This window comes from Jiangella ureilytica (assembly GCF_004348545.1).
Lineage (GTDB): Bacteria > Actinomycetota > Actinomycetes > Jiangellales > Jiangellaceae > Jiangella > Jiangella ureilytica.
Window position 1 is genome coordinate 115344 of the sequence record NZ_SMKL01000002.1, and the last position, 55360, is coordinate 170703.

Genomic DNA, 55360 nt, shown 5'->3' on the forward strand with positions numbered 1-55360 from the left:
GCGTGGCCGCGATGGTCCCGATCAACGATTCGAGGCCGTCGGCGAACCAGGCCAGCAGATCGGGCGCCGCCTGGGCCGCCGCCACCGAGGTCTTCGGGTCGTGGTCCTTCTCGCCGCGCAGGTGCGCCGCGGCCCAGCGGTGCACCATGCCCTGGTGCGTGACGAGCGCCCGCACGTCCCACGCGGGGCAGGTGGGGACGGGTGCGCCGAGCCCGGCCCGAGCGGCGGCGTCGAGCAGCACCGCGCCGCTGTGCCGCAGCAGCGTCACATGGCCGTCGAGTCCCAGCCGGGTCGCCACGAGCGCATCGTAGAGCTTGCGTCCGGCACACTCACCACTCGGCGAAGGAGCCGTCCCGGTGCCGCCACACCGGGGCGCGCCAGCGGTGCCCGGCCTCGTCGGCGCGGCGGACGGCGGCCTCGTCGACCGCGATGCCCAGCCCGGGCGCCGTCGGCCGCTCCACATACCCCTCGACGAACCGGAGGACCGTGGGGTCGACGAGGTAGTCGAGCAGGTCGTTGCCCACGTTGTAGTGGATGCCGAGGCTCTGCTCCTGGATGAGGAAATTCGGCGTCGCGAACGCCACCTGCAGGCTCGCGGCCAGCGCGATCGGGCCGAGCGGGCAGTGCGGCGCCAGGGTCGCGCCCGCGACCTCGGCCTGGGCGGCGATGCGGCGGACCTCGGAGATGCCGCCCGCGTGCGAGATGTCGGGCTGCACGACGCTGACCCCGGCGGCCAGCGGCTCGACGAACTCGCGCCGGCCGAACAGCCGCTCGCCGGTCGCGATGGGCACCGAGCTGCATGCGACGACCGACGCGAACTGCGCGCCCAGCTCCGGCAGCACCGGCTCCTCGACGAACAGCGGATGCAGCGGCGCCATCAGCGGCAGCAGCCGGCGCGCGTTGGCCGGCGAGACCCGGCCGTGGAAGTCGACGGCGACGTCGCGATCCGGGCCGAGCGCCTCACGGACCGCGGCCAGTCGCTCCAGCACGTCGTCGGTCTCGGCCCTGGTGGCGATGGGGCCCAGCGCGGCGCTGCCGTTCATCTTGACGGCGGTGAACCCCTCGGCCACCTTCGCCGCGACACCGTCGGCGACCTCGGCCGGCTCATCGCCGCCGACCCAGGTGTACATGCGGACGCGGTCGCGCACCGGGCCGCCGAGCAGGGCGTGGACCGGGGCCCCGTACACCTGGCCGGCGATGTCCCACAGCGCCTGGTCGAGGCCCGCGACGGCGCTGGAGAGCACCGGCCCGCCGCGGTAGAACGTCGACTTCGTCATGACCTGCCAGTGGTCCTCGATGCGCAGCGGGTCCTGGCCGACCAGGTAGTCCGACAGCTCATGGACGGCGGTGCGGACGGTGTCGGCCCGCCCCTCGACGACCGGCTCGCCCCAGCCGACGACCCCCTCGTCGGTGGCGACGCGGCAGAACAGCCAGCGCGGCGCGACGAGGAACGTCTCGATCTCGGTGATCTTCACTCGGACTCCTTTCCGGACGCGATCGCCCGGACGTCGCGGTCGGCCTGGGACAGCAGGTCACGGATGGCGCGCTCGGCGCCGTCGGCGTCGCGGGCGGCGACGGCGTCGCGGACGGCACGGTGGGCGGGGACGCTGTCGGCCCACGGTCCCCGGCCGTGCACCAGCAGGTCGCGGGCGCGCAGGCCGGTCGCGATGACCTGCTCCATCTGCCGCAGCAGCTGGTTGCCCGCGGCGGCGAGCAACGCCCGGTGGAACACCAGATCCGCCTCGACGACGGCGTCGACGGAGGCGTCCGGATCGGCCATGATCGCGAGCGCATCGGTCAGCGTCGCGAGGTCGGCGTCGGTCCGCCGGGCCGCCGCCAGCCGTGCCCCGGCCGGCTCGACGATGTCGCGCACCTCGGCGAGATCGGCCAGGAACGCGTCGTCGGCGTGGTGCTGCGCCTGCCAGCGCAGGACGTCGCCGTCGAGCAGCGACCACTCCTCGCGCGGGCGGACGACGGTGCCGCGCTTCGGCCGGGCGTCGACCAGGCCCTTGGCGGCCAGGACACGCAGCGCCTCACGGACGACGGTGCGGCTCACGCCGAGGTCGCGCTCCAGCAGGGCGGGGTCCAGCGTGGCTCCGGGCGTGACGTCGCCGCGGACGATCAGCTCGCCGAGATGCGCCACGACGGCGCCGTGGATGCCGCGAAAGGGCGACCCGCTCACGCCGGCCGCCCCCGATCCGAGGCCCGGCCCGCAACAAGCCCGTCTGCAAGTCCGTCGGCAGATCCGGCCGGCAGTGTGACCGGCGTGGCGCGAGGAGGTGCGGGCCGGTTCGTGTGCGCGCCTTCGTCGGTGCCCGCCCGTAGGGTGGGCCTCCCACCCGGCCGGGCGGGGACCGACCACCGGTCGGCGGCACCCAAGCGGCCGCCGTCGTCGATCATGCCGAGTCCGCCGTCACGCTCCAGCCGCCGTCGACGACGAGGCTCGCCCCGGTGACGTACGACGCATCGGCGGAGCCGAGGAACGCCACCACCGAGGCCACTTCCTCAGGCCGGCCGAACCGCTCGAGCGTCGTCGCGCGGATGCTGCGTGCACGGTCGGGCTCGCTGACCTGGTCCCACGCCGGCGACAGGATGGGGCCGGGGACGACGGTGTTCACCCGCACGTCGGGCCCGTACTCGGCGGCGAGCTGGCGACCCAGAGACAACAGGGCCCCCTTGGTCGCGGCGTACGCGGGCCGCCCGGGCAGGCCCCGGTGGGCATGCACCGACGACGTCAGCACGATCGACCCGCCACTGCGCGCCAGCAACTCCACCAGCGCCCGCACCGCCAGGAACGAGGCGGTGAGGTTCACGGCGATCTGCCGGTCCCAGTCGGGCACGCTCAGCCGGTCGGCCGGCTCGATGACCGCGATGGCGGCGTTCGAGTGCAACAGGTCCAGCCGCCCGTGAGCGTCCGCCAGCCGCGCGGCCAACGCCGTCCACCCGTCGGCATCGGCGACGTCCAGCGGCACACCCGAGGCGGACCCGCCGAACCCGGACCGGTCCGCCGCGGACACGACCAGATCGACGGCGGCCGACAAGGACACCTCCGACACGTCGCAGAGCACGACGTGCGCGCCCTCGGCCGCCAGCCGCTGCGCCGTCGCCGCCCCGATGCCCGATGCGGCGCCGGTCACCAGCGCCACGCGGCCGCGGTACCGAGGCGCCAGAACCGCCTCGGTCTCTCCAGAGCTCACCCGCCGCAACCTACCATTCATCATTTTGTATGACTATATGGCAGAAGTACACCGACCTCAGTCACGGCTTCGAGCTGTACTGCTACGGCCACCTGATTCAGGCAGGCGTGGCGCGCCTGCGCGGCGGCGCCGAGGACGACCTGACGGCGGCCGCGCTGGCCGCCGCCGACCACGCCGTCGAGACGTTCGGCCGCGACGACGACACGCGGATCGACGGGCACCCCGAGGTCGAGGCGGCGCTGGTCGAGCCGGCCCGGGTCACGGGCCGCGAGCGCTACCTCGACCTGGCCGGACGGCTCCTGGCCCGGCGCGGCCATGACACGCTGGAGCACCACGCCATCGGCCCGGAGTACTACCTCGACGACCGGCCGCTGCGCGGGCACGCTGACCCCCCCCATCGCGGAGTGGATCGTGGAGCAACCGCGGCATCCATCGGACATTTCGCCCCGCGATCGTCGCACTACTCCAAGATCGACTCAGGAGTGAGGTGGACGGCGGCGGCGGCGCGGCCGGCGAGGGCGCGCACGGCGGCGACCAACTCCGGCGGTGACTCGACGGTGAAGGGGCAGCCGAGCATCACCAAGCGGGCGGCCAGCCAGGGCATCGAGTCGTCGCGGCGGGCGTCGAGCCGGCAGCTCGCCTCGTCGACGGCGATCACCTGCCCGGGCCCGTCGCCGAGCCGGCCGGCGACCGCACTCATCGGCGCGTCGAACGAGACCTTCACGTGGAGTTCGGGTGTGCCCCAGTCGGTCCGCCGCCCGGCGACGTAGGCCCCGGCATCTGCGGCCGGCAGCGCCCGTTCCTCGCGGATGCGGACGCCGGTCGGCTGCACGCGCGCGATCCGGTCCACCCGGTAGGTCCGCCAGTCGCCGGCGTCGCCGTCGCGTCGCGGCCCGCCGGGGGTGACGCGGCCGAGCGTGTCGGTACCCGCCCGTAGGGTAGGAGGACCCTCCCAACCGGGCGGGGACTGCCCAGCTCCAGACCGACCGGCCCCAAACTCTCCAGCCCCAGACCGACCGGCCCCAGACTCTCCAGCCCCAGGCTGTCCGGAGGACGGCCCGGACGAGGACCGTCCGGTCGGCGACTGGTCGACGGTCCAGGCGACGAGGTACCAGCGACGGCCTGAGGGGACCAGCGCGAGCGGCTCGACCAGCCGGCCCGACTCCGACGCGTCGGCGGAGGTGTAGCGGAACCGGACCCGCTCGCGGGTCGCGGCGGCCGCGGCCAGCGCCGTCAGCACCTCGGGGTCGACCACGGGTCCGTCCACCCCGATCGGCAGCGTCGCCGCCCCGAGCGTCCGCACCCGGTGCCGCAGCCTGGCCGGCAGCACCTGCTCGAGCTTGCCGAGCGCCCGCACCGACGCCTCCTCGATGCCGGCGACGGCGGATCCGGCGGCGGCGCGCAGCCCGACGGCGATGGCGACGGCCTCCTCGTCGTCGAGCAGCAAGGGCGGCAGCGCCGCGCCCGCGACCAGCCGATAGCCGCCGGCCGCGCCCAGCGACGCCTCGACCGGGTAGCCGAGGTCGCGCAGCCGGTCGACATCGCGGCGGACGGTGCGCGGGCTGACGCCCAGGCGTTGCGCCAGCTCGCTGCCCGGCCACTCGCGAGGCGTCTGCAGCAGGGACAGCAACGCGAGCAGCCGCCCGGGCGTATCGCTCATGACGACCAGGATGACGCAGAACTAGGACATGAGCAGACCTAGATGCGTCCTAGCGTCACGACCATGACACCGTTCAGCATCCACATCCCGCAGCCCGACCTCGACGACCTGCGCGAGCGGCTGGCCCGCACCCGGTGGACGCCGCAGCTGCCCGGCGACGGCTGGGAGCGTGGCGTCCCGGCGGACTGGGTGCGCGACGTGGCCGAGTACTGGCGCACCGGCTACGACTGGCGCGCCCGCGAGGCCCGGCTCAACGCGTTCCCGCAGTTCGTCGAGGAGATCGACGGCCTCGGCCTGCACTACCTGCACGTGCGCTCGCCCGAGCCGGACGCGCTGCCGTTGCTCCTGGCGCACGGCTGGCCGAACTCGTTCGTCGAGTTCGTGCGCACGATCCCGCTGCTCACCGATCCGCGGGCGCACGGCGCCGACCCGGCGCAGGCGTTCCACGTGGTCGTCCCCTCGGCACCCGGCTTCGGCTTCTCGGCGGCCCCGCGCACGACGGGGTTCGGCATCGGCTCGGTCGCGGTGATGTACGGGCAGCTGATGGAGCGGCTCGGCTATGACCGCTACGGGACGCAGGGCGGCGACCTCGGCGCGTACGTCGCGCCGGAGCTCGCCCGGCGACAGCCTGACCGCGTCGTCGGCGTGCACATCGACGGCGGGTTCGGCTTCCCGACCGAGGACGACGTGCCCGGCATGACGCAGGCCGAGCGGGCCGAGTGGGACATGATGCAGCAGTGGATGGCCGGCGGCGTCGACCACCACGCGCTGCTGCGGGTCGCGCCGCAGACCTTCGGCTACGGCTGGCACGACTCACCGGTGGCGTTGCTGGCCTGGCACGCGCACAAGTTCCACGAGTTCTCCATGTCCGACCAGCCGCTCTTCGACGTGATCGACCGCGACCTGTTCCTCGACAACGTCAGCGTCTACTGGTTCACCAAGACGGCCGCGACCTCGTCCTGGCCCATGTACGAAGGGCTGGCCGGCGCGGACGGCGGCGGCGCCCGGTTCGAGTGGCCCGAGGGCCAGAAGGCCGTGCCGTCGGGCGTCTACGGCGGCGGCTCCCCGCTGATGCGGCGGCTCGCGGAGGAGGACAACACGATCGTGCACTGGCCCGAGGGCAACCCGGGGCGGCACCACTTCGTCGCGATGGAGGAGCCGGCCGGACATGTCGCCGACATCCGGGCGTTCTTCGCCCAGGTCAGGTGACGCGCGGCGGGTCGGTCGACCGGGATTCACAGGAAGCCTGATTACCCTCGGAGCATGCGTGCCTACTCGCCCCGGCCTGGCGGTGTCGTCCTCGGCCTGCTCGTGTTCGTGGCCGGCGCGCTCGGCACGTGGGCGAGCTGGCGCTGGTTCGTCGACACCGCCGTCGGGCAGCGCATCGACCAGGTGGCCTTCCGCGGTTCCGGCATCGGGAGGTCGACGCTCTGGTCCGGCGCGGAGCAGGTGCTCGACATCGTGTCCGTCCCCTTCGTCGTCGTCGTGCTCGGCGCCGCCGCGCTGATCGCGCTGCTGCGGCAGCGCTGGCTGCTGGCCCTGCAGGTGATCGTCCTGGTCGGCGGCGCCAACCTGACGACCCAGGTGCTCAAGCGCACGGTGCTCGACCGGCCGCGGCTGGCCGAGGACACCGGCCCTCTGGGCAACTCGCTGCCGAGCGGGCACACGACGGTGGCGGCCAGCGTCGCGGCCGCACTGGTGCTGGTGGTGCCGCGACGGGCGCGGCCGGCGGTCGCTGTCGTGGGCGCCGGGTACACCGCCCTCACCGGCGTCTCGACCATGGTCGGCGGCTGGCACCGTCCGTCCGACGTCGTCGCCGCGATCACCGTCGTGCTGGCGTGGGCCGGGCTGACGACCGTCCTCACCGCCGTCAGCAGCCCCGAGAAGATGCCGGTGCTGCCGGTCGGCACTACCCCGACGGCAGTCGTCACGGGCCTGTTCGTGGTCGCGGGCGGCGTCGCCGGCGCCATGGCCGCCTCGGCGCTGCTGCGCACCCGCGACGTCCTGAACACCGCCGGCGCGGTCACCGAGCGGTCCGATCTGGCGACCGCGTACGTGGGCGCCGCGCTGGGGGTGGTGGCGGTGACGGCGCTCGCCTTCGCGGCGATCCTGGTGGCGCACCAGGTCGCCAGCCGGGCGCCGTCGGCCACCGGGAGGATTTCCGGCCGGACCACCACGGCCGGGGTCTCGGGTGCGGCGTCCTAGCAGTTCGCTGCTGTCACAGCAGACTGCCGCACGACGGCGAACACGTGTTCAACGTTGCCCGCCGAACTGATGGTCAAGAGTTGACATAGTCTTCCAAAGAGGGCTACACATCTGCTCCCCAGAACGGCAGACTGACAGAATGACCTCTCGTACACCGGCCGCGAGGCCTGTTTTTCCTTCGAGTCCGTTCCGCCCCGTCGCTCCTCCCCCCGTCCAGAAGTTTTCCGTCGATGACCTGCTCACTCACGATCGTCACGGCCTGGGCCGCGTGGTCAGCGTCCCCGGCGAGCACGAGGTGCACGTCGATTTCGGCACCGCGGTACGCCGCATCGCCCTGCCGAACCCCAAGGTGACCCGGCTCTGACCGGTCGCCTTTCTGAAATAGCCGCAAAACCTCACCGAACGTCCCGGCATCCGGTCGCCCGGCATCAGGTTGTGTCAATATCCGCCATGCCGGCCGGCCGGAGCGGGACGCTAGTCGGCGGCCCGCCCGAGACCGCTGTGCCGCTGCGGGTTCTGGAACGACAGCAGCCGGGTCACCCGGCCGTCCGCGGTCTCGACGATCGCCGCCACTTCCACCTGGTCGCCCACCCAGCCGACGAACCCGGACCGGCCGTTGAGCTCCACCGCCTCGAAGCGGAAGCCGGCCAGCTCACCCCGGTCGCGGATGCCGAGGATGAACCGCGCCACGCGGTCGGCGCCCACGACCGGCCGTAGCGCCGCCCGCACCTTGCCGCCGCCGTCGTTCGTCATGACCACGTCCGGCGCCAGCACCTCGAGCAGGGCGGTCAGGTCGCCTTCGAAGCAGGCCCGCAGGAACCTCTCGGTGACCTCGGCCCGCTGACCGGGGTCGGCGTCGAACCGCGGCCGCCGCGCCCGCACGTGGTCGCGGGCCCGGTGCGCGACCTGCCGCACTGACGCCTCGCTGCGGTCCAGCGACGTCGCGATCTCGTCATACGGGAAGCCGAACACCTCGCGCAGCACGAACACGGCCCGCTCGACGGGCGTGAGCGTCTCGAGCACGACCAGCATCGCCATCGAGACGTCCGCGGCCATCTCGACCGGGCGGGCGGCGTCGGGCCCGGTGAGCAGCGGCTCGGGCAGCCACGGCCCGACGTAGGTCTCGCGGCGAGCGCGCAGGGTCCGCAGCCGGTTCAGCGCCAGCCGCGTGGCGATGCGCACGAGGTACGCCTTGGGCTCGAGGACGTCGCCGCGATCGTCGGCGGATCACCACAGCCAGGTGTCCTGCACGACGTCCTCGGCGTCGGCGACGCTGCCCAGCAGTTCGTAGGCGACGGTGAACAGCAGGCCGCGGTGCCGTTGAAAGGGATCGTCGACCGTCACGGCGCCGGCACCTCGCAGCGGTCCTCGAACCCCTGGCCGGTCGGCCTCAGCGCGGCGTCGTCGCGGTCGCGCAGGTTCTCCAGCGCGAGGGTCGCCGTCAGCTCCGCCGGCTCGGCCTCGCTCGGATCGGCCCGCAGCCGCGCCACCATCGCGTCGGTCACCTCCGATGGCGTGGCGGTCACGGCCTCGGCGCAGGCCGTCACCCGGCGCTCCCGCGCAGTGGCGAGATCGCTGTCGCGCAGCCCGTCCGCGCGGACGTCGCCAGGGCGAGCGCCGTGAGGTCGCGGTCGAGCACGCGCCACCTCTCCGCGCCGGCCTCGAGCCGGCTGAGGATTCGCATGACGTGCGGCTGGTGGGCCGCGGCCGCGATCGGGTCCAGCACGACGCCGTAGCGGCGGCGCAGGAACAGCCGGATCAGCCGGTTGCCGAGGGTGGGCTTCGGTTCCAGGGAGATGCGTGCCATATCCCTGAGACACGCACAGGTGCCCGGTTGTGACATCGGGCTGTGGCAGAGTCGGGCGCTGATGTCCTTCACCTATCCCGAGGTCGGCGCCACCCGCGACGGCGGGCCGCTGCCGGCCGGCTACCACCACGTCCGGGTCCGCGAGCGGATCGGCCACGGCCGGGCCGCGTTCGACGCCGTCGTCGAGGGCGTCGTCACGTTCGAGCTGCACCGCAGCATCGGCCTGCGGGTCGCCACGTCGCAACCGCGCGCCGCCGTGGGCGTCCGCGTGACCAGCACCCTCGCGGGGCTGCTGCGGATCCCCTGCGAGGTCGTCTGGGTGCTCGACGAGGACCGCCGCGGCGGATACGCCTACGGCACGCTGCCCGGCCACCCGGAGCGCGGCGAGGAGTCCTTCGTCGCCGACCTGGACGAGCACGACGACCTCTGGTTCACGGTGACGGCGTTCAGCCGGGCGGCGACGTGGTACGCCCGGCTCGGCGGGCCGCTGACCCGCCGGGCCCAGGCGATCGCCACCCGCCGCTACGTCTCGGCCGCCCGCACGATCGCCGCCGACGCCTCGCGCTGACCTGCCGAGCAGCCGGCTGCACCACGCCGAGGTCACGTACGTGACGTACGCCGAGGGCGGCGCCGCGCCCGCACATCGAGATGATCAGCGGGTGAACGTGACCTGGACCTCGACGATCTGTCCGGTATGGTGTAGGAATCGAATGAGAGATCGTGTCGTCGTCGGCGCGTTCTCGCCCTTCCGGCGGTCGACCACCGGCCCGAAGGGACCACAGACGGCATCGGGTGGAGGCCCGGTGTCCCAGACCAAGTCACATCACGGTCCATGTCGACGAGTGCCGTGGAGTCCGAACCGGCGGGGGTCAAGAAAGAGCCGCCGACCCACCGGATCCGCGGCAACGTTCGGGTACCGGTTGCGGCCCCGGCTCGCTGCGGAGGCCGGGGTCGCAACCTCCCGCACCACCCGCACCCGTCCGAGCCCTGACAGGGCATCCTCGTCGCATGCCCGAACGCGTCCTCACCGTCTCGCCGGAGCGCCTCGGCGGCTGGCTGGCCGGCTTCGCCACCCGGCACGGCACCACCACGCACCGGGCCGGGCCCGACGCCGTCGTCGTGGAGGCAGCCGATGGCGCGGTGGCGAGCTGCGCGGTCCCGTTCCCGCCGCTGGAACCGCTCGACACCGGGGCGCCCTACGGCGGTCTCCTCGCCCACACCGCCCGCGAGCGCCGGGTCGCCGTCCTGCTGGTGCGCCGCGGCGGCTACGCGGCCGGCGTCTTCGCCGGGACCCGGCTGGTGGCGTCGAAGGTGGGCTCGCGGCACGTCCAGGGCCGCACGGCCGCCGGCGGCCAGTCGCAGCAGCGGTTCGCGCGGCGGCGCGAGAAGCAGACCCGCGAGGCCTTCGAGGCCGCCGCCGACGTCGCCGCGCGCATCCTGCTGCCGCACGTGGCCGACCTCGACGCCGTCGTCACCGGGGGCGACCGCGCCGCCGTCGACCACGTGCTCGCCGATCGCCGGCTGACGGCGCTGGCCGGGCTCCGCGACCGCGCCGGCGGCCTGCCGCACCTGGCCGTGCCGGACCCGAAGCTCGCCGTCCTCCGAGCCACGCCGGCGACATTCCGGGCGGTTCGGATCACCCTGTCCGAACCGGACGCCGAGGCGTGATCAGGCCGACACCACCGACTGCGGTCCGTTTGTGGTCGCGCCCTGTGGGCAGGCGTAGGTTAGCCAATGACAGGACCCGCGCCTGACGATGTCGTCGAGAGGAAGCTCAAAAGCATGGCCGCCTATTCTCTGCCGGATCTCCCTTACGACTACGGTGCGCTCGAGCCGCACATCGCCGGTCAGATCATGGAGCTCCATCACTCCAAGCACCACCAGACGTACGTCAGCGGCACGAACACCGCGCTCGAGCAGCTCGAGGAGGCACGCGCCACCAACAAGCTCGACACGGTCAACCAGCTGCAGAAGAACCTGGCCTTCAACCTCGCGGGCCACGTCAACCACACCGTCTTCTGGAACAACATGTCGCCCGAGGGCGGCGACAAGCCCGACGGTGAGCTGGGCGCCGCGGTCGACGAGTTCTTCGGCTCCTTCGACGCCTTCCGCGCGCACTACACCGCGGCCGCGCTCGGCATCCAGGGCTCGGGCTGGTCCATCCTGGCGTGGGAGAGCATCGGCCGGCGCCTGGTCATCGAGCAGCTCTACGACCACCAGGGCAACCTCGCGGCCGGCACCGTCCCGCTCCTCATGCTGGACATGTGGGAGCACGCCTTCTACCTGCAGTACAAGAACGTCAAGCCCGACTACGTGGCGGCGTTCTGGAACATCGTCAACTGGCCGGACGTCGCGACCCGCTTCGAGACGGCCCGCACGAAGACCTCGGGGCTCATCACGCCCTGACCCTGCTCGCGAGGGCGCCGGCAGCCGGCCGGCGCCCTCCACCGTCGGAGGTCCGCGTGTTCAAACCGCCTTCGCAGCCCAGCCGGCGCGCCACGGCCGTCAAGGTCGGCATCGCCGCGCTGTGCCTGGGGTATGCGTCGGTGCTCGCCGGCCTCCTGCTGGGCTTCTAGGCCCTGGCCGCCGCTCGTGTCAGCGGCATCACACCCGGTTCCGTCACGCCGGCCGGGTCTCGCTCCGTCGTCTCGGTGACACACCCGTCCCACACCGAGAGGAACGACGATGACGCAACGGATGAACGTGGCCGCAGTGGCGCCCGAGGGCTACCGCGCGGTGGCCGGCCTGGCCGCGTACGTGAAGGCCAACGTCGACCCGACACTCATGCATGTGATCGAGCTGCGCGCCTCGATCATCAACGGCTGCTCCTACTGTGTCGACCTGCACAGCCGCGACGCGCTGGCCGCAGGCGAGGACTCGCGCCGGCTGTTCGCCGTCGGCGCCTGGGAGGACGCGCCGTTCTTCACCGAGCGCGAGCGAGCGGCCCTGGCGCTGACCGACTCGGCCACCCGGCTGGGGCCCGGCGGCGTGCCCGACGACGTGTGGGACATGGCCGCGAAGCTGTTCACCGAGAAGGAACTGGCCGATCTGCTGCTCACGATCGGCACAATCAACGTGTGGAACCGGATCACCGTACCGACCCGGGCCGAGCCGCCCACGACGGCTTGACCGACGGCGGGGCACCCGCCGACGCCGCCGTCGAGGTCCAGCGGCACCGGCCGATGCTGCTCGGCATGGCCTACCGGATGCTGGGCTCCACCGGCGACGCCGAGGACGTCGTGCAGGACGCCTACCTGCGCTGGCGCGACGTCGACCGGTCCGAGGTCCGCGAGCCGCGCCGCTACCTGTCACGGACCGTGACCCGGCTCGCCCTCGACCGGCTGCGCGAGCGCAAGGCACACGCGAGCTACGTGGGGCCGTGGCTGCCGGAGCCGGTGGCCACGGCCCCGCCGCCGTTCGACCCGCTCGAGACGGTGGAGCAGCGCGACTCGGTGTCGACGGCGACCCTCCATCTGATGGAGCGGCTGGACCCGGTCGAGCGGGCCGTGTTCGTGCTGCGCAGCGCGTTCGACCTGCCCTATGCGGAGATCGCCGGGATCGTCGACCGCACGCCGGAGCACAGCCGCCAGCTCTACCGCCGCGCGACCGCCCGGCTGGCCGAGGATCGCCGCCGGTTCGCGCCCAGCCGCCGCGAGCACGCCGTCCTGCTGGAGCGGTTCCTCGTCGCGGCCCGCGAGGGCGACCTGGCGACCCTGCGGTCCCTGCTGCACGACGACGCGGTCGCCTGGACCGACGGCGGCGGCCGGGCCAAGGCGGCTCGCAACCCGGTGTCCGGCGCGGACCGGGTGGCCCGCTTCTTCGCCGGCATCCACACCCGCGGCCGTCCGCCGCACGAGCTCCTGGAGCTCAACGGCGCCCCCGGCGCGATCCTCACGCTGAGCGGCGGCCCCCAGGTCCTCACCTTCAGCGTCGACGGCGACCGCATCTCGGCGGTGTTCATGGTCACCAACCCCGACAAGCTCCACGGCCTGCGCCTGTTACCGTCGGGCCTGTGATCGCCTCGCTCGCCCGCCGGGGGCTGTACGCGCTGGCCACCAGCACCGAGCTGGAGTCGCTGGTCCGCGCGATCCCGCCGGCCCACGACCTCGCGCTCTCGCAGGCACGCCGGTACGTGGCCGGCACGACACTGGACGAGGCGCTGAGCACCGTCCGGCGCCTCACCGGCGACGGCCTCGCCGTCAGCCTGGACCTGTTCGGCGAGGGCGCGGCCGACGAGGAGGCGCTGGCGGCGACGGTTGACGGCTACCGCGAGGCGGCGACCGCGCTGGCCGGCGTCGGCGGCGACGTGTACCTCGAGATCGTGCCGTCGCACCTCGGGCTCGACTTCGGCCTCGACGTCTGCCGCCGGCACGTGGAGCAGCTGGTCGAGATCCTGCCGGCCGGGTCGCGGCTCGAGATCAGCGCCGAGGAGGCAGCCCGCACGCCGCACATCGTGGACCTCACGGTCGCCCTGGCCGAGGCGGGCGCGCCGGTGCTGGCCACCGTCCAGGCGAACCTGCGCCGCAGTCCCGGCGACGTCGACCGGTTGCTGGCCGCCGGGGTGCCGGTCCGGCTGGTCAAGGGCGCCTACCTCGAGCCGTCCGAGGTCGCCCACCGCTGGGGCGACGAGACCGGCGTCGCCTTCGTCAAGCTGGCCCACCGGGTGCATGCCGGTGGGACGCCGCCGGTGCTGGCCACCCACGACCGCGTGCTGCGCGAGTCCTTGCTCGAGGCGCTGCCCGGGGCCGGGGTCGAGATGCTGCTGGGGGTGCGCGAGGACGACGCCCGCGAGCTGGCCGGCCGCGGCGTCCCGGTGCGCGTCTACGCGCCGTACGGCGACAGCTGGTTCCGCTACTGGATGCGCCGGGTGGCCGAGGCGCAAGGGGCGTGACCCGCGGCCACCCGGCAGCTCCTCGGCCTCAGGCGGGAAGCAGCGTGGCGGTCTCGTACAGCCGGTCGGCCACGGGCTCGCCCTCGTCGACGAACGCCACGAGGTAGGCGCGCAGCTCGCGGGTGAACTCGGCGACGTCGTCCTGCCCGAACCCGGCGATCGACGCCAGGGCGACGACGTCGGCGGTCTCCGCGTCGACGATCGCCTCGGTCATCAGGTCCGGGTCGAGTCCGCAGGCCAGCGCCAGGGTGCGAATGGTCTCGCCGCGCTGGAGGGCGGCCTCGAGGGCCGCGGGGGTGACGCCGAGGATGTGTGCCGCTGTGGGGATCGCGTACATGCCGCCTCCGGGTGAGGGTCGTTCGCTCGTGGGACCGATCCTGTCCGGCGTTGCTGAGAACATCCGGAGACGGTCCTGAGAAACCTGTATGAGTCCGCGGGCTGCGGGTACATGCTGGTCCTTGACGAGCAGCCCACCGAAGGAGCGGCGACGATGCTCGACGAGGCCCGCCAGACCATCGACGACGCCCTGCTGACCCGCATCGACGCGTGGTGGCGGGCGGCCAACTACCTCTCCGTCGGCCAGATCTACCTGCTCGACAACCCGCTGCTGCGCGAGCCGCTGCGGGCCGAGCACGTGAAGCCGCGGCTGCTGGGGCACTGGGGCACCTCGCCCGGCCAGAACTTCCTGTACGCGCACCTCAACCGCGCGATCATCCAGCGCGACCTCGACATGATCTACATCTCGGGGCCGGGTCACGGCGGCCCGTCGCTGGTGTCGGCCGCCTGGCTCGACGGCACCTACAGCGAGGTCTACTCGAACGTCGGCGACGACGAGGCCGGCCTGCGCGAGCTGTTCCGGCAGTTCTCGTTCCCCGGCGGCATCCCGAGCCACGTCGCGCCCGAGACGCCCGGCTCGATCCACGAGGGCGGCGAGCTGGGCTACGCGCTCTCGCACGCCTACGGCGCCGCCTTCGACAACCCAGGGCTGACCGTGGCGACGTGTATCGGCGACGGCGAGGCCGAGACCGGCCCGCTGGCCACGGCCTGGCACAGCAACAAGTTCCTCGACCCCGCCACCGACGGCGCCGTGCTGCCGATCCTGCACCTCAACGGATACAAGATCGCCAATCCCACGGTGCTGGCCCGCATCCCGCGACGCGAGCTCGAGCACCTGATGGCCGGCTACGGCCACACGCCGTACTGGTTCGAGGCCGGCTTCGACGACGAGGACCACCTGTCGGTGCACCGCCGGTTCGCCACGCTGCTGGACGAGGTGCTCGACCACATCGCCACCATCCAGCGCGACGCGCGCGAGGGCACCCTCGACGGCCGGGCGGCCTGGCCCGCCATCGTGTTCAAGACCCCCAAGGGCTGGACCGGCCCGCGCGAGGTCGACGGCCACCAGGTCGAGAACACCTACCGCTCGCACCAGGTGCCCATGAGCGCCGTCCGCGGCAACGAGGAGTACACCCGCCTGCTGGAAGAGTGGATGCGCTCCTACCGGCCCGAGGAGCTGTTCGACGACGACGGCCGGCTCCACCCCGATCTGCGCGAGCTGTCGCCGTCGGGACCCCGGCGCATGAGCGCGAACCCGCACGCGAACGGCGGCCTGCTCACCCGCGACCTGCACCTCCCCGACTTCCGCGAGTTCGCCGTCGACGTGCCGGTGCCGGGCGGCGTCATCGACGAGCCGACGACGGTGCTCGGCCGGTGGCTGGCCGGCGTCGTCACCAGCAACCCGGACAACTTCCTGATCATGGGACCGGACGAGACGGCGTCCAATCGGCTGTCGGCGGCGGTGGCGGCCGGCGGCAAGCGGTGGCTCGGCGAGACGCTGCCCACCGACGACTCGCTCTCGCCCACCGGCCGGGTGTTCGAGATGCTGTCGGAGCACCAGTGCCAGGGCTGGCTCGAGGGCTACCTGCTGACCGGCCGGCATGGCCTCTTCAACTGCTACGAGGCGTTCATCCACATCATCGACGCGATGTTCAACCAGCACGCGAAGTGGCTGAAGGTGACCCGCGAGATCCCGTGGCGGGTGCCCATCCCGTCGCTGAACTACCTGCTGTCGTCGCACGTGTGGCGCCAGGACCACAACGGCTTCTCGCACCAGGACCCCGGCTTCATCGACCACGTCGTGAACAAGAAGGCCGACGTCATCCGGGTGTACCTGCCGCCGGACACCAACACGCTGCTGTCCACGTACGACCACTGCCTGCGCAGCCGCGACTACGTCAACGTCGTCGTGGCCGGGAAGCAGCCGGGGCCGCAGTGGCTGACCATGGACGAGGCGATCGCCCACTGCACCCGCGGCATCGGCATCTGGGAGTTCGCCAGCAGCGACGGCGGCGAGGGCGAGCCCGATGTCGTCCTGGCCTGCGCCGGCGACGTCCCCACGGTCGAGACGCTGGCCGCCGCCGACCTCTTGCGCCAGCACCTGCCGGAGCTGCGGGTGCGCGTCGTCAACGTCGTCGACCTCATGAGGCTGCAGGACGAGCGCGAGCACCCGCACGGCCTGAGCGCCCGCGAGTTCGACGCGCTGTTCACCACGGACAAGCCGGTCGTGTTCGCGTACCACGGCTACCCGTGGCTGATCCACCGGCTGACGTACCGGCACACCAACCACGACAACATCCACGTCCGCGGCTACAAGGAGGAGGGCACCACCACGACGCCGTTCGACATGGTGATGCTCAACGACCTCGACCGCTACCACCTGGTCATCGACGTCATCGACCGCGTGCCCGGGCTGGCCGCCGAGCAGGCGGTGCTGCGTCAGCGGATGGCCGACGCGCGACTGCGTGCCCGCCTGTACACCCGCGAGCACGGCACCGACATCCCCGAGGTGGCCGAGTGGGCCTGGCCCGACGCCCGGGCCCGCGGACTGCCGGCGCGGGCGGGCGAGGACACCGCGGCCGACTTCGAGGCGACGCCGGGCCCGGTGCAGGGCGAGCAGACCGAGGGCTGAGCCCGGCATGGCGCTGACCCTGCGCGAGCTGAACCGCGCCACGCTCGCCCGGCAGCTGCTGCTGGAGCGCGCGTCCACCGACGTCGCCGACGCGGTCCGCCGGCTGGTCGCGCTGCAGGCGCAACACCCGGCGTCGCCGTACCTGGCGCTGTGGAACCGGATCGACGGCTTCGACCCCGCCGACCTCGACGCCGCGTTCGCCCGTCGCACGCTGGTCAAGGCGACGCTGATGCGGGTCACCCTGCACGTGGTGCACGCCGCCGACCACGCGGTGGTGAAGCAGGCCATGCAGCCGACACTGCGTGGCGCCCGGCTCAACGACCGCCGATTCACGATGACCGGGCTGAGCCACGCCGATGCTGAGGCCGCCATCCCCGGCCTGCTGGAGTTCCTCGCCACGCCGCGCGGCGGGCCCGAGTGCGAGGCGTGGCTGAGCGAGCGCCACGGCGCGCCGATGAAGGGGTTGTGGTGGGCGCTCCGGCAGTTCGGGCCGGTGGTGCACGCCCCCACCGGCCCGCCGTGGTCGTTCGGCACTCGCCCGGCCTACGCCGCCCCCGTCGACCCGCCCGGCATCGCCGACGCCGAGACCGCCGCGGCCGCGCTGGCCACGCTGTTCCGCCGCTACGTCGCCGCGTTCGGGCCGGTGTCGATGCCCGACTTCGCCCAGTTCGCGCTGCTCTACCGGCCCGCGGCGAAGGCCGCCGTCGAGGCCGTCGCCGACGAGCTGGAGGAGCTGGCCGGACCCGGCGGCACCGTCCTGTACGACCTGCCCGGCGCGCCCCGGCCCGGCGAGGACGCCCCGGCGCCGCCGCGGCTGCTGGGCATGTGGGACAGCGTGCTGCTGGCGCACGCCGACCGCGGCCGCATCGTCCCGCCCGGCTACCGCACGCTGGTCATCCGCAGCAACGGCGACACGCTGCCGGCGCTGCTCGTCGACGGGTACGTGGCCGGCGTGTGGCGCCCTGCCGACGGCGGCGGCATCGAGGCGACCGCGTTCCACCCGCTGCCGGCGGCGGACTGGGAGGGACTGACGGCCGAGGCGGCGGCGCTGACGGGGCTGCTGGCCCGCCGCGACCCGACGGTGTACCGCCGCTACGACCGCTGGTGGACCGGGCTGCCGGCGGCCGAGACACGAGTGCTGGCCGGTTAGGGTGTGACCACGTCGATCACGACGTTGCCGACCTTGGTGCCGGTGTCGACGTAGCGGTGCGCCTCGGCGATCTCGGCCAGCGGGTAGTGCCGGTCGACGACCGGGCGGAACCGGCCGTCGGCCAGCAGGGCTCGCAGCTCCTCGATCATCTCGCGGCGCTGCAGCGGCACCGGGAAGACCACCCGGCGGCGGCGCAGCAGCGGAGTCACCAGCGCCAGCCCGACGTTCTGCAGGAACGGGCCGGGGTCGCCGCTGACGTACACGCCGCGCGGGCCCAGCAGCCGCCGGCACGCGCCGAACGTGGACTTGCCCACGGCGTCGATGACCGCGTCGTAGCGGCCGCCGGAACGGGTGAAGTCCTCGGCGGTGTAGTCGATGACGTGACCTGCGCCCAGCGACCGCACCAGCTCCAGGTGCGCAGTCGCGCACACCGCCGTCACCGCCACGTCCATGGCGGCCAGCAGTTGCACGGCCGCCGAGCCGATGGCGCCGGTCGCGCCGTACACCAGGACCGTCTGTCCCGGCCGGATCCCGGCGCGGCGGATGCACGACTGCGCGTAGTGCGCGCCCTCGGTCGCGGGCACCGCCTGTGCGAACGTCAGGCCGTCCGGGATGGGGGCCAAGAACCCGTCGGCGCGGACCGCGAGGTACTCGGCGTGGGCGCCGAACGGGCCCTCGCTGTAGCCGAAGACGCGGTCGCCGGCGGCGTAGCCCGTGACCTCGGCGCCGGCCTCCTCGACGACTCCGGCGTACTCCGTCCCGAGGATCCGTCCACGTGCCCGGAGCACCCGCAGGAACGCGGGCGTGCCGACCCGGTAGGCGGTGTCGGTGCGGTTCACCGTGGTCGCGTGCACCCGTACCAGCAGGTCGCGCGGACCGGCGACCGGCCGCTCCACGTCGGCGAGACGCACCACGTCGGGGCCGCCGTACCCCGTCTGTACCGCTGCCCTCACGGTCCGCACAGTAGCGAACGCGGGCCCGGTTGCGGCAGGTGTGACGGCCGCGACTCGCGGAACCACCATCCCCGTCACGCAGTTCCTCGTATAACAGGCAGGGTCGACACACCGCTGGAGGTCTTTCCGATGTCGTTCTTCACCCGCCGCCGGGTTCTCATCGGCGTCGGCGGCCTGGCCGCGCTCGTGGTCCTGGTGGTCGGCGGGACGTATCTCTACGTCAACGTCATCAGCGGCGACGCGCCCGATCCGCTGGCCCTCGAGACCGACCCGCCGGCCGCCTCCGGTGGCGACCTGGACCTCGACGGCACCTGGACCGTCGCCGACGGGTCCGAGGCCGGCTACCGGGTCGACGAGGTGCTCAACGGCCAGGACAACACCGTCGTCGGCCGCACCAGCGACGTCACGGGGGAGCTCACCGTCGCCGGCGGCGCCGCGACCGAGGGCGAGATCACGGTCGACATGACGACCATCACCACCGACAGCGGCAGCCGCGACAGCCAGTTCCGCGGTCCCATCATGCAGACCGACGAGTTCCCGACGTCGACCTTCACGCTCACCTCGCCGGTCTCGCTGGACGGCCTCGACGACGGCGGCCCGGTAACGTTGACCGCCACCGGCGACCTGACGGTGCGCGATGTCACCCACTCGATCGAGGTCCAGCTCGACGTGCAGCGCTCCGGCGACGGCGTCCAGGTGGCGGGCTCCGGCGAGATCCGGTTCGCCGACTTCGACGTCGACCCGCCCGACCTCGGCTTCGTCCGGGTCGAGGACAGCGGCACGGTGGAGTTCCTGCTGACGCTCGCCAGGAGCTGACCCGGCACACGAACGACGGCGCCCATCGCGCGGTGATGCACACGACGGGCGCCGTCGCCGGTTCGTGAAGCGAACGGGTCAGCGCGACGCGGCCGGCGGCTCCTGGCCCGGCGTGCCGCCCTCGGCGGGCGGCTGGTCCGGCGGCTCCGGCAGCTGCTGCGTCGGCGGCTCCGCCGGTGCCTGAGACGGCGGCTCTGCCGGTGCCTGCGGCGGCTGCGGCGTGGGCGCCGGCGGCTGGACCGCGGTGGGCGCCTCGGTGGTGACGGTGGGAGCGTCGGGACCGCTGCCCGCCCCGAAGGGAGCGCCACCGGGCGGCGGCGGGACGCTGCCGGCATGGCCCGCGGCGGGAGCCTCGTCGGCCGGCGGCGTCTGGTTGCGGTTGCGCGACAGGAAGAACAGCAGCGCCGCGAGGCCCAGCACCACGACGACGATGAGGATCCAGATCCAGACCGGGATGCCGTCGCCGCCCCCGCCGCCGGAGTCGGCGGACCGGGCGCTGATGTCGTTGGCCTCGCCGGGGACCGGGATCCAGGTGACGGTGGTGCCGTCGAGCTCGCCGTTGTGCTCGGTGACCTCGCCCGGGAAGGTCATGCTGACGCTCATCTCGAGCGACTCCATCAGCTGGTCCACGTCGCCGAGCTCACCGACGTCGCCGCCCAGCTCGCCGGCCATGGCCTCGGGGTCCAGGCCGGTCATGTCGAGGCTGCCGTCGACGACGATCTCCTCGCCCTCGTGGGTGATGCCGAAGCCGGACTCCTCAGCCGAGAACTCCGAGAGGGCGATGTCGTCGAAGGTGTAGCGCTGGCCGACGAACTCGCCGTCGTCGTACTCCTCGGCCTGCGCACCCTCGGGCAGGTCCGCGCCGAGCTCGTCGAAGACCGTGCTCGGGTCCTCGCCCATCGCCTCGGCCATGGCGGACGCCTCGCGGTTGAGCGCGAGGATGATCTCGCCGTCGACGGTGTCGCTGTCGCTGATGTTCAGCTGCATATCCATCTTCATGCACCCCGTCAGCGCCACCGCCATCGCGGCCACCGCCAGAGCGTGCACTGGTCTCATTCGCTTCATGGGCGGCAGCCTGGCACATCGATCATGGTTTCGACACCTCCGAACGGCATGGAGATTGCCGCTACCGTGGGCGGGTGCGGATCGTGTCGCTTCTCCCGTCGACGACGGAGATCCTGTTCGCCCTCGGCGCGGGCGACGACGTCGTCGGCGTGACGTTCGAGTGCGACTTCCCGCCTGAGGTGCGCACCCGGCGCATCGTGTCGACCAGCACGCTTCCGGAGGGCCTCGGGCCGGCGGAGATCGACCGGCTGGTGGCCCGGCGCATGGCCGCCGGCGAGGACCTGTACCACCTCGACGAGGGCGCGCTGGCCGGGCTCGACGCCGACCTGGTCGTCACCCAGGACCTCTGCGCGGTGTGCGCCGTCGACGTCACCGAGGTACGCGACGCCCTGGCCCACCTGCGTTGCACCGCGGACGTGCTCACCATCGACCCGCGGGATTTCGGTGAGGTGCTCGGGTCCATCCGCCTGCTGGGCGACGCCGTGGGAGCGCGAACCCGGGCGGACGCGCTGGTCGACGAGCTGACCGGCCGCATCGACGTCGTGCGGTCGAAGGTCGCGCACCGCGCCCCGGTGCCCGCCCTCGTGCTGGAGTGGACCGACCCGCCGTTCGCCCCGGGGCACTGGGTCCCGGACATGGTGACGGCGGCGGGCGGCACGCCGGTGCTGGGCGTGGCGGGCGAACGCTCCTACCGCCTCGATCCTGGCGTGCTCGCGGCCTGCGGCGCCGATGTCGTCGTCTGCGCACCGTGCGGGTTCGGCCTGGACGAGTCCGCGCGGCTCGCAGCCGAGCTGGTCCGGGGCGGCGGCCTGCCGGACGTGCCGGTCTGGGCGGTCGACGCCAACGCCTCCTTCGCCCGGCCCGGCCCGCGCCTGGTCGACGGCGTCGAGGCGCTGGCTGCGATCCTGCACCCCGACGCGGCGGGCGAGCCCGACCCGGCGCTCGCGCGGCGGATCGCCTGAGCGGTCAGGCGGCGGCGCGCAGGATGTCGAGGGCGCGGTCGGCGTGCTTCTCCATGGCCAGCTCGCTGCGGACGACCCCGAGCACGCGCGAGTCGGTGTCGATGACGAACGTGTGCCGCTTCACCGGGAGCCCGCCGATGCGCCGGTTGACGCCGAACCGCGCGGCCACCGTCCGCTCAGGATCGCTGAGCAGCGGGAAGCCGAGGTCGTTGCCGGTGTCGAAGGCCTGCTGCCGCTCGACGGCGTCAGCGCTGATGCCGACGGGCTGCGCCCCGGCGACGGAGAACTCTGCCGCGAGGTCGCGGAAGTGGCAGGCCTCGGCCGTGCAGCCGCGGCTCATGGCGGCGGGATAGAAGAACAGCACCACCGGGCCGCTGGTGAGCAGCTCGCTGAGCCGGCGCGGGGTGCCGGACTGGTCCGGCAGGACGAAGTCGTCGACGGTGTCACCGGCATCCATCCCTCCATCCTGCCACCGGGGCGCCGTCAGCCCGTGAGCGCCGCCACGGCCAGCAGGACCAGCGACACTGCCAGCACCGCGATGCGCGCCGCCGCGGGTCTCACCGTCAGCCCGCCCGGCGCCACGGCCCGCCGCGCCTCCCACCGCTGCCGCACCGCCAGCAGCGCCGGCGCCGGCCGCTGCCCGGCCCGCGCGACGGCGTCGCGCTCCAGCACCCCGCCGGCGGTGACGTGCCGGTCGTACAGCGCCGACATCGACGCCGGCCCGGGAGCGGCGGCCGCATGCCACGTGACGTCGCCGGCGCGCAGCCACAGCGACCAGCCGAAGCCGGCCTCGTCGAGCGCCGCCCAGCCGGCTCGCACGTCGCGCAGCGGATTGCGGACGGTGACGGCGTCGTCGTCGAGGATCACGGCGGGCCGCCAGCAGAGCACCCAGAGCAGCCCGCTCGCCCCCGCGGCGAACAGCAGGCCGGCGCCACCGGGCGGCCGGGCGGCGGCCAGCCAGCCGAGGGCCGCGAGCCAGCCCAAGGCCGCCACGGCCCGGCCGAGCGCGTGTCGCAGCACCACCGGTTCGGAGGCCGCTGTCATCGGACGATGGTGGCACAGTGGTCATGCAACCGTTGAGTGCCGCCGATGCGTCATCCTGCTAGGCGGGCTCGACGGTGACGGGGAGGCGGTTCGGCATGCGGGTGCGGTTCATCGCGGCGCTCGCCCTCGTGCTGGCCGCGTGCGGCTCCGGCGCGAGTCCCGTCTCCCACACCGCGCCGGCCGCCAAGACCGGCGGTGAGCGGGCAGTCGCGCGTGCGTGCGACCTGCTCGACCCGGCGGAGGTCAGCGACATCTACGGTGGCGGTGAGGTGCACCTCACCGACTACGCCGGCCCGGTCGGCGACCCGTCCTTCGACAGCTGCCTCATCACCGTCGACCACGGCACCACCACCCGCCCGCCGCGCCCGTTCCCGCTGCAGGTGTCCATGGACCCGGTGACGCCCGCGGATCACCTCGAGATGCTCGAGGACCACGCCGACGACGACCTCGGGCCGACCAGTGAGGTGCACGGGCTCGGCGACGCCGCGTACTTCGTCACGCCCGGGTTCCTGCAGGTCTACGCGGAAGGCCGCGTGCTGCGCATCCACGGCGGCGGCGACGAGAACGCCATCAGCCTCGCCGCACTCGTCGTCCCGCGGCTGGCCCAGCTGCCGCCGGGGGCCGAGCCCGGCACCCAGCCCGCCTGCGACGCCGTCACCCCCCAGGCCGAGGCCGTGCTGGGCGAGCCGGCCACCGTCCGCCGCGACCCGCTCACCCGCGACGAGCTGCGCTGCGAGTGGCGGGCGGGCGAGACCGTCCTGACGGCGACGGTGCGCGGGCACGGCGACGAGATGGGCCGGGTGTGGGCCATGGACCGGCCGGGCGCCGAGGTGGTGCACATCGGCGGGCTGCGCGACAACGGCGTGTACCTGCCGAGCGGCCGGGTCTACTTCTGGATGGGCCACCGGCAGGTCGGCATGTACCTCCTGCACGTTCCGCACGACCCCGAGCGCGACCGCGACTACCTCGTCGCGCTGGCCGACGCGTTCGCGCCGTCGCTGCTGGACGTCGCGCCGCGGGTCGGCCCGGCGCCCGCGCACTGACGGCGGACGCCGGCTCCTGGCGAGCTGCTCACCACTGGGCGTGCACCAGCGGGCGGATGCGCTCGTCGTAGATGCGCCCGATGGCGGCCGAGGTCGCCCCGTCGAGCGGCGCCAGGCCGGCCGCGGCCGCGTTGGCCCGGGCCTGCTCCGGGTTGCGTGCGCCCGGGATGACCACGGAGACGTCCGGCTGGTCGATGATCCAGCGCAGCGCCAGCTGGGCGGTGCTGGCGCCCGGCGGCGTGAGTGCGGCGATCTCGCGCGCGGCCTCGACCCCGGCCTCGAACGGGACGCCCGCGAACGTCTCGCCGACGTCGAACGCCTCGCCGGCGCGGTTGAATGTGCGGTGGTCGTTCGGCCCGAACGTCGTGGACGCGTCGTAGCGGCCGGACAGCAGGCCGCTGGCCAGCGGGACCCGGGCGATGATGCCCACCCCGGCCGCCGCGGCCGCCGGCAGCACCTGGTCCAGCGGCTTCTGCCGGAAGCAGTTGAGGATGATCTGGATGCTGGCCACGCCCGGCCGGCGGATGGCCGCCAGCGCCTCGTCGCAGGTCTCGACGCTGACGGCGTAGGCCTGGATGCGCTTCTCCTCGACCAGCGTGTCCAGTGCGTCGAAGACGGCGTCGCGCGAGTACACCTCGGTGGGCGGGCAGTGCAGCTGCACCAGGTCGAGGGTGTCGACTCCGAGGTTCTCGCGGCTGCGGTCGTTCCACGCGCGGAAGGCGTCAAGCGTGTACGCGCCCGGCACGTGCGGATTCGCCCGGCGGCCCATCTTGGTGGCCACCGTCAGCCCGGCGCCGGGCCGGCGCCGCAGCAGCTCGCCGACGAACCGCTCGCTGCGGCCGTCGCCGTAGACGTCAGCGGTGTCGATGAACGTCACGCCCGCGTCGACCGCGGCCTCGAGCGCGGCCATCGCGGCGTCCTCGTCGACCGTGCCCCAGTCGGCGCCGATCTGCCACGCGCCGAACCCGATGACCCCGACCTGCCGGCCGGTCCGCCCCAACTGTCGCGTCTCCACGAGATCGGACCCTAGCCGGTGACCGATCCCCGTCAGCGCGGCAGGTTGGCCTCGATGGCGGCGACCAGCTCGCCGGACTCCGGCTGCACGCCCGGGCGGAACCGGCCGAGCACGGCGCCGTCGGCGGACACCAGGAACTTCTCGAAGTTCCACTGGACGTCGCCGGCCTCACCACCGGCGTCGGCGACCTGCGTCAGCTCCGCGTAGAGAGGCTGCTGCGACGCGCCGTTGACGTCGGCCTTCTCGAACAGCGGGAACGTCACGCCGTACGTCGTGGAGCAGAACTCCTGGATCTCGTCGGCGGTGCCGGGCTCCTGGCCGCCGAACTGGTTGCACGGGAAGCCGAGCACCGTGAACCCACGGCCGGCGTAGCGCTCGTGCAGCCGCTCGAGGCCTTCGTACTGCGGGGTCAGGCCGCACCTCGAGGCGACGTTGACGAGCAGCAGCAGGTTGCCCTTGTGGTCGCCCAGCGAGGCCTCGGCTCCGTCAATGGTGTGCAGTGCAATGTCGTACAGGCTGGTCAACGCGGGCTCCTCGGGCCTGGCTGCTGTCGTCCCCTCGAAGGAAGCCTAGGCTCACGGGATGGAGATCCGGGAGGCGCGGGACGAGGACTGGCCGGCCGTCTGGCCGATCCTGCGGGACATCGTCGCGGCGGGCGAGACGTACACGCTGCCGCGCGATCTCGACGCCGAGACGGCGCGGCGCATCTGGCTGCTGGCGCCGCCGGACCGGACGGTCGTCGCGGTCGACGGCGACGGCACCGTGCTCGGCTCGGCGAAGATGAACCGGAACCACCTGGGCCCGGCCGACCACATCGCCAGCGCGAGCTTCATCGTCGCGCCGGAACGCTCCGGGCAAGGCGTCGGACGAGCGCTGGGCCGGTACGTCCTCGACTGGGCGCGCACAGCCGGATACCGCGCGATGCAGTTCAACGCGGTGGTCGAGACGAACACCCGAGCGATCGCCCTGTGGCGATCGCTCGGGTTCGAGGTCATCGGGACGTTGCCGGAGGCGTTCCGGCACCCTCACCGGGGCTACGTCGGGCTGCACATCATGTACCGCCGCCTGTAGCCCCGGCCGGTCGTCGTGGGTCCCTACCAGTAGTGCCGGCGTCCGGCCAGCGGCCGGCCGGCGGCTCCCGCGATGTACAGCACTGCGCCGACGACCAGCAGGATGATGCCGATGGTCGTCAGGATGCCCACACCCGCGAACAACCCGATCAGCAGTAGAACGACACCCAGGATGATCATCCCAGCTCCTTCGTCCCCGTCAGTGGACTTTCGTGACGCACCGGGACTTACCCGGCGCATCACCGTCCAATCGGGCCAAAGACCTAGGAGCTCGAGCGGAGATCGCGCCGGCGCAGGTCGCTGAGCCAGGCGTCGACCCGCGCGGTGTCGGGACCGGGCGGCAGGAACGACGTCGCCGCGACGTCGTCGAGCTGCTGCTGCAGCTCGAGCCGGTACGAGTCGACCTGGTCCCAGGGCAGCGCACCGGCGCGCACCGATGCCAGCCGCTCCTGGTGCTCGGGCGACGGCGTGCCGGTGTCGCCCGTGCGCAGCAGCGCGAGGCCGTCGACCAGCAGCCGCAGCAGGTCGGCCGCGCCGGTGTGCCGCGGCTCGCCCTGCACATGCTCGTCGTCGAACCGCTTGAACTCCGCCAGCACGTGGTCGGCGTAGGCCGCGGAGATGGTCTGGGACAGGAACGCCGGGCGCAGGTCGAGCAGTTCGCGGCCGGTCTCGCTCACCCAGATGGGCCGGGCCGACCACAGCAGCTCGAGGCAGCCGGGGTCGGCGTCGAGGGCCAGCCGGCAGAAGTGCTCGACCTCCCACGACAGCCACGACGGCGTCGGCCCGGCGAGCTGCTCGGGCGGCTTGCGCAGCGACCAGAACGCGGCCGTAGGCGCCTGGAAGACGCCGCGCACGTTCAGTGGCTCGCCGGGCTCGCCGGGCGGCCGGCCCACCGCGGCGGCGTAGAGCGTGCGGTTGGTGACCAGGTCGCGCGCGCCGCCGGAGCGCACCGGCTCGGGCAGCCGGGAGAGCGGGTCGGCGAGCGTGGTGAGCTGGTCCGGGTCGGCCTCGACCAAGTGGCCGTCGACGAGCGCGACGGTGTACGTGCCGTCGGCCTCGCGGACGATGCGTCCGGCGAGACCACGGCCGGAGCCCGGCGCGGCGGCGTCGGCCGGCGTGCCGTGCACGACGACCTGCGTACCGAGTGGGACTCGCGTGGGGGCGCTCAGGCGAGGCATGGGGCCATTCTCGCGCGTCGTCGCAGGTCCCACCCGGCGATCCACCGGGTTTCAACCGTTTGGACCTGATCCTGCGCCGGCCGGCAGGGGTGCGGCGTCGAGGGCAGACGTCTGACGGCGAACGTTCCGCGACCCCTGCTCGACGGGTCGGTGAATCCTCGATACGTCCCTTCTGCGGCGTCGTGTCCGGTTCCTACGGTGATCTCCGACCATCGACCGGGCAGAGATCACGGAGGCCGGCATGCGCGACGCTGCCACGACGGAGAACGACGGGACGGTCTCGCGCCGGACCCTGCTGGCGACGGCCGGTGGTGCGGCCGCCGCGGGGCTCGCCCTCCCGCTCGTCCAGGCGGTGCCCGCCGCCGCCGTCCCGGCCCGGTCGATGCGCCCGGTGAGCATGGCGATGCACATCCACGGCTCCTTCAGCGAGGGCCCGGCCAGCTACGAGACCCACCTGCGCCAGGCGCGGCTGAACGCCGTCGACGTCATCTGGTGGACCGACCACGAGTTCCGGGTCGGCGCCCACGACCACCGCCGCGAGGTCCGCTTCGAGGGCCTGCGCGAGGTCGTCAACACCATGGAGTGGACCTGGACCCGCGCGACCGAGGGTGCCGTGACCAGCGGCACGGCCGAGTTCGTCGACGACCCGCACTCGCCGGACGAGCCCGGCAAGGCCATGCGCCTGACGGCGACCGGCACCGGCTGGGGCATCCTCTGGTACTCCGCGGCGTCGTGGAACCAGACCTACACCGGCTCGCTCGCCGACACCACGATCCAGCTGGACGTGCTGGCCGAGCAGACCGGCCCGGGCCGCGAGCTGGTCGTCGAGATCAACAGCTCCTACCACCCGGCGCGCGGCGGCCGCGCGGCCGGGCGATACCTGCTGCAGTACCGCATCGGCGGCAGCACCTCCGGCGAGATCGTCCGCCGCGCCGAGGGCCTGCGCGGCCATGTCGAGATCCCGGCACCGCAGGGCCGGTGGCAGCGGGTCACGTTCCGCCCGGTCGACGACCTGCAGGCGATCTGGCCGGACCTGGTGGCATCGGACAACTCGATGCACCAGCTGCGCCTCGGCGTCCGGGTCGCGGGCGAGGCACCGACGCGAGCGGTCGTGGACCGGCTGCGCATCGACTACGGCCGCCGCAACCTCGCCACGGGCGCCGATCTGCGGCGCGAGGTCCTCGCCCGCTATGCCGACGAGTTCCCGGACGTCGTCCACTACGAGGCGTGGGAGGTGTCGCTGGTGCGGCACCTCAACTGGATCGGCGGCGACTTGGCGATGCCCGCGCTGCCCAGCCCGCCGCGGCGGAACAACGACCCGGACCTGACCGCCGAGATGATCGAGTTCATGCACGCCCACGGCGCGCTGGCCCAGTGGAACCATCCGCTGGACGTCGCGACGCCGGAGGAGCTGGTACGTCTGATGATCGAGCGCAACTGCCTCGGCGCGGACCTCATGGAGATCGGCCGCACCCCGTTCGAGGACCTGCGGCGCGTGTTCGACGCCGCGGCCCGCAACGCACTGTTCATCACCGGGGTCGGCGTCAGCGACGACCACGGCGGGCAGAACTGGGCCGGACTCGCCGACAACAACATCACCTACGTGTGGGCCGCGTCGACGGCCATGAACGACCTGGTCGACGCGCTGCGGGCCGGGCGCGCATGGTGGGTCGACCCGGTCCGCTGGCGTGGCGCGATGGACATCGAGGTGGCCGGCCGCCGCGTGCTCGGCTCGGCGCTGGTGACCCGGGCGGCCCGGCTGAACGTGCGGCTGACGGCGACCGGCCTGCCCGCGGGCGGCGCGCTGCACATCGTCGAGAGCCCGGTCGACTACCCCGGCGTGGCCGACCCGTCGCCGGCCACGACCAGCACGGTCGTGCCGGCCGGGGAGCTGGAGGACGGCCGGGTCGACCACCTCGTGGTGCCCGGCGACGGTGCCTTCGTGCGACTGCAGGCCCGCGACGCGCAGGACCGCGTCATCGGCGAGAGCAACCCGTTCTGGATCCTGCGCGACGAACCCCCGCACGGCATCCCCGCGGCCCGCCGGCTGCGCGGCTGAGAGAGGACACCGCCCCCATGGAGCAGCAGCTCACCCGCCGCCGGATCCTCCAGCTCGGCGGCGCGACCGCCGCCGCCCTGGCCGGCACCGCCGCCACGGGCCGGATCGCCTGGGCCTCGCCGACCCCCGCCTCGGCCAAGCTGAGCGACGGCGTCTTCACGCTCGGCGTCGCCTCCGGCGACCCGCTGCACGACCGCGTCGTCATCTGGACCCGGCTGGCCGCCGACCCGGTGGCGCTCGACGGCGCCGGCGGCATGCCCGCGCGGCCGGTCGCGGTGTCATGGGAGGTCGCGCACGACGAACAGTTCTCCCGGCTGGTCCGCCGCGGCATGACGATGGCCCGCCAGGAGGACGCGCACAGCGTGCACATCGACGTCGCCGGGCTGGAGCCGGACCGCTGGTACTTCTACCGGTTCCGCGCGGAGGGCCAGCTCAGCCCCGTCGGCCGCACCCGTACCGCACCGGCGCCGGGCACGCTGCCGTCGTCGTGGCGCTTCGCCATCGCCAGCTGCCAGAACTACACGGCCGGCTACTACACCGCCTACCAGGACATGCTGGCCGGCGACCCGGACATCGTGTTCCATCTCGGCGACTACATCTACGAGGGCGGCGGCCAGGGCAATCTCGGCCGCGGCCACCTGCCCGACGCCAAGCTGGCCACGCTGGCCGACTACCGCGTCCGGCTCGGGCAGTACCACAGCGACCCGGACCTGCAGGCGATCCACGCGGCCGTCCCGTTCGGCATCACCTGGGACGACCACGAGCTGGAGAACAACTGGGCCGGCGACGACGCCGACCCGGACCGCCCGGCCGGCGAGTTCGCCGCCCTGAAGGTCGCCTCGTTCCAGGCGTACTGGGAGCACATGCCGTTCCGCGCCGCGCAACGCCCGGACGGCCCGAGCATCCAGCTCTACCGCCGGCTGCAGTGGGGCGACCTGGCGACGATCAACATCCTCGACACCCGGCAGTACCGCTCCGACCACGTCGCCGACATCGAGGCCGACGGGCCCGAGGCGTGGGAGCCCGGCCGCACCATCCTCGGCGCGGAGCAGACCCGGTGGCTGCTCGACGGGCTCGACGGCAGCACGAGCAGGTGGAACGTGCTGGCCCAGCAGGTGCCGTTCTTCGAGGACCCCGACGTGGGCGCGGAGAACGACAAGTGGGACGGCTACCGCGTCTCGCGTCAGCAGGTGCTCGAGGCGATGGCGTCGGGCCGGCCGCGCAACCCGATCGTGCTCTCCGGCGACATCCACGCCAACCGGGCGGCCGACCTCAAGCTCGACTTCGACGACCCCTCGTCGCCGACGGTCGGCGTCGAGTTCACCGGCACCTCGATCACCAGCGGCGGGCAGGTCGCGGGTTCCGTCCGGCACGACCCGGACCCCGAGAACCCGCACTTCCGGATGGCCGGCGCCGGCCGCGGCCACGTGCTGATCACCGTCACGCCGGAGCTGGCGCGGGCCGACTACCGAGTGGTCGACACGGTCCGGGCGCGCACGTCCGCGGCGCGCACCGTCACGTCGTATGTCGTCGAGGACGGCGTGCCCGGGCTGTCGCGCGCCTGACGCCGTCGTCGTCAGGCGGAGCGGAGGAACCGCTCGCCGAGCCGCTGGAGGTGGTCGCGCAGCTCGGCCGGCGCGACGACGTCGAACTCGGCGCCGACCGCCCCCAGCGCGAACGCCGGCCAGTCCAGCGTGTCGACGTTCATGGTGAGGCGGCAGGAGCCGTCGCCCGTGGGCTCGACCGTCCCCCAGTCCCAGACCTGCTGCTTCACCTGGGCCGCCGGCGCCCGCACGTCGACGACCACCTGGTAGCGGGTCGGGATGGCGGCCAGCCGCTCGTCCACGAACGTCGCGGCGTCCTCGGCCGGCAGCTCGCGCGGGCGGAACCGCTGCCCGGTCGTCGCCGGATCGGACAGCCGGTCGACGCGGAAGGTGCGCCAGTCGTGCCGCTCGACGTCCCACGCGACGAGGTACCAGCGGCGCCCGCGGGACACGAGGCGGTACGGCTCGACCAGCCGGCCGGTGTCGTCGCCGTCGCGGGAGCGGTACCGGAACCGCAGCCGCTCGTCGTCGCGGCAGGCCTGTGCGATGACGGTGAGCGCGGCGGAGTCGACCCGCGGCCCGCCGCCCGCGATGGACGGGACGGTGTAGGTGTGCAGCGCGTCGACCCGGCGGCGCAGCCGCGGCGGCAGCACCTGGACCACCTTGGTGAGCGCCCGCACCGACGTCTCCTCGATGCCGGCGACGGCGCCGCCCGCGGCCGTGCGCAGGCTGACCGCGATGGCCACGGCCTCCTCGTCGTCGAGCAGCAGGGGCGGTAGCGCGGCGCCGGCCTGCAGCTGGTAGCCGCCGGCCACCCCGCGGGCGGCGTCGACGGGGTAGCCGAGCGCGCGCAGCCGGTCGACGTCGCGGCGCAGCGTGCGCGGGCTGACGCCGAGCCGGTCGGCCAGCTCCTCCCCCGGCCAGTACCGATGCGTCTGCAGCAGGGACAGCAGCCGGAGCATCCGGGCACTCGTGTTCGCCATGTCTCCAGAGTCCTCGCAATTGAGGTCAGAAAATGACCGGAATGGATTCTAGCGTGGTTCACATGAACGCCACCATGATCCAGACCACCGGTCTGACCAGGCACTTCACCGTCAAGGGGCAGCGGGCCCGCGCACCGCGAGCAGCCCGCTTTTCGAAGAACATCGTCGAAGCCGTCCGCGGGCTCGACCTGCGCGTCGACGAGGGCGAGCTGGTCGCCCTGCTGGGACCGAACGGCGCCGGGAAGTCGACGACGCTGCGCATGCTGACGACGCTGATCCCGCCGACCTCCGGCACCGCCGTGGTCGCCGGCCACGACGTGGTCGCCGAGCAGCGCGAGGTCCGCCGGGTCATCGGCTACATCGGCCAGGGCAACGGCGCGGCGCTCAGCCAGCGCGGCCGCGACGAGCTGGTCAGCCAGGGCCGCGCCTATGGCATGAGCGTCCGCGACTCGAAGGCGCGCGCGGCCGAGCTGATCGCCTCGCTGGACCTGGCCGCCGTCGCCGACCGGCCGACGTCGTCGCTGTCCGGCGGGCAGAAGCGGCGTCTCGACATCGCGATGGGCCTCATCCACGCCCCACGGCTGCTGTTCCTCGACGAGCCGTCGACCGGCCTGGACCCGCAGAACCGGGCCAACCTGCAGGAGCACATCCTCAAGCTGCGCGCCGAGCACGGGACGACGATCGTGCTGACGACCCATTACCTCGACGAGGCCGACGCGATGGCCGAGAGGGTCATCGTCATCGACCACGGCGCCGTCATCGCCGACGACACCCCGGCCCGGCTCAAGGCCGACCACGCGGGCGACCGGATCACGCTCGGCTTCGGGTCGGCGTCCGACGCGGCGCGTGCGGCCGCGCGGCTCGGCGGGCTGGACGGCGCCGTCGTCAGCACCGGCGGCGTCGAGGTCGAGGTCCGCGCCCAGGGCGGACCACGGCTGGTCCCGGGGATCCTCCGCGGCCTCGACGCCGCCGGGATCGCCGTCGAGTCCACCGCCGTCAGCCGTCCCACCTTGGACGACGTGTTCCTCAACCTCACCGGCCGCAGCCTGCGCGAGGGCGTCGTCTCCCTGTCGAACGAGGAGGTCGCAGCATGAGCAGCACGACACTGGTCACCGACACCGTCACCGTCTTCAGCCGCGAGCTGCGGCCCGTCCTGCGCGACCCGTTCTCCGTCGTGTTCAGCATGATCCAGCCGCTGGTCTTCCTCGGGCTGTTCACGCCGCTCCTCCCCGAGGTCGAGGGCGGGTCCGCGCTGCAGTGGTTCGTCCCCGGCATCGTGGTGATGTCGTGCCTGTTCAGCACCTCGTTCACCGGGTCGAACCTGCTGTTCGAGATCCAGACCGGGGCGCACGAGCGGATGCTGGTCACGCCGCTGCGGCGGCCGGCGTTGATCGTCGGGCGGGCGCTCAAGGAGATCGTCCCGATGATCGTGCAGACGGCGATCATCGTCGCGGTCTGCACCCCGTTCGGCTTCGACCTGCACCTCGGCGGTGTCGTGGTCGGCGTGCTGATCCTGGCGGTCATGGCCGTGGGGCTGGGCGCGCTGTCGTACACGCTGGCGCTGGCGTCGAAGAACACCGAGTGGCTGTTCTGGACCGTGCAGCAGACGGTGCTGTTCCCGCTGCTGCTCCTGGCCGGCATCCTCCTGCCCGTCGACGACGGTCCCGGCTGGCTGCGGGCGCTGTCCAGCGCCAACCCGCTGACCTACGTCGTCGACGCCCAGCGGGCCCTCTTCAACGGCGAGTTCCCCGCGTCGACCGTCCTGGCCGCCGTCGTGGCGTCGGTGGCCGTCGCGGCCCTCGGCCTGGCGGTGGGCACCCGGGCGATGCGCCGATCGTCCTGAGGCGCCCTACTCCGGTGGTCGTGTTCCCTGGCGGCGTTGCAGCGACCGTCGGGGAACACGATCGCGTGAGCGACCGGCTGATAGACAAGGGGCCATGGGTGAGCTGACCATCGAGCTGCTGGCACCGGGCGCGGCGGACGACGCCGCGCTGGTGGAGCGCCTGACCGCCCTGGTCAACGAGGTCTATGCGGCGTCCGAGGCCGGACTGTGGAACGACGGCGCCAGCCGCACGTCCGCGGCCGAGATCGCGCGGTTCGTGCGGGCCGGAGAGATCGCCGTCGCCCGCAGCGAGGGCCGGACCATCGGGTGCGCACGGATCCAGCGCTGGGACGACAGCACCGGTGAGTTCGGCATGCTCGCCGCCGACCCCGATCACCGGGGCGGCGGCGTGGGACGGGCGCTGGTCGACTTCGCCGAGCAGCACAGCAGGGACGAGGGCCGCACGACCATGCGGCTCGAGCTGCTCGTGCCGCGCACGTGGACGCACCCGGCGAAGGCGTTCCTCGCGCAGTGGTACGAGCGCCGCGGGTACCGCGTGGTGCGCCGCGGGACCATCGACGAGGACCATCCGCATCTGGCGCCGCTGCTCGCGACGCCGTGCGACTTCCTCATCTGGCACAAGCCCCTCTAGGCGGTCTTCTGGAACACCAGGCAGTAGTCGCCGGTGAGCCACTCCGGCTGCTCGTCCCAGCACAGGAACGTCTCTTGCCGGAACGTCAGCTGCCGGCCGACGATCTTCCCGATGTCCCAGGCGAGGGTGGTCGCGACGCCGTCGTCGATCATGTTGCCGACGTTGAGGACGAGGTGCCCCCAGGGCCGCAGCAGGCCGGCCACCTGGCCGAAGATGCCCTCCAGCTCGGACAGGTACGTCGCGTAGTCGCCGTCGAGGGTCTCGTAGGCGTTGAGCGGGTTCTCCGGGTGGTTCATCAGCGTCATGTACGGCGGTGACGTCAGGCACAGGTCGATGGGCCGATCGACCAGCGCCGCGACCTTGCGAGCGTCGCCGGTGATGACCTCGCCTCGGCCGCCCAGCCGGCGCCGCACCATGTCAGCGCGCTCGGGCAGCAGCTCCAGGCCCAGCCCCGAGCGGCCCATGCGCTCGGCCACGACCAGCGTGGTGCCGAAGCCGGTGAACGGGTCCAGGACCACCTGCCCGGGCAGGGAGTACTCGGCGATCACCGTCTCGGCCAGGTTCTCGGTGAAGTGGACGTTCTCGTCGGCCTCGACGTAGCGCTCGTTGACGAGATCGTCCATCCACTGTTGCAGCCAGGGCCTCATGCGACCATCTTGCCGACCCGGCCGCCGACGCGCTGCCCGGACCCGGGCCGTACGCTGCTCGCTGTGATCGCGGAACGGACGAACTGGGCGGGCAACCTCACGTATGCCGCCGCACGGGTGCACACCCCGTCGTCGGTGCAGGAGCTGCAGGACCTCGTCGCACAGAGCGACCGCATCAGGGCGCTGGGCAGCCGGCACTCGTTCAGCGACGTCGCCGACACGACGGCCGAGCTGGTGTCGCTGGCCGGTCTGCCCTCGCGCATCGAGGTCGACCGCGCGCACCGGACCGTCACCGTCGCCGCCGGCCTGCGCTACGGCGACCTCGCCACCCAGCTGCAGCGCAAGGGCTGGGCGCTGCACAACCTCGGCTCGCTGCCGCACATCTCGGTGGCCGGGGCGGTCGCGACGGCCACGCACGGGTCCGGCGACGCCAACGGCAACCTCGCGACGGCGGTGTCCGCGGTGCAGCTGGTGGGCGGCGACGGCGAGCTGGTGACCCTGCGCCGCGGCGAGCCGGACTTCGACGGCGCCGTCGTGGCGCTGGGCGCGCTGGGCGTCGTCGTGTCGCTCACGCTCGACCTCGAGCCGGCGTTCGACGTACGGCAGGTGGTCTACGACGACCTCGCGCTGAGCACGGCCGCGGAGCGGTTCGACGACATCTTCGCCACCGCCTACAGCGTCAGCATCTTCACCGACTGGGCCAGCGGGACGGCGCTCAGCTGGGTCAAGCACCGGGTGACCGACGGCGACGACTGGACGCCGGACCCGATCTGGATGGGCGCCCGGCTGGCCGACGGCCCGCGCCACCCCGTCCCGGGCATGCCGGCCGAGTTCTGCACAGAGCAGCAGGGCGTGGCCGGGCCCTGGTACGACCGGCTGCCGCACTTCCGGCTCGAGTTCACCCCCAGCAGCGGCGAGGAGCTGCAGTCGGAGTACCTCGTGCCGCGCGAACACGCGGTCGAGGCGTTCGGCGCCGTCGCGAAGCTGGCCGACCGCATCGCGCCGGTGCTGCACATCTCCGAGATCCGCACCGTCGCCGCCGACGACCTCTGGCTCAGCTCGTCCTATGGGCGTGATGTCGCCGGCTTCCACTTCACCTGGAAGAAGGATCCCGGCGGCGTCCGGCCGGTGATGGCCGAGATCGAGCGCGCGCTGGCGCCGTACGACGCCCGCCCGCACTGGGGCAAGCTGTTCACCGTCGATCCCGCGGAGGTCCGCGAGCGCTACCCGCGGCTGGCCGACTTCCGCCGGCTGCGCGCCGACTACGACCCCGACGCCACGTTCGGCAACGACTTCCTCGACCGCTACGTCGGCTGACGCGGCCGGTCGCGGAACCGGCGGGACCCGGCCGCCGTCGAATCGGGCATGAGGCGGTGGTTTGCCGGCCTTGTCTCTTTGGGCATGCTCGCCGGTTGCTCGTTCGGTTCGGACGGTTCGGATCGTCCGGATGAAGAAGACGGCCCGATCGCCGTCATGGGACTGACGTCCTTCGATGCGTGTGAGGGCGTCCTGGAGCACCTGAAGACCGAGGCGCACGACCGCGTCGGGCCGTACGGGCTCGGCAACGGCGACCCTTGGGGGTACGCCATGGGCGGCACCTTCGCCATGGAGGACAGCGCCGCGGCCGCCCTCCCGCAGGCGGCCGACGGTGCCGAGGGCGGCGCCGCGCGGCAGCCGCACTCGACCACGAACGTGCAGGAGGCGGGCGTCGACGAGCCCGACATCGCCAAGACCGACGGCCGGGTGCTGGTCACGACCGCCGGCGGCGACCTGCGCATCATCGACGTCACGGGCGACGCCCCGCGCGAGGTCGGCCGGCTGGCGCTGGCCGAGCCCGTCCCGCAGCAGCCGTCGAAGCCCGGCCAGCCCGAGCCGTTCGTCGCGCCCGACCACAGCTACGTCGACGCGTCGGTGTTCCTGGCCGGCGACCGCGCCGTCGTCCTGGTCCGGCAGAACGCCTGGATCGCCTACGACATGGCCGGCACCACGTACCCCGCCGGGGGCGCGCCGCCCATGACGACCACGGTGCTGCTGGTCGACCTCTCCGACCCGGCCGAGCCGGCGGTCGAGTCGAAGCTCGTCGTCGACGGCGACTACGTCGACGCGCGCATGGTCGACGACACGGTCCGGCTGGTCGTCAGCTCGCACCCGACGCTGCAGTTCCCCATGACCGAGGAGGACTGGAACCGGCCCGAGGCCGAGCTCACCGAGCGCAACCAGGCCATCGTCGCCGACTCCACCATCGAGGACTGGCTGCCGTCCTACACCTTCACCCAGGGCGACGACGACCCCGTCACCGGGCAGCTGCTCGGCTGCGAGCAGTTGAGCCGGCCCGACGAGTTCGCCGGGTTCACCACGCTCGGCGTGCTCACGTTCGACCCTGCCGAGGGCCTGACCGCCGACGGCGCCGTCGGCGTGCTCACCGACGGCGACACCGTCTATGCCAGCGAGGACCGGCTCTACGTCGCGACCACGCGCTGGGGCGACCCGTTCGCCGTCCTGCCGGACCCCTCCGGACCGGTCCGGCCCGCTCCGGAGGCCACCACCGTCACCACCGGCATCCATGCGTTCGACATCACCGGCAACGTGCCCGCGAAGTACCTCGCGTCCGGCCAGGTCGAGGGCCGCATCATCGGCCGGTACGCCATGTCCGAGCACGAGGGCGTGCTGCGCGTCGCCACGACCCTCGACTCGTGGACCGGCACCACCGACACCAGCGAGAGCGTGCTCTACACGCTCGAGGAGCGCGACGGCGAGCTGGTGCCGCTCGGGCAGGTCGGCGGGCTGGGCAAGGGCGAGCAGATCTACGCCGTCCGCTACTTCGGCGACACCGGCTACGTCGTCACGTTCCGGCAGGTCGACCCGCTCTACGTCCTCGACCTCTCCGACCCCGCGAACCCGGCCGTCACCGGCGAGCTGAAGATCACCGGTTACTCGTCCTACCTGCACGACGGCGGCGACGACCGGCTCATCGGGGTCGGGCAGGAGGCCACCGCCGACGGCAGAAGCGTCGGGGCGCAGGTCTCGCTGTTCGACGTCGGCGACCCCAGCGCGCCCGCGAAGCTCGACGGCCACGTCGTGCCGGACGCGTGGTCGCAGACCGAATGGGACCCGCAGGCGTTCCTGTTCTGGGCCGACACCGACCAGGTGGTCGTGCCGCTCGAGACGATGACGGGCCCCAGCGCGCTCGTCGTCCGGCTCGGCGCCGACACCGTCACCGAGCAGGGTCAGGTCACCCGCACCGAGACGCCGCGCGACGGCTGGGCGCAGCTGCGCCGCAGCATCGTCGTCGGCGACGGCCTCTACACCGTCTGGCAGGACGGCGTGCAGGTCAACGGTCTCGACGACCTCGAGCCGCGCGGCTGGGTGCCGTTCGGCCGGTCCTAGGAGGCGGGGGTCGCGCCGGCCGCCGCCTCGGCGGCGCAGGCCTCCTCCAGCGTGGCGAGGTAGTCGGCGAGCGGCTCCAGCCCGACCTCCGTCCGCCGCTCGTCGACCGTGTCGGGGTCGGCGAGCGGGGCCGGCTGCGGAACGCCGTCGACGCAGCCGATCTGGGTGCCGTAGACCTGCTCGCCACCGGAGTTCAGCGCGACCCGGTCCTCGAGATAGGCCAGCTCGGTCGGGTCGGCCAGCCCGGCCTCGACGGCGGGCCGCATCAGTTCCAGCGCCTCCTGCTGGAACTCGGGGTCGAGGTCGGAGTGCTGGGCGATGACCCAGGCCGCGGTGGCGCCGTCGTCACCGACCAGGTCCGACCCCGGCCAGCCGTGCTCCTCGATGATCTCGCTCAGCCGGTCGGTGCGCTCCTGGTCGTTCCACTCGCCCGTGTACTCGGGCGACCGCTCGGCCTGGTCCTCCTCCATCATCTCCAGCAGCTCGGCGCGCAGCCCCTCGTCCGTCTCGCGCTGCGTCGCCGACGGAGTCGGCGTGTCAGTGGCGGACGGCTCGTCCGAGGAGGCCGAGCAGGCGGTGAGCAGCAGCACCATCACGACGATCGCCGACCGGATCATCGGCACAGTATGGCGACCCCGCCGGCCACGGGGAATGGCGCAGGCGGCCTTGGCAATGAGCGCCTCGACGCGCCGGTGCATGTGGATGCTCATGGCGACGGAGCCCAGCGGTCGGTGTTCGCGCCGCAGAGGACGATGCACGGCAGCTCGCCGGGCAGGCGGCCGGCGAGCCAGGCGGCGAACGGCACGGCGGCGGCCGGCTCGACCAGCAGCCGGAACTCGTCCCAGAGCCGGTCGCGGGCGGCGAGCAGCTCGTCGTCGGTGACCAGCAGCGACACCACCGGGGCCGCCGACAAGATGGCGAACGGCAGGTCGCCCACCCGGGTCGCGCCCAGGGCCGATGCCGCGACGGAGTCGACCGGCGAGTCCACCGGCTCTCCCGCCGCCAGCGCCCGGTGCAGCGCGTCGCAGTGCTCCGGCTCGACGGCGACGATGGTGCGCCCGCCGGCCGCCAGCGCCGTCCCGGCCGCCAGCCCGCCACCGCCCACGGCGATCGCCACCGCGTCGACGTCCGGCGCCTCGGCGACCACCTCGGCCGCGACGGTGCCCTGCCCGGCGATGACGTCGGGGTGGTCGTAGGCGGGCAGGTACCGTGCGCCCGGCTCGGTCGCGGCGTCCGTCGCCGCCGCGGCCGCCTCGGCGTACGTGGTGCCGTGGCGGACGAGCCGGGCGCCGGCCTGCTCGATGCGCCGTGCCTTGCTCTCCGGCACGGTCTCGGGCACGTACACCGTCGCCGGCAGGTCGAGCAGCCCCGCCGCCGTCGCGACGCCGAGTCCGTGGTTGCCGCCCGACGCCGTCACGACGTGGTCCGGCCGGTCGCCGCCGAGCAGCGCCGTCAGCGCGCCGCGGAGCTTGAACGAGCCGCTGAGCTGCAGGTGCTCGAGCTTGAGCACCAACGGCCGGCCGTCGACCTCGGCGCGGAGCAGCGGCGTGTGCCGGATGTAGGGGGCAATGGTGGCCTGGGCCGCGGCCACCGCGGCCGGCCCGGGCAGGCTCGTCGACGTCGTCACCGTTCCACCTTGTGCTCTTCGGGCCCCGATCGCCAAGTCAGCGTGCGGATGTCGCGGACGGCGAACAACGCGGCCGTGCACGCCGTCAGACCGGCCACACAGCCCCACAGCACCGGCTCCGCGCCGATCCGGTCGGCCGCCCGCCCGCCGAGCACGGAGCCCAGCGGCACCAGCACCAGCTCGCCGAGCAGCCCGATCGACGACACCCGGCCGATCAGGTGCCCCGTCTAGGAGAGGTGGGCGGCGAGGTCGCGGAGCGAGGCGATGCGGTCGCGTTCGCCGGCCGGTCCGGTGCCGCGGCGGTCGAGGTGGACGGCGCGCAGCCCGGCCGCGCGGGCGGCGACGACGTCGAGGTCGTGGTCGTCGCCGACGTAGAGGACGGCGGCCGGGTCGAGGCCGAGGGCGGCACACAGACCGGCGTAGGCGCGCGGGTCGGGCTTGGCGCACCCCAGCCCCTCGGCGGTGAGGACCGGGCCGACCCGGCCGGTCAGGCCGATGACGGCGAGCTTGTCGTGCTGCATGTCCTCGGGTCCGTTGGTGAGGATGCCGGTACGCAGACCGGCCGCGGCCACCAGAGCGAGCGCCGCCTCGGCGTCGTCGAAGCGCTGCCAGCCGGAGCGGTAGGCGAGGAAGTAGTCGCCCCACAGCGCGTCGAGCTCGGCCGGCTCCAGCGCCGGCCGGCCGAGCAGGTCGAGCAGCCCGCCGATCCGACGCCGGCGCTGCTCGGCCATGCTGACCAGGCCGGCCCGCCAGGCGCCGAAGTGCAGGTCCTGCAGCTCGAACCAGGCGGCCGTCAGCTCGCTCGTCGCCGGTCCGTGGAAGCCGGCCAGCCAGGTGCCGAAGCCGCGGGTGGCGGAGCCGGAGTGGTCGAAGAGCGTGTCGTCGAGATCGAACACCACCGCCGCGAGCTCAGCCACCCGCTCACCCTACGACGGCACGTCGGCCGCCCGGACCCACAGCCGTTCGCCGTCGTCGAAGCGGTCGGTCGGGCGCAGCCCGGCCCGTTGCGCGACCGCCGCGGACGCCGTGTGGTCGGGGTGCACGTGCGCGACGATGGTCCGCACCCCGCGCCCGTCGAGCCAGCCGACCAGGGCCGCGGCCGCCGCCGTCGCGTACCCCTGGCCCTGGAAGGCCGTGCCGACGACCCAGGCGATCTCGGCCCGCGTGCCGTCGTCGGTGACGGTGGCCTGGACGGTGCCGACGGCTCGGCCGTCGGGCCGGCGCCGGATGATCCAGTTGAGCCACTGCTGCCGGTCGTCGGGCGAGCCGGCCACGAGCCGGGTGTAGCGCGTGCGCAGCTCGGCCAGCGTGGGCGGGGTGCCGCCGATGAACGAGTACAGCGCCGGGTCGGCCAGCACGTCGACCATGTCGGCCGCGTCGTCGACCAGGAGCGGCACGAGCTCGAGCCGGTCGGTCACGACCCTGCCGATGCTCACAGCAGGCTCACCGCGACGGTGGCCGACCGTTCGACGAACGCGCCGTGCGCGTCGGCGGCCGCCTGCAGCCCGGGTGTGACGGCGTCATGGAACGGCTCGTACAGGCCGACGTCGAGCGCGACCTCGCCGGAGCGCAGCGTCCGCTTCCACCGCCCGGCGACCTGGGTGCCGAGCAGCAGCACCCCGTTGGCGGCGGAGTCGAGCCGGGTGCCGGCGACGACGCCGGAGAGGTCGAGCAGGGGCTTGCTCTCGCTGTAGCCGACGAGGTACTCGTCGTACGGCTGCAGCAGGTGGACGGCGGTCTCGTCGACGTGGCTGGGAACGGCGTCGAACGCGCCCGCCGCGCACCAGTAGGTGACGCCGTCGACGTCGATGCTCTCGAGCGCGTCGCCGGCCGCGGCGATACCGGCCTTGAGGTCGGTGAGGGTGAGGCTGGACCACCACGACAGGTCCTTCACGGTGGCCGGGCCGTGGCTGGTGAAGAACCGCGTGGCCAGCCGGGCCAGCGCCTCGTCGCGGTCGAGCGGATCGGCCGCGGGCGCCCGCTCGTCGAGCAGGGCGTAGGTGTGCTGCCTGCCGTGCAGCGGGCCGCTGCAGATGACCTGTTCGAGCTCGGCGTAGATGAGGATGTAGCCGAGCCGGAACCGCTCGGCGACGATGCCGTGCCGCTCGAGCTCGGCCGCGACCTCGGTGCGGGTCAGGTGGTTCCCACCCGACAGGGCCGCCGCGATCAGGTCCGCGGCCCGCCGCAGCAGCGGCTCGTCGAGCTCGCTCTGCCGGTTGTAGTACGCGTTCAGCTGGTGCACCCGCGGCGCCGTCAGCCCGAGCAGCCAGCGGATGTCGGCCGGCGTGACGAAGTGCCAGGTGGGCCGGAGCACGTGCGTCCGGAGCAGCTCGCCGTCGGCGAACGCCTGGTCCAGGCCGGCGTCGGTGACCGTACCGGCGAGCCGCTGGCCCACACCCCACTTCGCCGAGTGGTAGTCCTGCGACTGCACGGCGCCGAACCAGGCGACGACGCCGGCGGGCCCTTCGGCCTCGAGCGGAGCGCCGAGGCCGACCGTGCTCAGCCGCCGGCGCATGAGCTCCGCGTGGTCCACGGGTCAGTCCTGCCGGGCGGCCCAGGCACCCACGACCTCGTCGAGCACCCCCATGGGCAGCGGGCCGTTGCCGAGCACGAGGTCGTGGAAGCCGCGCAGGTCGAACCGGTCGCCCGCGGTGGCCTCGGCGGCAGCCCGGATGCGCTGGATCTCGAGCCGCCCCACCATGTAGGCCAGCGCCTGGCCGGGTGCGGAGATGTACCGGTCGACCTCGGTCTCGATCTCGACCCGGCTGGTCGCGGTGTTGTCGACCATGAAGCCGACGGCCTGCTGCCGGCTCCAGCCCTTGGCGTGCAGCCCGGTGTCGACGACCAGCCGGCAGGCCCGCATGGAGTCCTCGCTGAGCATGCCGAGCCGGGCGACGTCGTCGGAGTAGAGGCCCATCTCGTCGGCCAGCCGCTCGGCATAGAGGCCCCAGCCCTCGTCGAACGCCGTGATGGAGGCGAGCCGGCGCAGCAGCGGGAGGTCGCTGAGCTCTTGGGCGATGGTGAGCTGGAAGTGGTGCCCGGGCACGGCTTCGTGGAACGCGACGGCCTCGGCGCTGTAGCGGTCGCGCTTCTCGGCCTCGTGGGTGTTGGCGAAGTAGGTGCCGGGCCGGCTGCCGTCCATGGCCGGCTGCATGTAGTAGGCGCCCGGCGCGCCGGGTGCCTCGGCGGCCGGGACCGCCTCGACGACGCAGCTCTGCGACGGCAGCCGGCCGAACCACTGGGGCGCCACCTGCTCGGCCCGCTGGATGGCGGCGCGGGCGGCCGCGAGCAGCTCGTCGCCGTCGCGCCAGCGCATGGCGGGGTCGGTGCGCAGCCGCTCGAGGATCTCGGCCTGGTCGCCGGTGCCGAAGACCCTGGCGCCGACCTCGGCGTACTCGTCGGTGAGCCGGGCCAGCACGTCGAGGCCGGTCTGGTGCAGCTCGTCGGGCGTGCGCGTGGTGGTCGTGTGGGCGCGGGTGAGCCGGGCGTAGAACTCGTCGCCACCGGGCAGCCAGCACAGCCCGCCCTTGTCGTCGGGACGGCCGTGCGGGACGACGTGGGCGGCGACCGCGTCGCGGTAGCGGGCGATCGCGGGATGGACGACCTCGGTGAGCAGGCGGTCGCGCTCGGCCCGGAACGCGGCGGTGTCGGTGCCGCTGCCGGCGGCCGGCTCGGGGCGGCGGAGCGGGTCGTCCTGGGGCTTCGCGACGTAGCGGGTGAAGTGCTCGGCGGTGGCCTCGGCCAGCCGGCGCACGGGCAGCCGGCCGGCGGCGATGCCGGCGCGGTGGCGCTCGGCGATGGCGTCGAGCAGGGCCGGCAGCCCGGCCAGCCGGGCGAGGTAGCCGTCGGCGTGCGCGGGCTCGGTGATGCCGATCATGGTCAGCGACGAGAGTGTGGCGCTGGCCGCGGCGAAGAAGGAGTCGGTGACGGTGTACTCGACGCCGCGGGTGGCGATGTGGTCGCTCTCGGACTCGGCCTGCTGCAGGATGACCGCACGCGTGATGCGCTCGCCGTCGTCGAGGCCGGCGGGGTCGACGGCCTCGGCCCGGGCGGCCACGGAGGCCAGCCGGTCGGCGATCGCGGCCTGGCCGGCCTCGGTGTAGTCGGTGAGGCGGTCCTCGCGGTCGCGCAGGCCGAGCAGTGAGGCGTCGACCGGGTAGGCGTCGAACAGGACGTCGATGAGCTCGTCGGCGAGCTGGGCGATGGTCATGCGGAACTCCCACGGGGTCGATGCGTCGGAACGACGCTATCCCGGCGGGCCGACAGCGCGACAACCGTGATCGCCAAGGCCGAGACCAGCGCGGCGCTCACCGTCGCGGCGACGCTGATGCCGTCGGTGAACGCCTCGCGCGCGGCCGCCAGCACGACCTGGTCCTCGACCGACGCGACGGCCGCGCCCAGCGTGTCCGCCCCGGTGTCCGTGCCCCGGAACACCGCCGCCACCACGCTGCCCAGGACGGCGATGCCCAGCGCTCCGCCGAGCTGCGGCGCCATGGACGACAGCGCCGCGGCGGCACCGGCCCGCTCCGGCGGCGCGGCCCCGACCACCTCGTCGGTGGCCAGCGCCATCATCGGGCCGAGTCCCGCCGACACCGTCACCGACCCGGCCACCAGCAGGCCCAGTCCGGAGGTCGCGGTCAGCTGGGTGAGCAGCACGAAACCGGCAGCCGACACCGTCAGGCCGGCGCCGATCACCACACCCGGCCGGAGCCGCCGGGTCAGCCGGGGCGCCAGCAGCGAGCCCACGATCACGCCGAACGCCGACGGCGCCGTCCACAGTCCCGCCTCGAGCGGGTCGAGTCCTTGCACCAACTGCAGGTACTGGGCGAGGTAGTAGTTCGCGCCCCAGAGCACGAAGATGCCGACGGCCAGGGTCGCGACCGCGGCGGCGAACGCCGGTTCCCGGAACAGCCGCACGTCGACGACGGGATCGGCGAGCGACCACTGCCGGCGCACGAACACCGTCCCGACCACCAGCCCGGCGACGGCGGCGCCCGCGGCGGCCGCGCCCACCCCGTCGGCCGCGATCTCCTTCAGTCCCCAGACCAGCGGCAGGACGGCACCGAGCGACAGCACCACGCTGACGACGTCGATCCGCGCGGTTCCAGGGCCGCGGAACTCCGGCAGCAGCACCGGGCCGAGCAGGAGGATCAGCACCATCACCGGCAGGCCGAGCAGGAAGACCGAACCCCACCAGAACCGCTCCAGCAGCGCCCCGCCGACGAGCGGCCCGACCGCCGTGCCGCCGGACACGCTGGCGATGACGATCCCGACGGCGACGGCCCGCTGCCGCGCGTCGCGGAACATCGTCGCCGTCAGCGAGAGCGTCGACGGCATCAGCGTCGCGCCGGCCACGCCGAGCAGCGCCCGCGCGGCGATGAGCAGCTCGGCGGTGGGCGCGTAGGCGGCGAGGACCGAGAGCACGCCGTACGCGCCGGCACCGATCATCAGCAGCCGCCGCCGGCCGATCCGGTCGCCGACGGCGCCCAGCGCCAGCATCGACCCGGCCAGCAGGAACGCGTACACGTCGACGATCCAGAGCAGTTGCGTCCCGGACGGCCGCAGGTCGGCGTCGATGGCCGGCAGCGCGAGGTGGGTGACGGTCAGTTCGAGCGAGGCGAGCAGCGCCACGACGCAGAGGACGGCGAGTCCGGCCCAGGACCGGCGAGCGGGTTCGGTGGTGGTCACGGAGCCAGCGTTCAATCTCAACCATAGTTGAGGTCAAGTCGAACGGCCCGGTTCGGGTATGGAGGCGGCATGAACGGACCCACTGACGACCTTCCCGCCCCGCCGGACGACGCCGACCCGGCCACCGTCGTGGCCGTCGGCGAGCTGACCGAGGCCCTCGAGACGACCGAGGTGGCACGTGGTCACCTGTTCGCGTTCCACCAGCTCACCGGGTCGGCCGACTTCAAGCTCGAGAGTGCCATCGAGAAGCTGGAGGAGGCCGGGCACGGCGAGTTCGCGGCCCGGCTGCGGCGCGAGCTGCTCGGCCGCAACGTCCTGCCGGGCCGGTGGACGTTCCAGGTCGTCGAGGACTACGAGGAGACGTACTACGAGCCGTTCAAGGCGCTCGAGCGGGCCGGCCGCGACCTCGTCGGAGGGCGGCCGCACCTGTACGAGGCCGATCTGAAGCGCCGTCGCCGCAGCGCCGGCGAGCCCGGCCACGAGGCGACCCCCTCCGACCTGTCGTCCGGCTGACGTGCAGACGTTCCTGCCGTACGCGGACTTCCGCGCCAGCGCGACGGTGCTGGACCGGCGCCGGCTCGGCAAGCAGCGGGTCGAGGCACTGCAGGTGCTGCGCGCCCTGATCCGTCCCGGCTACGGCTGGCGGCACCACCCGGCCGCGGCGATGTGGGCCGGCTACGAGGAGGCGCTGACCCGCTACGGCCTCGACGTCTGCGCCGTCTGGCGCTCGCTCGGGCACGGCGACTCGGTCGCGGCGTCGCTGACGGCGGACCTCGCGGCGGCGACGGGGCTGACGGCGGTGCGCGCGCAGCCGAGGCTCACGGCCGACGGCGACGTCCCGCCCTGGCTCGGCGAGGAGGAGTTCCACCGGAGCCACCGGTCGGCGCTGGTGCGCAAGGACCCGGACCACTACGGCCACCTGTTCCCCGGTGTTCCGCCCGATCTCCCCTACGTCTGGCCGGCGTCGGACCGTCCCCGCCGCCTGCCGCTGCCGTGATCATCGGGTCACAGGCGTAACCGCAGCTCCGTGGCCCGCGCCGCCACCGACGCGAGCACCCGCCGCGTCGTCGCCAGCTCGCCGGCGTCGATGCCGCCGTACACCTCGGCGGTGATGGCGGCGACCCCCGCCTGGATCTCATCGAACAGCACCGCACCGTCGACCGTCAGGCCCACCTGCTCGAACCCGTCGTAGCACAGCAACCCCCGCGCCTCGAGGGAGCAGAGCAGCGCCGTCGCCTCGGCCGCGTCGAGGTCAAGCGCCAGGACGACGCCGTCGCGCAGGGCCGGCTGCGACACCCGCTCGACGGAGGTCCCGAGCGTGCGCAGGGCGACCCATTCGGCGAACGTGACGTCCCGCGCGTCGAGCACGACGTCGAGGAGGGAGCGGACGGCCTTGGCGGCGTCGCCGATGTCGACGCCGGGGAGCGGGGTGGTCATGGGGTCCTCCCGGGGTCGGGCGGCGGCGGCGCGTCGAGCAGGACGGTCAGGGCGGCGATGAACTCGCGCGTCTGCTCGCTGCCGGGCCCGCCGAGAGGTTCGGCGAGCTGCTCCTGCAGCGTCATGACGCGAGTGGTGGCGGCCTCGGCGACCTCGGCGCCGCGGTCGGTGAGGGTGAGCCGGACGGCGCGCGAGTCGGCCGGGTCGGTGGTGCGGCGCAGCAGGCCGTTGCCCTCGAGCGTGCGCACCAGCTTGGACACGAAGACCGGGTCGAGGCCCGTGTGGTCGGAGAGCTCGCGCTGGCTGGGCTGCCCGCCGGCCCGGCTGACGCCGTAGAGCGTGGCGAGCACGGAGAACTGCGCCTGGGTGAGCCCGAACGGTGTGAGCGCCCGGTCGAGCAGCGCGCCCCACTTGGTCGCGAGCCGCCACACGAGGTAGCCCGCGGTCGGGTTCTTCTTCATCACCCGAAAAACTGTACGTGGACACTATGTCCACGGCAACCTTTTATTCGGCCGGCCGCGTGAGCGGCGGAGCGCCGGGCCATGGTCCCGCCTGACTCGGCGCCGACGTGATTTCTCGCTCCTGCGAGTGAGGACGCCGCCGCCGGGCCGCCCCGATACTGAGGGCGTGACGCGATTCGACGAGTACGGCGACCGGCTGTCGGCGTGGGCCCGCGGCCTGCCGCCGATCGCCGTCGACACCGTCATCGCGATCCTGTGCGCGCTGTACGTCATCTTCGACGCCGGGGTCGAGGACCGGTTCGTGTGGTGGGTGCCGCTGGGCGCCGCCGCGAACGTGCTCCCGCTGCTGTGGCGGCGGCAGTACCCGTTCGCCGTCGCCGGCATCACCGGCATCAGCACGACCATCCTCTCCATGACGGGCGGGCTCAACGACGTCCCGGTGGCGCAGCTGGTGGCCACCTACACCTTCGCCGCGCTGTCGCCGCCGCTCAAGCGGCTGATCGCGGTGGCCGCGACCGTCGTCGGCATCTCGGTGTCCATCCTGCTGCCCGAGGACGAGGCGCTGAACCTCGGCGTCGTCGGCATCTTCTTCGCCGGCGCGTACGCCCTCGGCGTCTCGGCCCGGGCCCGCGGCGACCGCATCGCCATGCTCGAGGAGCGGGCGCTCCGCCACGCCAGGGAGGAGGAGGCGGCCGCGACCCGCGAACGCGAGCGCATCGCCCGCGAGATGCACGACATCCTCGCCCACTCGATGAGCCTCGTGGTCGTGCAGGCCGAGGCCGGGCCGGTCGCCGTCCGGCACGATCCCGACCGCGCGGAGCAGATGTTCGACACCATCTCCGTCACCGCCCGCGACGCCCTGGCCCAGCTCCGCCGGGTGCTCGGCGTCCTGCGCACCGACGGGCCGGGCCGCGAGCCGACGCCGGACCTCGAGGCGCTGCCCGGCCTCGTCCGGCGGGTGAACGACGCCGGGCTCGCCGCGACACTCGTCGAGGACGGCGACCCGCGCCCGGTGCCGCCCGACCTCGCGGCGACGGCGTACCGGATCGTCCAGGAGTCACTGACGAACTCGGTCAAGCACGCCGGCGCCGATCACGTCGACGTCCGTCTGGCCTGGACGGACGCCGCGCTGCGCATCGAGGTGACCGATGACGGCGCCGGTGCGTCGTCGTCGATCAACGGCGGCGGGCAGGGGCTGATCGGGATGCGCGAGCGGGTCGTTGCCGCCGGCGGGTCGCTCGACGCGGGACCGGGGCCGGGCGGCGTGGGGTTCCGTGTGACCGCCTCCGTGCCTTTAGATTGAGCCGTGCCCGAGCCGACCATCCGCGTCCTCATCGCCGACGACCAGGCGCTGGTGCGGGGCGGCTTCGCGATGATCCTCGACGTGCAGCCCGACATCGCCGTCGTCGGTGAGGCCGACGACGGCGTACAGGCCGTCGCCGCCGCCCGCGAGCTGCGCCCCGACGTCGTGCTCATGGACGTCCGGATGCCGACCATGGACGGCATCGAGGCGACCACCGCGATCTGCCGCGAGACCGACGCCCGGGTGCTCGTGCTCACCACGTTCGACCTCGACGAGTACGTCTACGACGCGCTCCGGGCCGGCGCCAGCGGGTTCCTGCTCAAGGACATGCGCCGCGACGAGCTGGTCGAGGCGGTGCGCGTCGTCGCGTCGGGCGAGGCGCTGCTGGCGCCGTCGGTCACCCGGCGGCTCATCGCCGACGTCGTGGGCCGCGGCGGCCCGCCTCCGGGTGGCGGTCAGGGCGCCGCCGACGGGCGGCTGGACGTGCTGACGGCGCGGGAGACGCAGACGCTACGGCAGGTGGCGCGCGGGCTGTCGAACGCCGAGATCGCGGCCGAGCTGTTCGTCACCGAGCACACCGTCAAGACGCACGTCAGCAGCATGCTCAGCAAGCTCGGCCTGCGCGACCGCGTCCAGGCGGTCGTGCTCGCGTACGAGACCGGCCTGGTCACACCGGGCGATTCCACCGCCGCTGGCGCGTGACCTCGCCGGCCGGCCACCGGCCATCCCCCGCTGGCGCATGACCTCGCCGGCCGGCCACCGGGCATTCTCACTCCTGAGAGCGAGGCGGCCGCTCCTGTGAGCGAGCCGCGATTCCGCTCTTCACGGCGATCCGCCGGCCGGGGTCCGAGCAGGACGATCGATCCAGTCCATCGGATGCAGTTCTCGATCGCTGGAGGCCGCCATGTTGCGCCGCATCACCGGGTTCGCCGTCAGGCGGCCCCTCGTCGTCATCCTCGCCTGGGTCGCCGTCCTCGCCGCCGGGTTCGGCATCGGCACCGGGGTCTTCGAGCGCCTCACCTCCGACGTCGGCACGGTCCCGGGCAGCGAGTCCGCCCAGGCCGAGGAGCGCGCCGACGCCGCCGCCCCGCAGCCCGACACCATCACCTCCGTCCTCACCGGCGTCACCGCCGACGATCCCGGGCTGACCGCCGCGATCGCCGACGTCGCGGCGCTGCCGGGCATCGAGTCGGTCTCGCCGCCGCTCCCGTCGGACGCGGGCCACGCGGTCCTCGTCGAGGTCGCGCTCACGCCCGGGCTGGAGGACGACGGTGAGGAGGAGGCGGCCGCCGCGGCCGAGCGGCTGGAGGCGGTCGACGCCTCGTCCGTGGTCGTCTCCGGCGGGCCGCTCTCCGACGTCGAGTTCGCCGAGACCGCGCAGGAGGACGTCGCCCGCGCGGAGATGCTGTCCATGCCGGTCGTGCTGATCCTGCTGCTCGTGGTGTTCGGCGGGATCCTCGCCGCCGGGCTGCCGCTGCTGATCGCGGCCGTCGGCGTCGGCGCGACGTTCGGCATCCTGTTCGCGTTCAGCCAGGTCACCGACGTGTCGGTGTACTCGATCCAGATCACGACGATGCTGGCCGTCGGGCTCGCCGTCGACTACGCGCTGCTGATGGTCAGCCGGTTCCGCGAGGAGCGGCGGACGGTGTCCGACGTGCGCGAGGCGGTGCTGCGGACCGCGGCGACGGCCGGGCGGACGGTCGTGTTCTCCGGCCTGACGGTGGCCGTGGCGCTGGCCGGGCTGGTGGTCTTCAACGACCCGTTCCTGCGCTCGATGGGGCTGGCCGGGTCCGCCGTCGTGCTGGCCGACATGGGCGCCGCGCTCACTCTGCTGCCGGCGCTGCTGGCGAAGTTCGGCCACCGGATCTCGCCGTCCCGCGAGCGTTCCGGCGACGGCGTCTTCGCCCGCGTCGCCCGGTGGGTGCAGCGCCGGCCGGTGCTCACGCTGGTGACGACCGCCGCCGCGCTGGTCACGCTGGCCGTACCCGTCGCCGACATGCACATCTCGCAGGGCGACCCGCGGATGCTGCCGACGTCCACCGACACCCGCGAGCTGTGGGACCGGCTCGGTGCGGACTTCCCGGAGCAGGCGCCCTGGAGCGACGACATCGACATCGTGGCGTCGGCCCCCGTGACCTCCGTCGACGGGCTGCGCGCCGCCGTCGAGGACCTGCCCGGCATCGCGTCGGTGACGGTGCGGCCGCTGGCCGACGACCTCACGGAGCTGGCCGCGACCCCGTCCGGCGACACCGAGAGCCAGGCCGCCCAGGACGCCGTCCGCGCCGTCCGTGCGATGGACCTGCCGTACGAGGTCCAGGTCGGCGGCGACACCGCGACGCTGGTCGACTACCAGGCCATGCTGGGCGACCGGCTGCCGTGGGCGATCGCGCTGGTGGCGCTGAGCACGCTGGCGCTGCTGTTCGCCTTCACCGGGTCGATCCTGCTGCCCGTCAAGGCGATCCTCACCAACCTGCTGAGCATCGGCGCCGCCCTCGGCGTGGTCGTCTGGGTGTTCCAGCAGGGCCACCTCGCCGGGCTGGTCGGCGCCGAGGGCCTCGGCTACCTGCACCTGACCGTCCCGATCCTGGTCGGCGCGATCGCGTTCGGGCTCTCGGTCGACTACGAGGTGTTCCTGCTGTCGCGGATCCGCGAGCGCTGGCTGGCCGGCGACGGCGCGTCGGGCTCGGTCGTGGCCGGCCTGCAGCGCACCGGCGGCATCGTCACGGCGGCCGCGCTGATCATCGGTGTCGTCTTCGCCGGGTTCGTGTTCGGCGGGTTCGCGCCCATCAAGGCGATCGGGCTCGGGCTGGTGCTGGCCATCGCGCTGGACGCCGTCGTGGTCCGGATGCTCCTGGTCCCGGCGACGATGACGCTGCTCGGATCGCGGAACTGGTGGCTGCCGCGGCCGCTGCGCCGGGTGCACGAGCGGCTGGCGCTGTCGGAGTCCGCGCCGGAGCCGCAGCCGTCGCCGTCGGCCGAGTCGCCGGAGCCGGAGCCCGCGCTGGCTCGATGAATTCCGCCGGGTGGGCCAGTCTGAGGGTCATGGAGAACTTCGTGAATCCTCGGCTGGCCCGCCTCGACGTGCTGGTGGGCGCCTGGGAGGTGACCTCGGCGATCGAGGGCCGGGTCATGAGCCGGGCCCGTTCCACGTTCCGCTGGCTCGACGCCGGCGGCTTCCTCGCCCAGCGGACCGATCCGCAGACCTACCTCGTCCCGGAGTGGCAGGGCGCGGCGCCGGAGTGGACCGAGACCGTCATCGGCCTCGACGACTACTCCGGCGCCTTCACCATGCTCCTCGCCGACGCGCGGGGTGTCTGCCGCACCTACGGCATGGGCTTCGAGGACGGGCGGTGGACGCTCACCTCCCGTCCCGGTGAGGACTTCCACCAGCGCTTCGAGGGCACCGTCGCCGCTGACGGGACGACGATCGACGGGCGCTGGGAGGCCTCGCCGGACGGCCGGACCTGGTCGACGGACTTCACCGTCGGCTATCGCCGCTTGGCGGACTGACCTCGCGGAGGCGGCGCTCCGCCACCTTTGGACAAGCGTCTTCAGACCGACTTAGAATCGAACTCATGTACGGAGAAGAATCGCCTGTCAGCCAACCGGATTCCGCGAGCCCCCGGCGGTACTCTGCGAGTATGGCAGTCTCGTCGCACGATGTCGCGGCAGCGCTACGCGCGCGGATACCCGGCCTGCCTACGAAGAAGCTCCACAAGCTCCTCTACTACTGCCAAGGCCACCACCTCGCCACGTTTGGTGAGCCGCTCTTCGAGGACCCGATCTCCGCCTGGGACATGGGACCGGTCGTCGGCACGCTCTGGTTCGCGGAGAAGCAGGGGACGCCCCCGTCGACGCGCACAGACCTTCCGGAAGGTGCGCTGAACACCATTGGCTACGTCGTCAGTCGATACGGCCGGCTCACCGGCAGAGACCTTGAGCACCTGACGCACAGCGAGACGCCGTGGCAGCGCGCGGATGCACAACGCGAGCCGCACGGGAGCTTCCGTATCGAGCGGGCCTGGCTCGTGGAGTACTTCCAAGAAGGGGGTGCCGCCGACTCCGACGACGCTCCGCTCCTCGACACTGACGACGTGTCCCGTTGGCTGCAGAGCGCCCAGGCACCGGCGAGTCCGCCGACCGGCGACGACTACGACGCACTGCAGACACGGCTTCACCAGTACCTGAATGGGTGACTCCGCTCGGCGGTGGACGCTGTCGAACTTCATCGACGGACTCGACCGATGGATCGCTCTCGAGAACCCCGATGACGACCTGCGCGTGCATGTGACTGCGTGGGTGCTGACCAGGTCCGACGATCCCTACCAAGGCGTGCGTCGCGGCCCGGTTTCGACAACCTGTGGTACGGCGCGATTCCTGGGTCGATCCATCCACCCAGTTCCCTGGTGGTGTGTTCGTACTGGATCGAGGAGGCCCATCACTCGGTGAGGTGCGAGAGCTTCGCCACGTTGAGCATGCCGATCTGAGCGTCAAGGCTCACTGACCTCGCGGAGGCGGCGCTCGAGGAACCGCCGTTCGGGCTCGGTGCGGGCGACGGCGGCAGCCTCCCGATACGCCGTGGCCGCTTCGGCGGGCCGGCCGGAGCGGCGCAGCAGGTCGGCCCGGACGGCGGTCAGCGGCGGATAGTCGCCCAGGTCGCCCGCGACGTCGTCGAGCGCCGCCAGCCCGGCAGCCGGGCCGTCGCGGAAGCCGACGGCGACCGCGCGGTTCAGCGCCACCACGGGCGACGGGCGCAGCGCGAGCAGGGCGTCGTAGGCCGCCACGATCCGGGCCCAGTCGGTGTCGCGCGCGTGGGCGGCGGTCGAGTGCAGTGCCGCGATCTCGGCCTGCAGCCGGTAGTAGCCGGGCGCGCGGCCCGTGGCCCGGGCCGCGGACAGGGCGGCCAGTCCGGCCTCGATCCGGTCGTGGTCCCAGCGGCCGCGGTCCTGGTCCTCCAGGGTGACCAGCTCGCCGCCGGCGTCGGTGCGGGCGGCCCGGCGGGCGTGCTGCAGGAGCAGCAGGGCGTGCAGCCCGAGCGCCTCGTCGTCGTCCGGAAGCAACTGCGCGACCAGCCCGCTCAGTTGCACCGCCTCGGCCGCGAGGTCGTCGCGGAACGGCTCGCCCTCGGTGGCGGCGTAGCCCTCGGTGAAGATCAGGTAGACGACGGCGAGGACGGCGGCCGTGCGCTCGGCCAGCCGATGCGGCTCGGGCACCCGGAAGCCGATGCCGGCGTGCTCGATCTTGTTCTTCGTGCGCAGCAGCCGCTGCCCCATGGTCGCCTCGCCGACCAGGAACGCCCGCGCGATCTGCCGCGTCGACAGCCCGCCCACCGACTTCAGCGTCAGCGCGACCCGCCCGGCCATCGGCAGCGCCGGGTGGCAGCAGGTGAACAGCAGCTTCAGCCGGTCGTCGCCGTAGGGGCCGGGCTCGTCGGCGGTGAGGTCGCGTTCCAGCTCGGCCAGTGCCTGCGCCTCGCGCAGCTTCGCCCGCTCCGTCTGCCGCCGCCGGAGCACGTCGTTGGCGCGGCGCCGGGCGATCGTCGTCAGCCAGGCGCCCGGGTTGGCCGGGACGCCGTCGGCGGGCCAGTGCTCCAGCGCCCGTTCGACGGCGTCCTGCAGGCAGTCCTCGGCCAGGTCGAAGTCGCCGGTGACCCGGATCAGCGCGGCGACGATGCGCACGCGCTCGGCGGCGACGGCGTCGGCCAGGGCCGCGCGGGCCGCGGCGCCGCCGTCGGTCACCCGTCGAGGGGCCAGAACGGCCGCAGCTCGAGCCGTCCGGTGTAGGCCATGGAATGCTTCGACGCGATCTCGATCGCCTCGTCGAGGTCGGCGCACTCCAGCACGTCGAAGCCGACGACCCACTCGGCGGCCTCGGCGAACGGGCCGTCGGTGACCAGCAGCTCGCCGTCGCGCACGCGCACCGTCGTCGCCGCCGAGGCGGGGCGCAGCCGGTCGCCGATGACGTGCTTGCCGGCGCCGCTGACGTAGGCGAACCACTCCTCGATGTCCGGAGCGGCCTTCGCGTCGGCCTCGGTGTGGTCCGGGTCGGTGCAGACGAACATGAGGTACTTCATGGTGCGTTCTCCTTCGCCGGGTGCGGTCTCATCATCGCGGTACGCCCCTACGACGAGTGGGCGCACCGCGATCCGACACCTCCGGCGAGGAATCAGGTCCCGAATTCGACCCGCATGACGGCACGGCGCTTCGTCGGGTGGCTGACCTCGGTGAAGCCGGCCTCCTCGAACACCTGCCGGGCACCGACATGCAGCTCGCCCCAGGTGATCTCCTTGCCCGGCTGGGTGATCATCGAGTACGCCTCGAGCGCACGGGCGCCGCGGTCGCGCGCGTAGCCGACACTTGCCCGCGCCAGGTGGTAGGTCAGGCCGCGGCCGCGATAGTCCCTACGGACGATCGTGCAGGTCACCGCCCACACGCCGTCGTCGTCGCGGTCCTCCTGGCGGCCCTTCCAGGGCACCGGGCTGCGGCCCTGGATCAGCGTCGGGTACGCGGTGCGCGGCTCGACGGCGACCCAGCCGGCCGGCTCGCCGTCGACGTAGGCGACCAGCCCGCTGGTCCACTCGGCGCCGGGGTCGCCGGCGCCGGTCTGCGCCTGCTGCCGCTCGACCCGCTCGTCGAGCGTGGTCTCGCTCCAGAACCAGCCCAGGACCTTGAACCGCTGGCAGCGGCAGCGCGCGGCGTAGTCGGCCGTGCCGAAGACGAGGGTGAG

Annotated in this window: 59 protein-coding genes and 3 pseudogenes (2 of these 62 only partly in view); 29 read left to right on the forward strand and 33 right to left on the reverse strand. The window is 73.3% G+C overall.

The window, feature by feature from the left end; genetic code table 11:
* The 4 genes from E1212_RS01470 to E1212_RS01485 form a co-directional block, all read right to left on the reverse strand.
* Positions 1–298, reverse strand: partial view of a maleylpyruvate isomerase family mycothiol-dependent enzyme gene (locus E1212_RS01470; RefSeq protein ID WP_203416138.1) — the 5' portion only. Its footprint begins 476 nt before the window's first position; only the first 298 of its 774 coding nucleotides appear in the window; it begins with the start codon at positions 296–298; the stop codon falls past the left edge of the window.
* Positions 299–329: 31 nt separating this feature from the next.
* On the reverse strand, positions 330–1475 hold the full coding sequence (gene dgoD / locus E1212_RS01475) for a galactonate dehydratase (RefSeq protein ID WP_131978060.1): 1146 nt from the start codon (positions 1473–1475) through the stop codon (positions 330–332).
* Positions 1472–2182: a FadR/GntR family transcriptional regulator gene (locus E1212_RS01480; protein ID WP_131978063.1), complete on the reverse strand. Its 711-nt coding sequence runs from the start codon at positions 2180–2182 to the stop codon at positions 1472–1474. Before E1212_RS01480 ends, dgoD begins: the two co-directional genes overlap by 4 nt.
* Positions 2183–2396: 214 nt before the next feature.
* Positions 2397–3197, reverse strand: a complete 801-nt coding sequence (locus tag E1212_RS01485; RefSeq protein WP_238992216.1) for an SDR family NAD(P)-dependent oxidoreductase — start codon at positions 3195–3197, stop codon at positions 2397–2399.
* A gap of 29 nt (positions 3198–3226) precedes the next feature.
* Between E1212_RS01485 and E1212_RS30975 the strand changes: the two are divergent.
* A pseudogene (locus E1212_RS30975) lies at positions 3227–3469 on the forward strand (beta-L-arabinofuranosidase domain-containing protein); the annotation flags it as partial.
* A gap of 188 nt (positions 3470–3657) precedes the next feature.
* On the opposite strand, the gene E1212_RS30980 reads toward E1212_RS30975, so the two are convergent.
* Together E1212_RS30980 and E1212_RS30985 are read right to left on the reverse strand one after the other, a co-directional pair.
* Positions 3658–4047, reverse strand: coding sequence for a WCX domain-containing protein (locus E1212_RS30980; protein ID WP_476702850.1), 390 nt, complete (start codon positions 4045–4047; stop codon positions 3658–3660).
* A gap of 234 nt (positions 4048–4281) precedes the next feature.
* Positions 4282–4857 (reverse strand): annotated as a pseudogene (locus E1212_RS30985) (helix-turn-helix transcriptional regulator); the annotation flags it as partial.
* Between the two features lie 63 nt (positions 4858–4920).
* On the opposite strand from E1212_RS30985, the gene E1212_RS01500 reads away from it, so the two are divergent.
* Both E1212_RS01500 and E1212_RS01505 read left to right on the forward strand, forming a co-directional pair.
* Positions 4921–6066, forward strand: a complete 1146-nt coding sequence (locus tag E1212_RS01500) for an epoxide hydrolase family protein (protein ID WP_131978069.1) — start codon at positions 4921–4923, stop codon at positions 6064–6066.
* A 54-nt stretch (positions 6067–6120) separates the two neighbouring features.
* Positions 6121–7062: a phosphatase PAP2 family protein gene (locus E1212_RS01505; protein WP_131978072.1), complete on the forward strand. Its 942-nt coding sequence runs from the start codon at positions 6121–6123 to the stop codon at positions 7060–7062.
* A 474-nt stretch (positions 7063–7536) separates the two neighbouring features.
* On the opposite strand, the pseudogene E1212_RS01515 reads toward E1212_RS01505, so the two are convergent.
* The 3 genes and pseudogenes from E1212_RS01515 to E1212_RS29840 form a co-directional block, all read right to left on the reverse strand.
* Positions 7537–8406: pseudogene (locus E1212_RS01515) on the reverse strand (RNA polymerase sigma-70 factor).
* A complete protein-coding gene (locus tag E1212_RS29835; RefSeq protein WP_203416144.1) occupies positions 8403–8567 on the reverse strand; it encodes a hypothetical protein in 165 nt (54 codons plus the stop codon). The pseudogene E1212_RS01515 and the gene E1212_RS29835 overlap by 4 nt, the downstream one beginning before the upstream one ends.
* A gap of 38 nt (positions 8568–8605) precedes the next feature.
* Positions 8606–8869, reverse strand: a complete 264-nt coding sequence (locus E1212_RS29840; protein ID WP_203416146.1) for a hypothetical protein — start codon at positions 8867–8869, stop codon at positions 8606–8608.
* A gap of 61 nt (positions 8870–8930) precedes the next feature.
* Between E1212_RS29840 and E1212_RS01525 the strand changes: the two genes are divergently transcribed.
* The 6 genes from E1212_RS01525 to E1212_RS01550 all read left to right on the forward strand — a co-directional run bounded on the left by E1212_RS01525 (position 8931) and on the right by E1212_RS01550 (position 13760).
* Positions 8931–9437, forward strand: a complete 507-nt coding sequence (locus E1212_RS01525; RefSeq protein ID WP_162605251.1) for a DUF1990 family protein — start codon at positions 8931–8933, stop codon at positions 9435–9437.
* 440 nt (positions 9438–9877) lie between these two features.
* Positions 9878–10537 (forward strand): acVLRF1 family peptidyl-tRNA hydrolase, encoded by a 660-nt coding sequence (locus tag E1212_RS01530; RefSeq protein ID WP_131978081.1) that lies wholly within the window; start codon positions 9878–9880, stop codon positions 10535–10537.
* Positions 10538–10651: 114 nt separating this feature from the next.
* Positions 10652–11275: a superoxide dismutase gene (locus tag E1212_RS01535; protein WP_131978084.1), complete on the forward strand. Its 624-nt coding sequence runs from the start codon at positions 10652–10654 to the stop codon at positions 11273–11275.
* Positions 11276–11554: 279 nt separating this feature from the next.
* Positions 11555–11998, forward strand: coding sequence for a carboxymuconolactone decarboxylase family protein (locus E1212_RS01540; RefSeq protein WP_203416148.1), 444 nt, complete (start codon positions 11555–11557; stop codon positions 11996–11998).
* Positions 11947–12885, forward strand: a complete 939-nt coding sequence (gene sigJ / locus E1212_RS01545) for an RNA polymerase sigma factor SigJ (protein ID WP_203416150.1) — start codon at positions 11947–11949, stop codon at positions 12883–12885. The genes E1212_RS01540 and sigJ overlap by 52 nt, the downstream gene beginning before the upstream one ends.
* The gene (locus tag E1212_RS01550) at positions 12882–13760 is read left to right on the forward strand and encodes a proline dehydrogenase family protein (RefSeq protein ID WP_131978087.1); all 879 of its coding nucleotides are present in this window, start codon (positions 12882–12884) and stop codon (positions 13758–13760) included. Before sigJ ends, E1212_RS01550 begins: the two co-directional genes overlap by 4 nt.
* Before the next feature lie 28 nt (positions 13761–13788).
* Here E1212_RS01550 and E1212_RS01555 read toward each other — a convergent pair whose 3' ends face one another.
* Entirely contained in the window at positions 13789–14097 is a 309-nt protein-coding gene (locus E1212_RS01555) for a hypothetical protein (protein ID WP_131978090.1), read from the reverse strand.
* A 153-nt stretch (positions 14098–14250) separates the two neighbouring features.
* Between E1212_RS01555 and E1212_RS01560 the strand changes: the two genes are divergently transcribed.
* Positions 14251–16728 carry a phosphoketolase family protein gene (locus E1212_RS01560; protein WP_131978242.1) on the forward strand — a complete coding sequence of 826 codons (2478 nt, stop codon included), beginning with the start codon at positions 14251–14253 and terminating at the stop codon, positions 16726–16728.
* 7 nt (positions 16729–16735) lie between these two features.
* Positions 16736–17878 (forward strand): winged helix DNA-binding domain-containing protein, encoded by a 1143-nt coding sequence (locus tag E1212_RS01565; RefSeq protein WP_131978093.1) that lies wholly within the window; start codon positions 16736–16738, stop codon positions 17876–17878.
* Here the strand turns inward: E1212_RS01565 and E1212_RS01570 are convergent.
* Positions 17875–18831, reverse strand: a complete 957-nt coding sequence (locus E1212_RS01570) for an NAD(P)-dependent alcohol dehydrogenase (RefSeq protein WP_203416152.1) — start codon at positions 18829–18831, stop codon at positions 17875–17877. The genes E1212_RS01565 and E1212_RS01570 overlap by 4 nt on opposite strands.
* 129 nt (positions 18832–18960) lie before the next feature.
* Here E1212_RS01570 and E1212_RS01575 point away from each other — a divergent pair, with 129 nt between their 5' ends.
* Positions 18961–19647, forward strand: a complete 687-nt coding sequence (locus tag E1212_RS01575; RefSeq protein ID WP_131978099.1) for a YceI family protein — start codon at positions 18961–18963, stop codon at positions 19645–19647.
* A 78-nt stretch (positions 19648–19725) separates the two neighbouring features.
* Here E1212_RS01575 and E1212_RS01580 read toward each other — a convergent pair whose 3' ends face one another.
* Positions 19726–20703: an LppM family (lipo)protein gene (locus E1212_RS01580; protein WP_162605252.1), complete on the reverse strand. Its 978-nt coding sequence runs from the start codon at positions 20701–20703 to the stop codon at positions 19726–19728.
* Positions 20704–20786: 83 nt separating this feature from the next.
* Here E1212_RS01580 and E1212_RS01585 point away from each other — a divergent pair, with 83 nt between their 5' ends.
* A complete protein-coding gene (locus tag E1212_RS01585) occupies positions 20787–21674 on the forward strand; it encodes an ABC transporter substrate-binding protein (protein ID WP_131978104.1) in 888 nt (295 codons plus the stop codon).
* 4 nt (positions 21675–21678) lie between these two features.
* Here the strand turns inward: E1212_RS01585 and E1212_RS01590 are convergent, their stop codons facing one another.
* Together E1212_RS01590 and E1212_RS01595 are read right to left on the reverse strand one after the other, a co-directional pair.
* Positions 21679–22131 (reverse strand): peroxiredoxin, encoded by a 453-nt coding sequence (locus E1212_RS01590; RefSeq protein WP_131978107.1) that lies wholly within the window; start codon positions 22129–22131, stop codon positions 21679–21681.
* A 26-nt stretch (positions 22132–22157) separates the two neighbouring features.
* Positions 22158–22718, reverse strand: a complete 561-nt coding sequence (locus tag E1212_RS01595) for a PH domain-containing protein (RefSeq protein ID WP_131978110.1) — start codon at positions 22716–22718, stop codon at positions 22158–22160.
* A 95-nt stretch (positions 22719–22813) separates the two neighbouring features.
* On the opposite strand from E1212_RS01595, the gene E1212_RS01600 reads away from it, so the two are divergent.
* The gene (locus E1212_RS01600) at positions 22814–23761 is read left to right on the forward strand and encodes a hypothetical protein (RefSeq protein ID WP_131978113.1); all 948 of its coding nucleotides are present in this window, start codon (positions 22814–22816) and stop codon (positions 23759–23761) included.
* 28 nt (positions 23762–23789) lie between these two features.
* Here E1212_RS01600 and E1212_RS01605 read toward each other — a convergent pair whose 3' ends face one another.
* Both E1212_RS01605 and E1212_RS01610 read right to left on the reverse strand, forming a co-directional pair.
* Positions 23790–24776: an aldo/keto reductase gene (locus E1212_RS01605; protein WP_131978116.1), complete on the reverse strand. Its 987-nt coding sequence runs from the start codon at positions 24774–24776 to the stop codon at positions 23790–23792.
* 32 nt (positions 24777–24808) lie between these two features.
* Positions 24809–25300: a glutathione peroxidase gene (locus E1212_RS01610; RefSeq protein WP_131978119.1), complete on the reverse strand. Its 492-nt coding sequence runs from the start codon at positions 25298–25300 to the stop codon at positions 24809–24811.
* A 58-nt stretch (positions 25301–25358) separates the two neighbouring features.
* Here E1212_RS01610 and E1212_RS01615 point away from each other — a divergent pair, with 58 nt between their 5' ends.
* Positions 25359–25847 (forward strand): GNAT family N-acetyltransferase, encoded by a 489-nt coding sequence (locus E1212_RS01615; RefSeq protein WP_131978122.1) that lies wholly within the window; start codon positions 25359–25361, stop codon positions 25845–25847.
* A 23-nt stretch (positions 25848–25870) separates the two neighbouring features.
* Here the strand turns inward: E1212_RS01615 and E1212_RS29845 are convergent, their stop codons facing one another.
* Both E1212_RS29845 and E1212_RS01620 read right to left on the reverse strand, forming a co-directional pair.
* Positions 25871–26026: a DUF6131 family protein gene (locus E1212_RS29845; protein ID WP_199521455.1), complete on the reverse strand. Its 156-nt coding sequence runs from the start codon at positions 26024–26026 to the stop codon at positions 25871–25873.
* 83 nt (positions 26027–26109) lie between these two features.
* A complete protein-coding gene (locus E1212_RS01620; protein ID WP_131978125.1) occupies positions 26110–27024 on the reverse strand; it encodes a DNA polymerase beta superfamily protein in 915 nt (304 codons plus the stop codon).
* A gap of 241 nt (positions 27025–27265) precedes the next feature.
* Between E1212_RS01620 and E1212_RS01625 the strand changes: the two genes are divergently transcribed.
* On the forward strand, positions 27266–29083 hold the full coding sequence (locus E1212_RS01625) for a CehA/McbA family metallohydrolase domain-containing protein (protein ID WP_131978128.1): 1818 nt from the start codon (positions 27266–27268) through the stop codon (positions 29081–29083).
* Positions 29084–29100: 17 nt separating this feature from the next.
* Positions 29101–30648, forward strand: coding sequence for an alkaline phosphatase D family protein (locus E1212_RS01630; protein ID WP_131978131.1), 1548 nt, complete (start codon positions 29101–29103; stop codon positions 30646–30648).
* 11 nt (positions 30649–30659) lie between these two features.
* Here E1212_RS01630 and E1212_RS01635 read toward each other — a convergent pair whose 3' ends face one another.
* A complete protein-coding gene (locus E1212_RS01635) occupies positions 30660–31610 on the reverse strand; it encodes a helix-turn-helix transcriptional regulator (RefSeq protein ID WP_203416154.1) in 951 nt (316 codons plus the stop codon).
* A 74-nt stretch (positions 31611–31684) separates the two neighbouring features.
* Here E1212_RS01635 and E1212_RS01640 point away from each other — a divergent pair, with 74 nt between their 5' ends.
* From E1212_RS01640 to E1212_RS01650, 3 genes are all read left to right on the forward strand, one after another.
* Positions 31685–32704: an ATP-binding cassette domain-containing protein gene (locus tag E1212_RS01640; protein ID WP_131978247.1), complete on the forward strand. Its 1020-nt coding sequence runs from the start codon at positions 31685–31687 to the stop codon at positions 32702–32704.
* Complete coding sequence (locus E1212_RS01645; RefSeq protein WP_131978134.1) at positions 32701–33453, forward strand: ABC transporter permease; 753 nt, start codon at positions 32701–32703, stop codon at positions 33451–33453. The genes E1212_RS01640 and E1212_RS01645 overlap by 4 nt, the downstream gene beginning before the upstream one ends.
* 94 nt (positions 33454–33547) lie before the next feature.
* The gene (locus E1212_RS01650; RefSeq protein WP_131978137.1) at positions 33548–34084 is read left to right on the forward strand and encodes a GNAT family N-acetyltransferase; all 537 of its coding nucleotides are present in this window, start codon (positions 33548–33550) and stop codon (positions 34082–34084) included.
* Here the strand turns inward: E1212_RS01650 and E1212_RS01655 are convergent.
* Positions 34081–34731, reverse strand: coding sequence for a DNA methyltransferase (locus E1212_RS01655; RefSeq protein WP_131978140.1), 651 nt, complete (start codon positions 34729–34731; stop codon positions 34081–34083). The two genes, E1212_RS01650 and E1212_RS01655, sit on opposite strands and share 4 nt — an antisense overlap.
* A gap of 63 nt (positions 34732–34794) precedes the next feature.
* On the opposite strand from E1212_RS01655, the gene E1212_RS01660 reads away from it, so the two are divergent.
* Positions 34795–36048 (forward strand): D-arabinono-1,4-lactone oxidase, encoded by a 1254-nt coding sequence (locus E1212_RS01660; protein WP_131978143.1) that lies wholly within the window; start codon positions 34795–34797, stop codon positions 36046–36048.
* Positions 36049–36204: 156 nt separating this feature from the next.
* On the forward strand, positions 36205–38118 hold the full coding sequence (locus tag E1212_RS01665; RefSeq protein ID WP_162605253.1) for a beta-propeller domain-containing protein: 1914 nt from the start codon (positions 36205–36207) through the stop codon (positions 38116–38118).
* Here the strand turns inward: E1212_RS01665 and E1212_RS01670 are convergent.
* From E1212_RS01670 to E1212_RS01705, 8 genes are all read right to left on the reverse strand, one after another.
* The gene (locus tag E1212_RS01670; RefSeq protein WP_131978149.1) at positions 38115–38735 is read right to left on the reverse strand and encodes a DUF6624 domain-containing protein; all 621 of its coding nucleotides are present in this window, start codon (positions 38733–38735) and stop codon (positions 38115–38117) included. The two genes, E1212_RS01665 and E1212_RS01670, sit on opposite strands and share 4 nt — an antisense overlap.
* An 89-nt stretch (positions 38736–38824) precedes the next feature.
* Positions 38825–39745 (reverse strand): serine/threonine dehydratase, encoded by a 921-nt coding sequence (locus E1212_RS01675; RefSeq protein ID WP_203416156.1) that lies wholly within the window; start codon positions 39743–39745, stop codon positions 38825–38827.
* Entirely contained in the window at positions 39742–39951 is a 210-nt protein-coding gene (locus tag E1212_RS01680; RefSeq protein WP_131978152.1) for a hypothetical protein, read from the reverse strand. The genes E1212_RS01675 and E1212_RS01680 overlap by 4 nt, the downstream gene beginning before the upstream one ends.
* 21 nt (positions 39952–39972) lie before the next feature.
* A complete protein-coding gene (locus tag E1212_RS01685) occupies positions 39973–40662 on the reverse strand; it encodes an HAD family hydrolase (RefSeq protein ID WP_203416158.1) in 690 nt (229 codons plus the stop codon).
* A gap of 9 nt (positions 40663–40671) precedes the next feature.
* On the reverse strand, positions 40672–41181 hold the full coding sequence (locus tag E1212_RS01690) for a GNAT family N-acetyltransferase (protein WP_203416160.1): 510 nt from the start codon (positions 41179–41181) through the stop codon (positions 40672–40674).
* A complete protein-coding gene (locus E1212_RS01695) occupies positions 41178–42278 on the reverse strand; it encodes a winged helix DNA-binding domain-containing protein (RefSeq protein ID WP_131978155.1) in 1101 nt (366 codons plus the stop codon). Before E1212_RS01695 ends, E1212_RS01690 begins: the two co-directional genes overlap by 4 nt.
* A 3-nt stretch (positions 42279–42281) precedes the next feature.
* The gene (locus tag E1212_RS01700; protein WP_131978158.1) at positions 42282–43955 is read right to left on the reverse strand and encodes a DUF885 domain-containing protein; all 1674 of its coding nucleotides are present in this window, start codon (positions 43953–43955) and stop codon (positions 42282–42284) included.
* The gene (locus E1212_RS01705; protein WP_203416162.1) at positions 43952–45433 is read right to left on the reverse strand and encodes an MFS transporter; all 1482 of its coding nucleotides are present in this window, start codon (positions 45431–45433) and stop codon (positions 43952–43954) included. Before E1212_RS01705 ends, E1212_RS01700 begins: the two co-directional genes overlap by 4 nt.
* 69 nt (positions 45434–45502) lie before the next feature.
* Here E1212_RS01705 and E1212_RS01710 point away from each other — a divergent pair, with 69 nt between their 5' ends.
* Positions 45503–45946 carry a hypothetical protein gene (locus tag E1212_RS01710; RefSeq protein ID WP_131978164.1) on the forward strand — a complete coding sequence of 148 codons (444 nt, stop codon included), beginning with the start codon at positions 45503–45505 and terminating at the stop codon, positions 45944–45946.
* A 1-nt stretch (position 45947) separates the two neighbouring features.
* Positions 45948–46430, forward strand: a complete 483-nt coding sequence (locus E1212_RS01715; protein WP_131978167.1) for an MSMEG_6728 family protein — start codon at positions 45948–45950, stop codon at positions 46428–46430.
* A gap of 8 nt (positions 46431–46438) precedes the next feature.
* Here E1212_RS01715 and E1212_RS01720 read toward each other — a convergent pair whose 3' ends face one another.
* Together E1212_RS01720 and E1212_RS01725 are read right to left on the reverse strand one after the other, a co-directional pair.
* Positions 46439–46870, reverse strand: coding sequence for a hypothetical protein (locus tag E1212_RS01720; RefSeq protein WP_131978170.1), 432 nt, complete (start codon positions 46868–46870; stop codon positions 46439–46441).
* On the reverse strand, positions 46867–47331 hold the full coding sequence (locus E1212_RS01725) for a MarR family winged helix-turn-helix transcriptional regulator (RefSeq protein WP_131978257.1): 465 nt from the start codon (positions 47329–47331) through the stop codon (positions 46867–46869). The genes E1212_RS01720 and E1212_RS01725 overlap by 4 nt, the downstream gene beginning before the upstream one ends.
* 166 nt (positions 47332–47497) lie before the next feature.
* Between E1212_RS01725 and E1212_RS01730 the strand changes: the two genes are divergently transcribed.
* From E1212_RS01730 to E1212_RS01750, 5 genes are all read left to right on the forward strand, one after another.
* Positions 47498–48634: a sensor histidine kinase gene (locus E1212_RS01730; protein WP_131978173.1), complete on the forward strand. Its 1137-nt coding sequence runs from the start codon at positions 47498–47500 to the stop codon at positions 48632–48634.
* A gap of 3 nt (positions 48635–48637) precedes the next feature.
* Positions 48638–49336: a response regulator gene (locus tag E1212_RS01735; RefSeq protein WP_203416164.1), complete on the forward strand. Its 699-nt coding sequence runs from the start codon at positions 48638–48640 to the stop codon at positions 49334–49336.
* 202 nt (positions 49337–49538) lie between these two features.
* Positions 49539–51647 carry an MMPL family transporter gene (locus E1212_RS01740; protein WP_131978176.1) on the forward strand — a complete coding sequence of 703 codons (2109 nt, stop codon included), beginning with the start codon at positions 49539–49541 and terminating at the stop codon, positions 51645–51647.
* Between the two features lie 29 nt (positions 51648–51676).
* Entirely contained in the window at positions 51677–52144 is a 468-nt protein-coding gene (locus E1212_RS01745; protein ID WP_131978179.1) for a hypothetical protein, read from the forward strand.
* Positions 52145–52275: 131 nt separating this feature from the next.
* Positions 52276–52830 carry a Panacea domain-containing protein gene (locus E1212_RS01750; protein WP_131978181.1) on the forward strand — a complete coding sequence of 185 codons (555 nt, stop codon included), beginning with the start codon at positions 52276–52278 and terminating at the stop codon, positions 52828–52830.
* Positions 52831–53124: 294 nt separating this feature from the next.
* On the opposite strand, the gene E1212_RS01760 is transcribed toward E1212_RS01750, so the two are convergent.
* The 3 genes from E1212_RS01760 to E1212_RS01770 form a co-directional block, all read right to left on the reverse strand.
* The gene (locus E1212_RS01760) at positions 53125–54372 is read right to left on the reverse strand and encodes an RNA polymerase sigma factor (RefSeq protein WP_131978184.1); all 1248 of its coding nucleotides are present in this window, start codon (positions 54370–54372) and stop codon (positions 53125–53127) included.
* A complete protein-coding gene (locus E1212_RS01765; RefSeq protein WP_131978187.1) occupies positions 54369–54707 on the reverse strand; it encodes a YciI family protein in 339 nt (112 codons plus the stop codon). Before E1212_RS01765 ends, E1212_RS01760 begins: the two co-directional genes overlap by 4 nt.
* A gap of 92 nt (positions 54708–54799) precedes the next feature.
* On the reverse strand, positions 54800–55360 hold the 3' portion of the coding sequence (locus tag E1212_RS01770; protein ID WP_203416166.1) for a GNAT family N-acetyltransferase. Its footprint extends 66 nt past the window's final position; 561 of the gene's 627 nt are visible here — the last part of the coding sequence; the start codon falls outside the window, past its right edge — the gene reads right to left on this strand; its stop codon occupies positions 54800–54802.

Coding starts and splice junctions, on each gene's coding strand:
- E1212_RS01530 (WP_131978081.1), top strand. CDS start 9,878: ATGCCCGAACGCGTCCTCACCGTCTCGCCGGAGCGCCTCGGCGGCTGG.
- E1212_RS01745 (WP_131978179.1), top strand. CDS start 51,677: ATGGAGAACTTCGTGAATCCTCGGCTGGCCCGCCTCGACGTGCTGGTG.
- E1212_RS01645 (WP_131978134.1), top strand. CDS start 32,701: ATGAGCAGCACGACACTGGTCACCGACACCGTCACCGTCTTCAGCCGC.
- E1212_RS01640 (WP_131978247.1), top strand. CDS start 31,685: ATGATCCAGACCACCGGTCTGACCAGGCACTTCACCGTCAAGGGGCAG.
- E1212_RS01665 (WP_162605253.1), top strand. CDS start 36,205: ATGGGACTGACGTCCTTCGATGCGTGTGAGGGCGTCCTGGAGCACCTG.
- E1212_RS01635 (WP_203416154.1), bottom strand. CDS start 31,610: ATGGCGAACACGAGTGCCCGGATGCTCCGGCTGCTGTCCCTGCTGCAG.
- E1212_RS01590 (WP_131978107.1), bottom strand. CDS start 22,131: ATGGATGCCGGTGACACCGTCGACGACTTCGTCCTGCCGGACCAGTCC.
- E1212_RS01720 (WP_131978170.1), bottom strand. CDS start 46,870: ATGACCACCCCGCTCCCCGGCGTCGACATCGGCGACGCCGCCAAGGCC.
- E1212_RS29840 (WP_203416146.1), bottom strand. CDS start 8,869: ATGGCACGCATCTCCCTGGAACCGAAGCCCACCCTCGGCAACCGGCTG.
- E1212_RS29845 (WP_199521455.1), bottom strand. CDS start 26,026: ATGATCATCCTGGGTGTCGTTCTACTGCTGATCGGGTTGTTCGCGGGT.
- E1212_RS01625 (WP_131978128.1), top strand. CDS start 27,266: ATGCGCGACGCTGCCACGACGGAGAACGACGGGACGGTCTCGCGCCGG.
- E1212_RS01620 (WP_131978125.1), bottom strand. CDS start 27,024: ATGCCTCGCCTGAGCGCCCCCACGCGAGTCCCACTCGGTACGCAGGTC.
- E1212_RS01500 (WP_131978069.1), top strand. CDS start 4,921: ATGACACCGTTCAGCATCCACATCCCGCAGCCCGACCTCGACGACCTG.
- E1212_RS01650 (WP_131978137.1), top strand. CDS start 33,548: ATGGGTGAGCTGACCATCGAGCTGCTGGCACCGGGCGCGGCGGACGAC.
- E1212_RS01740 (WP_131978176.1), top strand. CDS start 49,539: ATGTTGCGCCGCATCACCGGGTTCGCCGTCAGGCGGCCCCTCGTCGTC.
- E1212_RS01580 (WP_162605252.1), bottom strand. CDS start 20,703: ATGAGACCAGTGCACGCTCTGGCGGTGGCCGCGATGGCGGTGGCGCTG.
- E1212_RS01555 (WP_131978090.1), bottom strand. CDS start 14,097: ATGTACGCGATCCCCACAGCGGCACACATCCTCGGCGTCACCCCCGCG.
- E1212_RS01725 (WP_131978257.1), bottom strand. CDS start 47,331: ATGAAGAAGAACCCGACCGCGGGCTACCTCGTGTGGCGGCTCGCGACC.
- E1212_RS01630 (WP_131978131.1), top strand. CDS start 29,101: ATGGAGCAGCAGCTCACCCGCCGCCGGATCCTCCAGCTCGGCGGCGCG.
- E1212_RS01655 (WP_131978140.1), bottom strand. CDS start 34,731: ATGAGGCCCTGGCTGCAACAGTGGATGGACGATCTCGTCAACGAGCGC.
- E1212_RS01700 (WP_131978158.1), bottom strand. CDS start 43,955: ATGACCATCGCCCAGCTCGCCGACGAGCTCATCGACGTCCTGTTCGAC.
- E1212_RS01615 (WP_131978122.1), top strand. CDS start 25,359: ATGGAGATCCGGGAGGCGCGGGACGAGGACTGGCCGGCCGTCTGGCCG.
- E1212_RS01765 (WP_131978187.1), bottom strand. CDS start 54,707: ATGAAGTACCTCATGTTCGTCTGCACCGACCCGGACCACACCGAGGCC.
- E1212_RS01600 (WP_131978113.1), top strand. CDS start 22,814: ATGCGGGTGCGGTTCATCGCGGCGCTCGCCCTCGTGCTGGCCGCGTGC.
- E1212_RS01710 (WP_131978164.1), top strand. CDS start 45,503: ATGAACGGACCCACTGACGACCTTCCCGCCCCGCCGGACGACGCCGAC.
- E1212_RS01565 (WP_131978093.1), top strand. CDS start 16,736: ATGGCGCTGACCCTGCGCGAGCTGAACCGCGCCACGCTCGCCCGGCAG.
- E1212_RS01750 (WP_131978181.1), top strand. CDS start 52,276: ATGGCAGTCTCGTCGCACGATGTCGCGGCAGCGCTACGCGCGCGGATA.
- E1212_RS01535 (WP_131978084.1), top strand. CDS start 10,652: ATGGCCGCCTATTCTCTGCCGGATCTCCCTTACGACTACGGTGCGCTC.
- E1212_RS01560 (WP_131978242.1), top strand. CDS start 14,251: ATGCTCGACGAGGCCCGCCAGACCATCGACGACGCCCTGCTGACCCGC.
- E1212_RS01540 (WP_203416148.1), top strand. CDS start 11,555: ATGACGCAACGGATGAACGTGGCCGCAGTGGCGCCCGAGGGCTACCGC.
- E1212_RS01575 (WP_131978099.1), top strand. CDS start 18,961: ATGTCGTTCTTCACCCGCCGCCGGGTTCTCATCGGCGTCGGCGGCCTG.
- E1212_RS01505 (WP_131978072.1), top strand. CDS start 6,121: ATGCGTGCCTACTCGCCCCGGCCTGGCGGTGTCGTCCTCGGCCTGCTC.
- E1212_RS01670 (WP_131978149.1), bottom strand. CDS start 38,735: ATGATCCGGTCGGCGATCGTCGTGATGGTGCTGCTGCTCACCGCCTGC.
- E1212_RS01595 (WP_131978110.1), bottom strand. CDS start 22,718: ATGACAGCGGCCTCCGAACCGGTGGTGCTGCGACACGCGCTCGGCCGG.
- E1212_RS01525 (WP_162605251.1), top strand. CDS start 8,931: ATGTCCTTCACCTATCCCGAGGTCGGCGCCACCCGCGACGGCGGGCCG.